The sequence below is a fragment of the Mucilaginibacter sp. genome, assembly GCF_041660805.1.
GTDB lineage: Bacteria > Bacteroidota > Bacteroidia > Sphingobacteriales > Sphingobacteriaceae > Mucilaginibacter.
In genome coordinates this window covers 1-57671 of sequence record NZ_JBAZVP010000003.1, presented here as the reverse complement: position 1 = coordinate 57671, position 57671 = coordinate 1, and the positions used below count along the sequence as shown (strand labels likewise).

Below are 57671 nucleotides of genomic sequence, written 5' to 3'. Positions count from 1 at the left end.
TTCAGCATTATTCGTATAATCCATTATGGATAATCTGCGGTCTGTTATACCCACTGGCTTTTATAATCCTAACGGTTTTTATTCCTAAAATAAGTCTCATTAAAGAGGTCAACAGATCCCTAACTATTTAAAAACGGTAAAGAATAAAGATCAGAATACTATTGAATCATCAATGTTAGTGCGTTAATCAAATTAGAAATATATTAAACTTGAATTATGAGTGAATTAGATGAGCAATTGCTTACGGAACAGGATAAAAAAAGTCAGGCGCTTCCCGTTATCAAACGTCGTGTTGAAACGGTTCCACGGATAGGTGTATTTGGTGTGGGATATGTTAAATATTGGAGTCAGTTTGAGGGCCTATATGAACAGATGATAGAAAAGCAGGAGATATTCCTCGAAAAGGTAAGCAAGAATAAAGTGGAATTGATTGACTTTGGTATGGTGGACGATGTAAGCGGCGCTTATGAATTATTACCCAAACTGAAAGGTGCTAATCTCGATCTTGTTTTTTGCGATATGCTTACTTATGCTACATCCAGTACGTTCGGTGTGATTATTAAAAGCTTAGATGTTCCTATAGTACTGGTGGCTTTACAGCCAGATAAAGCATTGGACTATAACAATGCATCCACCCATTTGCAATTATATAATGATGATATATGTGCTTTACCTGAATTTGCAGGAGTGGCGGTAAGAATGGGAAAGAAAGTGCCCGACATGATTATTGGCACACTACATGATGATCCTAAATCAGAAGAAGAGATAGCAGAATATTGCAACATTGCAAGGGTATTACACGATCTGAAAACTGCCAGAATAGGACACATAGGCCACCCTATTGAAGCGATGCTGGATATGCATTCAGACGCAACCATGCTTACTGCTCATTTTGGTTTGCACATTGTACAATGTGAGGCCAATGAAATAGTAAGCAAATACACTGAGGCCGCCCCCGAGGCTATAGAAACTGAAAAAAAGCGGATCCTTGATTTCTTCGATACGCCCGATCCCGTATCTGATCCTATTTCTGAAAAATTAAAGGACTCTGATCTGGAAGTAGCTGCCCGGGTTTCCGTAGCGCTGGAAAACTTTGTTGAAGCAAAAAAGTTAGACGGTTTGGCCTATTATTACGAAGGCGAAGATGACAGCGATACCCGCAAGGTGATGACCAACCTGATTGTAGGCAATTCCCTGCTAACAGGCGCCGGCTTCCCGATGTGCGGGGAATCAGATTTAAAATGCTGTATAGCTATGTTTATTATGGATCGCCTGAACATTGGAGGTAGCTTTGCGGAATTTCATCCGGTTGATTTTACGGGAAACTTTATCCTGGTTGGGCATGACGGCCCTCATAATATTACAATTGCACAGGGAAAACCGGTATTAAGAAGTTTAAAGAAATACCATGGTAAGCCGGGTTTTGGCGCAGGTGTAGAGTTTAAGATTAAAGAAGGACCGATCACCATGTTGAGTATTACATCGACCTATGAAGGAAAGTTTAAATTTGTTATTGCCGAAGGGGAATCAGTTGAAGGACCTATACCTCCAACCGGCAACACTAATACCAGGGGCTTTTTTAAACCTGATGTGCGTACCTTTCTTAAAAAATGGGTAAAAGAAGGACCAACACATCATTTTGCGCTGGGTATTGGGCATCACGCAGAAACCATAAAAAAAATTGGTGATTATTTAAATATAGAAGCTGTAATAGTTAAGTAACAGGATGATTAATATTGCTGTTGTATAAGGAGTAATTTCCTGGAAAGAACAGAAAATGATTGATAAATTGAGAAGATCCATTATCCCGGTTCTGCTATGTGGAGCGATTTTTATTTGCCAGCATTTAAACGCTATGGCATTGCAGATAGACACCTTAAAAGGTAAGCCTTTTAATAATATAACCCTGGAGACGACTTTAAAGCCATTTAAAAAAAATGACAAGGCTTATATAAAAAGTGTGGCAAAAGAGATGTTTACCAAATGGTATTCATTGCTAAGGCATACAGATACGGTTTCTGTTATGCTTTGGACCTCGGATGGTTCAGAAATTTTGGATTACAAGGGTAAACCTAACCAGCAGCTGGAATGGGCTAAGTATATGGGAAACCCCAATACTGCACATGCGGTAGGATCAGGACCGAAAGAACTATCACTGCATGAAAGGGCTTATCTGTATATTGAAAACCCACCCAATTTCACCTATGGCGACTTGAAATTTATTGTTAAAACACTAAAAGAAGTAGGGGTTCAGGTAACGGGAAAGATTGTAAGAATCGGTACAACCTTTGATCCTGGCCCGGAGTTTGCGAAATCAGATTTTAAATATAAAAAACATCCCGAAATTTTGGCAGGAAGTGCCATGGGAGGCAAATCTTTTGTAAGCTGTTATGCTGTGTTAAATGCCGATCATGAATCATATGCCGGTTTTCCTAAAGGTATTCCTGCCAATACCCCGTTCGGTACTTTTTTCGGCAGGCAAAGCCAGCATTTTTTGAAGGATATCGGGTTTGATTATTTATGGTTTAGTAATGGACTGGGTTTCGGTATTGAGGGATGGTCATCTACAGGTGCCACATTTGACGGGAAAGAATTTAAGCCAGAAAGATTACCTGATGTTAAAGCAAAAATCCTGAATTTTTGGAAACTTTTCCGCGCAGAATCTCCGGACTTCCAGATACAAACAAGAGGTACTAATTTATCTACAGGCACCGATCTTGCCCGGGATGGTGTGGATCTGAGGGATATTTACAAAGGAGGATTTAATATCCTTCCTCCCTGTAATTCGCCTTGGGCGGCACTTGACGGGGATTTTGGTATGGAGCTGGTGGGTTATATGTCAAGAATCTCTGAACTGCCGGATAACCGGTACGTATTCAGGTATTATGTGCAGGATCCATGGTGGGTAAACAGCCCCTGGTTTGACAGGTATGGCGGCGAACCGCATGATATTTATATGCCAATGGCTGTTAGCCGGATTGACTCAATGGGCCGTGTTTCCCTGCCTACTCATTTAAATTTCCTGACAATAGATAATTCCTACGGGAATATCCCCAAAGAGGTACCCGATGAGGTGATACCCCATGTTTTAAAAGCACGATATGATGCGCCAACCGCTCCCGGTCCATTGGTATGGGTTTATCCCTTTGACGAATACCATGATTGGGCTTTAAAGCAAAAAAATAGACTGCCGGAAGTGTACTTCGGTGATTGGTTCATTAGACAGGCCATCAACAACGGTTTTCCACTTAACACGGTTATATCTACCACGTCATTTAGCCACTTAATAAATAATAAACCTGGTTATTTTAGTCAATCTATATTGGTAACTGTAGTGCCTTCTGCCGGGTCACTATTGGAAGAGCAACTAATCAGTTTTGTAAAAAACGGTGGTAAACTGATGATATACGGTCCCGCAGATCACGCCGGAGAAAAATTTCTGAAATTGCTTAATCTCCAGAATGTAATGCCAATAGACGGAGAATTTCAAATCCAATCCAACCTGATTAGTGACAAGTTAGAACAACCTTACCCGGTGAAAATTCTTCATCAATTGGTGTTTTCTGGCGGAGGCATAAGCACCATCATAAAAGATAGAAAGGAAACATCCACACATGCGCTGGTTAGCTATAAGCAAAATGAAAATACAAGAGATGTTGTTTGGAGCGTAGCGAGCCCCGAGTGGAAAGGTGGCAAAGTGATTTACATCAGAGGAACCAATTCCAGTAGTTTTACAGGTGGCAAGCTACTTACACCCGATGCCCCGGCTATTTGGGCTACCGGCCCTATATACCTGCGCTATGCTATGCAGGAATTGGGCTATAATTACGTTATTGAAAAACAAGATCCAACCATAACCAATCCCGTTTTAACCATTGCCCGTAGCAATAATGCCTATTATTTTTCAGGATATGTTCCGGGTACCACGGTAAAGCAATTGTTCAAATTTCCACAAGGAGCGCCATTGCTTACCGGGTTTGAAACCCGAATAGAGAACGGCTACAGTACCTATAATTTACCAACGGCCTGGCATAAAGAGTGCCGCGTATTTCTGGAGCAAAATCAGGGAATAGTTTCTGTAAAGGAGATATACTCTGAGGACAAAGATATCAGCAGGCGGATAGAGATCAAGGGTTTGAAAAATGCGGTACTCAGGGTGTTTCCTGACGAACATATAAAACCAGATATGTTAAGGGCTTATCTTAATTCGGCTAATCCATGGAAAACCGGCCAACTGGCTTTTGAAGTTGGTGATGCGCGATACGGGAACAACTACGTAATTAAGAACGTAACCGGCACTGTATCCCTTGCCTGGTAACAGAGTATCAAATCACAAAAGAAGACAACAATTATTACGGATGCAATAAATTAAAATTATGAAAAAAATAAGCTTCCTGGTATTATTTATAGCTCAAACCTTGTTTTGCCTTGGGCAAAAGGCCGATTCATCAAATTATCTGAATAACATAAAAGATGAATTGAACAAGGTATGGCCAAACAACAGAACTATCAATTTGGTATTTCACGGTCATTCAGTACCGGCCGGATATAGAGCAAATCACGAAGTAAATATCCTTGAATCATATCCTAACCTTTTATTGAAAAAGTTAAAAGCGCAATACCCTTATGCTGTTATTAATGTGATTGTGACCGCAATAGGAGGAGAAACTTCGGTAAAGGGGCAAGCCCGTTTTGATACCGATGTACTGCCACATAAACCCGATGTGTTATTTATTGATTATGCTTTAAATGATAGAAATATTGGTTTGGAAGCAGCAAAAGCAGCTTGGGAAAAAATGATAAAAGATGCTTTAAAACACCATGTTAAAGTTGTTTTATTAACACCAAGCCCCGATACAAGGGTTAACATGCTGGCAACGGATGATAAAAGCTTACAGGCCCATGCCGAGCAAATTAAAGCATTAGCCGAAAAATATCACGTTGGTTTATCAGACTCTTTCAGCGTATTTCAAAATATGGTAAGAAGTGGCGGGAGCATAACACCATACATGGCCTATGTAAATCACCCTAACCTGGCGGGCCATGAAATTATTACCAATGAAATTTTTAAATGGTTTAATAAGTAATCACTTCCAATCAATACAAATTAATGAAATTCAGATCAATCTATTTTCTCATTTATATACCTGGAATCATATTAATTTTCTCTGCGGCTGCTCTTGGGCAAAAAGCAATACCTGATGCGCCTCAACTTAGAAAAGATAATATACCTGATTAAATATGGATAAACGATTTGCCTTACACGCGGTAAAGTAATTAAGAAACTGAATCAAAAAAAGCATAGGATTATTTATTCTAAAAATCAAATAATTATTTTAAACTTTACCTAATTACAACTGCAGATAATCTATGTTACCCAAATTCATTAGTATAAGTGAAACTATTATCGACCGAATTAAAAAAGGTGAATTGCTTCCGGGTGATAAGGTGCCGTCGGAAAACGAGCTAATAAGTACGTATCAAATTAGTAATACAACAGCAAGAAAATGCCTTTTAGAAATAGAATCTAAAGGGTGGGCCAGAAGAATTAAAGGAAAAGGAACTTATGTGCTTAACCGAACAGCAGAGCACCAGCTATTGAGGACTTTGGGGTCAATTGATTCTACGAGAAAAGGCTTTGATGAAAGTCTTAAAATAGAGGGTTTTACCCCTAAAAATATTATCCTGGAGAAAACCATTTTGTTGGATGGGATATCCTCTGATATAGTTGGTAAACATTTTATTATTGAAGGGCCCGTATTGAAAATTCATCAATTACGTTATGCTGACGATATTTTGATGAAAGATGAAACACGTTATATTTCGCTTAAATTATGTCCTAAAATAGACCGGTTGCCAACCGAAATATCTTATTTTAAAACCTATGAAAGTGATTATGGTATTAAAATAACGGATGTAAAACAAACTTTAAGTGTTGATATTATGGGGCCAGAATCTGCTTTGAATAATTTTGATATTGACAAGCAAACCGCGGTATTTATTTTAGATAGCGCTATTTTATGTGGTAAAGATAAGGTCGTAGAAATTGAAAGATCTTATTATAGAGGGGATAAATATAAGTTTGCTATCATTGCAAATCCAGAATACAACTCGTCTGTTTCAAGCTTTAACCTTGATAAAAACAAAGATTAGATTTATCTAATTCTAAATAAATTTAACGCTCATCGCATCTGGTTAAATTCGATGTCTTTAGCCTGCGCACTCCTTATTTAGTATGCCAATTATTTATTCATGGAAGTAATAGCAAGTAAATTAGCCCCAGCAAATTTACAATGCATTTGCGTATGCAAGTTTATTGACCTTAATAAGAGTTGGCCCCCGATTAATCTTAGAAAATTCTTATTTGAATTCTTAATTAACTTCACCCTTTTTTCAAAAGAAAAAACTCTTAGGTATATCAATTATAAACGATAACCTCCAGATTATAAACTTTATGAAGAAAAACTTATTAAACCGGCAATTGATATTGTCTTTATTTATTTTGTTGGCACTAACAAGTATTTATAATTACGCAGGCGCTTTACCTCAAGTACAAATAATCAAAGCAGATGTTCCCATTAAAGGGAAAGTTATAGACGAGGAGGGAAAAACGCTGCCCGGTGTGAGCATTATCCTTAAAGGTACCACAAAAGGAACAGTAACTGATGTTAATGGCAATTTTACAATAGTTGTTAATGATAAAATTAATTCAACCATTGTAATTACGTATGTCGGATATCAAAGACAGGAAATTAAACTGAATGGTCAGGATAACTTAACTATTCAACTAAAGCTTGCCTCCATAGCACTGAATGAAGTTGTGACAATTGGTTATGGTACAATTAACAGAAGAGACTTAACAGGCGCAGTTTCTTCTGTAAGTGCCAATGATTTAAAAGATATCCCCGTTAGTTCAGCAACTGAAGCCTTAACTGGCAGAATCGCAGGTGTTAAGGTTACCACATCTGAAGGTGCCCCGGGTGCTTCTGCAAATATTGTTATTCGTGGTGGCGGATCAATAACACAAGATAACTCGCCCCTTTATATTATAGATGGTGTACAGGTTGAATCCGGACTTGATGGGTTATCTCCCCAGGATATTGAATCAGTTGATGTTCTAAAAGATGCGGCATCGACAGCTATATACGGTGCCCGTGGGGCAAATGGGGTTATCATTGTAACTACGAAATCAGGCCGCAATATGAAGACCGCGGTGAACTACAATGGCTTTATAGGGATTAGCCAGATCGCTAAAACTTTAAACGTTATGGACCCTTATAATTTCGTAGAATATCAATACGAACGAAGCCGCGGTAATCCGGGAGACGAATTGAGTTTTGCAAACACCTATGGTAAAACATGGGATACGCTTGCCGTTTATAAAAACACTCCTCCTATTAATTGGCAGGAAAAGATGTTTGGTAAAAACGCGGTTCAGCAAACCCATAATTTCAGCATTACGGGAGGCACTAAAACTACGACATTCAATTTGAGCCTGACAAAAAATATTCAGGATGCGATCATGCTAAATTCAAGTTTTGATCGGAATGCCATTAATTTCAAATTTGACCATCAGGCGAATTCCAAATTAAGAACGGGTATAACAGTCAGATATTCTGATCAAGATATTTTGGGGAGTGGAACGAGCGCCGGTGGTGTTACACAAAGTTCGCGGCTGCGGCAAACAATAAGATATAAGCCTTTAAACTTAAGTAAAACTCTCGGAGACGATGATTTTGACCCAGCCTATTATACAGAAACAAATGCGTTGGGAAATGGAGCTTTCTTAATTAATCCGGTTGCGCTAAATAGTGCCGAATACAGAAAGAATTCAACAATGGGGTTTAATTTGGGGGCCTATCTTAATTATAACATCACCCCTTTCCTTTCTTTCAGGTCTACAGGTAGTTTTGCTTACAGCACAGTTGGTGCAGACTCTTTTGATGACATAAATACACCAGCGGCGCTTGGGAGAGGTAACAACCTTCCAATGGTTGGCGTAATTAATACTGATGTTAAAACAACAAATTTTTCTAATGTTCTTACATTCACAAATGCCTCTTTAAAATCATCATTTAATAAAAAAAATTCAGTAACAGTATTAGTTGGCCAGGAGTTATACGGCGTAAATACCCGGCAATCTAATATCCAATTGCGACAGTTTCCAATTGGGATCACGTCAGACAAAGCAATCGGACAGTTAAACCTGGGTACCATATTTCCGGGTTATCCTACTTCGCTACTTGCTGAGAACAAAACAGCTTCATTTTTCACGCGGGCAAATTATGCTTTCAAACAAAAATATTTAGCATCATTTACATTACGCGCTGATGGCTCAACAAAATTTGCAGCGGATAATAGATGGGGGTATTTTCCATCCGGCTCTTTAGGCTGGAGGATATCACAAGAAAAATTCATGGAGAAGATGCCATTTATTTCTGACCTGAAGTTAAGGTTAAGTTATGGAGAATCTGGAAATAACCGGATTGGGGATTTTCTTTATAGCTCTAATTTCGTAACCACCGCTTATCCCTATGGATTAAATGGTGTAATGCAACAAAGTTATTTTGTATCGAAATTGGCAAATCCGGAGCTGAGGTGGGAAACAACCACCTCTAAAAATATAGGATTAGATTTTGGTTTCCTGCAAAACAGATTTTTGTTAACTGTTGATGCCTATCAAAATGATGTGAGAGATTTGCTGATACCGGTACCTATCTCACCAACGTCTGGATATGCAAATCAATTGCAAAATGTAGGAAACACACAAAACAGAGGTATAGAATTTCAGGTGATAGCCAGAATTATCAATAATAAAAGCTTTAAATGGAACACCAACCTGAATATAGCTTTTAACAGGAACAAAATAACAGCTCTTTCATCCAACCTCAACTATTATACTCAAAATTCAGGATGGGGAATATCCGGGCAACTGGCAGACTATATTGTAAAGGTAGGTGCGCCTGTAGGTTCAATGTACGGTTTCATGACTGACGGTTATTACCAGCTTACTGATTTCAACTATGATCCTGCAACTAAAATCTATTCCTTAAAAACAGGTGTTCCTACCAATATCGATGTGGCCGGCGTCCCTCAACCTGGATCTATAAAATTTAAGGATTTAGATGGTGATGGTAAGGTGGATTCAAAAAATGATAGGACCATTATTGGTAATGCAAATCCAAAATTTACTGGCGGGATAAATCAACAATTTGCTTATAAGAATTTTGACTTAAGTGTATTTATGAACTTTGTTTATGGCAATAGTATTCTTAACGCAAATAAAATTGAGTTTACAAATGCATTTGTCCGCAGTAACAATATGTTGGATATGATGACAAATCGCTGGCGGACTATTGACAATAATGGAAACGTTATACAATCAACAACAACCGTGGGTGGCAAGCAGGTTGCAATTGGTGAATCACCAGATGTTTTAGCAGCCGTTAACCAGGGTGCCAATATTTGGCAACCACTGAAAGGTAGTGGTGCTTATACGTTAAGTTCCTGGGCGGTGGAAGATGGATCATTCCTTAGAATCAATAACATCACGTTAGGTTATACTTTTAATGTGAAATTATTATCAAAAATCGGGATTCAAAAATTAAGGTTTTATACTACTTTAAATAATGTTGCCATAATCACTAACTACTCAGGGTTTGACCCCGAAGTAAACGTAGCAAATGGATCACCGGTTACGCCCGGCTTGGATTATTCTGCATACCCAAGAAGTAAATCATACATATTCGGACTAAACCTAACTTTATAAACCAGATTATGAAAGTAACATATATAAATAAGAAAGCTATTGTATTGACTTTGACTATAATATTCGCAACAATAACATCCTGCAAAAAGTATTTAGACATTTCACCAAAATCATCATTTGATACGGCATTTGTATTTGGTAGTGTAACTAATGCTACAAATGCTGTACTTGGAGTTTATGGACATTTGACCGGTGACCAGGGATATGGTTCACGACTTTCCACGTTTTATACCGTGGATACTGACGAATCAATTGGAACTTCTAACACCTCGGCAGGTGGTGGTGATAACGGGCCAAAAGCAATGGCACGTTATAATGCCACTTCTGAAAATTCAATATTAGAACTGCCGTTTAACCAGTTATATAGTGGTATAGAAAGTGCTAATATTTGCATCAAAAATATTCCGGCCATGGCTTTATATACCAACGGTTCGGCCGGCGAGCAGGCTGCATTAAAGCGGCTTTATGGCGAAGCTTTAGCTTTGAGGGCGCAATTTTATTTTGAAATCATAAGGAATTGGGGCGATGTGCCTGCTCAATTCGTTCCATCTTCAGACATAAAAGACCTTAATCTTCCCAAGACAGATAGAGATATCATTTATGAGCATTTGTTAGAAGATCTTAAAACGGCAGAAGATTTAGTGCCCTGGAGAAAAGACCCTGGCGTAGTAACAGATGAAAGGATAAAAAAAGGTGGTATAAAAGCTTTAAGGGCAAAAATAGCCTTGTTTAGAGGCGGATACTCGCTTAGAAAATCTGGTCAAATGGAACGAAAAGCTGATTATTTAACTTATTATAAAATTGCAAGAGACGAGTGTAAAGATATTATAGACTCTAAACAACATGCGTTGAATCCAACTTTTCAGGCTGTTTTTAAAGATAATATAGATGCGCACACCATCGAGCCTAATGGCGAAGTGTTATTTGAGGTAGCACTTGCAGGTGCCCTATCCGCTACTGACGGTAGGCTTGGGGGAATAGATGGCCCCCAAGTTGGTGCTAGCCCTGGTGGGGGAGTTAAAATGCTCCCAACGTATTATTATGCATTTAATCAACTTGATACGCGCATGGCTACCACTGTATGTGATTATTCAGTAACCACCAGCAACTTTAAGCAACCACAGAACCCTGCCGCAGCCATATTGGTATTATTTTCAGGCAAGTTTCGTCGTGATTGGCAAACTAACCCAACTCTTGCGCTAACAGACCCAACTTTATACACAGGTGTCAACTGGCCTATTATTCGTTATTCGGATGTGTTGCTAATGTTTGCTGAAGCTGACAATGAAATTAATGGTAGTCCGAGTGCAGAAGCCATCAATGCATTTGAAACAGTTCGTAAACGAGCGTTTAAGGGGAATGAAACATCTATTGGCATAACTCCTACAGATAAACAAGGATTTTTCAATGCTGTTGTTGATGAGCGTTGGCTTGAATTCGGCGGAGAGGGAGTTAGAAAGTATGATTTAATCAGATGGAATTTATTGGGCCAAAAATTGGCCGAATGTAAAGCTAATCTTAATAAAATGGTAAATAAAGAAGCGCCATACGCCAATTTGCCAACGGCTAGGTATTATAAAAATAGTTCAGTTGATATGATTTGGTTGAATTCAATGTATGCACCAGCGCCCGCTACCGGACCTGCAGGCTATACAAAAGCAACCTGGACCACTGCAATATCACCTGCCTTTATTACTAATATAGCAGATTCATATAAACCCAATCATGGGGAACTATTGCCCCTGCCACAAGCGTTGATAAATTCAAATCCTAATGTTAAAAATGATTATGGATACTAAGTTTTAGCAATAGACAATAGTGAATAAAGTATGAGTTTTGAACTTTAAAATCTCAAGCACCGCAGCCTTTGTTTTCGGCCATAGGTATCATAATTATTGTTTCAAAATAGGATGAAGACTGGATTGGCGAAAAGGCCATCCAGTCTTCTTTTTGGCAGAGTAAATAAATTCTATAAATAACTTGCAAAATCAAACTACATCCTGTATTATTGTTTAATAAACCTCTTAACGCTATAAGCCAATAACACCAAAACAGATTTCTACACAGATCAGTATATTATTATGTCTGATTTTTTTTATAGTTAATTCATCTTAGTGCGTTAAGAAATATAAAATTTATGAAAGATAATTAACCCGTAAACCAATTATAAATATATATTATGAAGACCGAGGATGACCTATTGATTAAATTGATAAAGATAAAAGACAAAGAGGCATATACCATTTTGTTTCAAAATTATTACAGAACCTTAAAAACACAAGCCTTTTTTATTTTGAAAGATAAAATGGAAGCAGAAGACCAGGTTCAAAATCTTTTTATTGAGATTATTGACGGCCGGTTAGGTGTGAATGTAAATACATCTCTGATCGCATATCTTAAAACTTGTATGTACCACAAGTGTTTAATGGTATTAAATAAAGAAAAAAGAATCCGGAAACATATAGATATGTACACCATATCATGCAATTCCGTAATAACCTATGATTATTTCCAAAAGACAGAATCCGAACAGTACATAAATAAACTACTAATGGGTCTGTCTATACAAAGATTAGAAGTTTGTAAGCAGGTTTATTTGGAACAAAAAAAATATAAAGAGGCAGCGGTAGAAATGGGTATTACAGTAAATTCTGTAAAAACACATTTAAGACTTGCTACTAAAACTTTACGAGATCGGTTTGTTGAATCAAAAACAGAGGTAATGAATGTTTTGTATGCATGATTTTTTTTGTGACCAGTTAACTTAGTGCGTTAAGTATTGTTTGTAAAATTAAACTGGAGTAAGTAGCGACATTATTATCTCATGTTGCAAAAATTGAATAATTACCACCCCTTCACCCATTTACGATTTTTATATAATCTAAATAGATATTAAGCAAAACAACTTAGTCTATGTGCCTGAAAATAAATATTTTAATAGTAATAAGGAATGATGTCGTTTAAGCTATAACTTTTAACCAGGTAGATATTTTAACCTAAATATTAATTATTACTAATTATGGAAATATACCGGAAATTTAAAAATGCTTTTTACTGCATAATTGCAATTACACTCTCGCTATTTTTAAACAATGCAAAAGGTCAATCTCTTGTATGTTATCCCGCACCTGATGCTAATTTTGAAAAAAAATCAGATCTATATAAAGTTTCGGTAACATGCGGTGGCATAACAAAAAGTAGTTTTGTTTATATGAGTAAGGCGTCAACCAGCGCGCCGCGATGGGAATGGCAAGGGAATGAAGGCAGATCCTTCCATTTTACTACGTTTTCATGCTCTGGTAAAGCAACTATATCCGTTATTAAATTAAACTCCAAGGCGGTGTCGGCAACAATTCGCCCTGACAGAATAGGACTGGGAACAATTGCTTCTACATCAATTGCAGGGGGAAAACAAGTGAAATTCACTATTGACAGATCAAGGAAAATTTCTGTTGAGTTTAATGATGATCCTAAGAATAGAAATGCATTAATGATTTTTGCCGATACGTTAGAAGATGCAAAAGATGTTCCCCGTCAAAGCTCGGCCAATGTTTATACTGTCAATTCCTCAGATTCATTAGTAGTACCAGTCGGAAAAAACATAGTTTATTTTAGCCCTGGAGTTTATAATATTAAATACTGGAGGGTACCGGGTACCGTTGACCAAATATATATTGCCGGTGGAGCTTATGTAAGGGGGTATATGCTGGCAAATCGTACAAATAAATCACTAAAAATAAACGGCCGTGGCATTATATCTAATGACCAATGGCCGTTTCATTATCCAGAGGTTGGTGATCCGCATATATCTGTATCAGGCGGTTGGTATAAAACTATTGTGATAAATGGTGGGAAAGGGCATTTGATTGAGGGTATTACCATGATTGAGGGCACTGCCTTTAATTTGGTAATCGCCGCTGACAGTAGCGTGGCCAAAAACCTGAAGATACAAGGCTTTAGATATAATAATGATGGTATAACTATAGCAGGCAAGAATGATGTGATTAGTAATTGTTTTATCAATGTTGGGGATGATGGAATTATTGCTAACGGAAGCGGAAACTATAAAATTGAAAACTGTATTTTCTGGCATTTGCGGGGAGGAAGCTGTATTCAATTAGGTTGGCGCCCCCATGCCATTAACGGGAACAATTTAATTGAAAACTGCGATATCATTCATGCAGAATGGGGTATTCCTCAAACGCAAAATTCCGGTTTTCTGAATTATATGGGATCAGTTTCCGGAACACCGGGTTTGAAAATGGAGAATTTTATAATTCAGAACATTTACTTCGATACAGAAGTTTTAAAGATCATTGATATCAGAATGGATAGAGGTGCTACTCGTTCTCCTTTAAATATAAACAATTTTTTATTCAAAAACATCAATGTCAAAGTCCCGGTTAATCACCCAAGCTATTCTGTTTATTTCAGCGGACTTAATGCATCATACAAACTATCGGATATAAAATTTGAAAAGTTCTATATCAATGGCATTTTAATTAATCAAAGCAATTATCAGCAAAATGGATATTTTAAAATAGGCCCCTTTGTTGATCCATTAATTTTTAGGTAAGCCAATGAGGTTTTTAAATAATGACACAACCAAATATTGGATAATTAAACAAAAGCCAATTAGCATGGGAATGTTTAAAGCTATAAGATCATTTTTAGGATGTACATTTTTGCTTATTACTTGTGTGTTTGGGCAAGCCCCGGATACATCATTAAACTACAATGTTAAAAATTTTGGAGCCAGAGGCGATGGTAAGCAGTTAGATCATAAGGCAATTAACAAGGCTATTGAAAACTGCTATGCTCATGGTGGCGGAACGGTTTACATACCAGCCGGGAAATACCTTTGTGGCAGCATAAGGCTTAAAAGCAATATAAATTTGTATATCGATGCAGGAGCTGTTATAGTTGGAGCACCCGCTGATAGTAATGCTTATGATAGCCCTGAAGCCTTTACAGATACTGCTTACCAGGACGGCGGCCACACGTATTTCCATAACAGCTTAATATGGGGAGAACACCTGAGCAATGTATCTATTACGGGGCGCGGTATGATTGATGGCGGCGGTTTAACTAAAATGGATACAGAACATGAAGGCGACTTACGAGGTGGTTCTATTGGAACGGGCGATAAAGCCATTGCTTTAAAACTATGCAATAATGTTTTGATCAGAGATATTACCATTTTTCATGGTGGACACTTCGCCATAATATTAACAGGCTGCGATCTGACTACACTGGATAACCTAACCATTGATACGAATCGTGATGGCATTGATATTGATTGTTGTACTAATACGCTGGTATCTAACTGCAAGGTTAACTCGCCTGGAGACGATGCTATCTGTCCCAAAAGTTCTTATGCATTGAATAAACCTGTACTGACAGAAAATCTAATTATAACCAATTGTCAGGTATCTGCTTTTGAGGAAGGAACATTGCTTGATGGACGGAGGATACCAAGGAAAGTGAGTAAGATGAATTGGTCTGGGGGGCGTATAAAATTTGGCACAGAATCAAACGGTGGATTTAGAAATTGCGTGGTATCTAATTGTACCTTTTGGTATTGTAATGGATTGGCGCTGGAAGTGGTAGACGGTGGTACTATGGATAATATTGTTGTGTCTAACATTACCATGCAGCATGTTAATTGCTACCCAATATATGTCACGCTTGGCCAAAGAAATCGCGGGCCTAAAGCAACCACCAAAATGGGCGTAGTAAAAAATATAACAATTAGCAATATCTACGTCATTGACGCAGATAATTTTAGTGGGATTCAACTTACAGGTATGCCAGGATATCCCCTCGAAAATATTACGCTTCATCATATTAACATACAATACAGAGGAGGGGGAACAAAGGCCCAGGGAGAAATGGAATTTCCAGAACTTGGCAAAGGATACCCAGAGCCGTATGTTTTGGGTACTAATCCTGCATATGGCTTGTATGCAAGGCATATAAAAGCGCTGCAATTATATGATATTACGTTTAACACAATAAAACAGGATGATCGGCCCGGGGTTATTTGCCACGATATTAAGGGGCTTGATATTGACAGGATGAAAATGCCTGAGACTAAAGGCAATGAGTTGTTTAAATTTAAAGATGTTACCCATTTAACGATAGATGGAGCGACTTCTGTAGCCAAAACATTACTAAGAAATTAAAAAACGTTAACGGGATATATGCTAATCACATGCCCATCATTTTACGGGGTGAATGTTGATATCGGAATGAAACTAAAAGGACAAATGGAAATATTACTTGAAAAAATCTTACCCAAAAAAGAATTAAAGCCCGGTTAATCGACATAGTAGCCTATGCTTCTGATGCCGGTTTTTATTATCTGCGTCCTAAAGCAATCGTTTTACCCGATCAGAACAGGAGGTGATTGAACTTTTAATGTTCTCCCGCCAGTATCAGGTTCCGTTAGTTTTCAGGGCTGCAGGAACAAGCTTATCAGGACAGGCAATAACCGACGGCATTTTGGTTGATTTGAGTCAACATTGGGATAAAATCATTATTGAAAAAAATGGCGAACAGGTGCGGGTACAACCCGGCGCGATCGGTGCTCACGTTAACACTTACTTAAAAAAATACAGTAAAAAAATAGGCCCAGACCCGGCAAGTATTAATTCGGCCATGATAGGTGGTATTATTTCTAATAACTCCAGCGGAATGTGTTGTGGTGTCAGTAAAAACTCATATCACACCACCAAATACCTTAGGTTCATCTTGCCAAATGGCATGACTTTTTCAACAGAAAAGGAAAGCGATTATATGCGGTTCAAGGTAGATTGCGCGCATATTTATCATAAAATAAAATTATTAAGATATCAGTTGCAGGAGAATAAGGATGCACTTGCCCTAATCCGTAAAAAGTACCGAACCAAAAACACGGTCGGTTATTCAGTAAATGCTTTTATAGATTTTGAGCATCCACTGGACATTTTAGCCCATCTGTTAATTGGTGGCGAAGGTACGTTAGGCTTTATTGCAGAAGCGGTCATGGATACTGTACCTGATTATCCCTTAAAATCAACGGCCTTACTATATTTTCCAGACATGCATGCCGCCTGCAAAGCTATTATACCTTTAATCGGGTCAGGCGCAGAGGCTGTTGAATTAATGGATCGTGCTTCACTTAGATCCATTGAACATATTACAGGAATGCCTGCCATTATCAAACAATTGCCAGAAAAATCTGCCGCGCTTTTAGTAGAATACCAGGGATACAATACTCAAGAAGTTAATGCTAAAGTAAGTCAATTTGACTTGCTTGCGAAGGAGCTACTGTTAGAAGGAGCTACTGTTATTGGAGTCGCCGGTTTTTACCGCTATTCCAGCAGAGCAGGATTTGCTTTGGAAAGTGCGAAAGGGCATGTTTCCTTCTGTCGGAGCCGTTAGGGCAAGTGGAACAACTGTTATACTGGAAGACATTGCTTTCCCTCTAGCGACTTTGGGCGATGCGATCTCTGATTTGCAACAATTATTTATTAAACATAATTATCATAACGCGATCATCTTTGGCCATGCCAAAGATGGTAATATTCATTTTGTTGTTACCCAGGCATTTGATACTGCTGCGGAGGTTGAGCGGTACAATGGCTTTTTAAACGATGTAGTTAGCCTTGTCGTAAAAAAATATCAGGGGACGCTTAAAGCGGAGCATGGCACCGGGCGAAATATGGCTCCCTTCGTTGAGACTGAATGGGGCGGCGTGATCTATCAGGTGATGAAGGAATTGAAGGCTGTGATTGATCCTGAAAACTTGCTTAATCCCGGTGTGATAATTAATACGGATAAAATAGCCCATATTAAAAACCTGAAAGATTTGCCACAAGTGGAAGAGGAAGTTGACCGTTGTACGGAATACGGTTTTTGTGAGCAAAAATGCCCAAGTCGGAATATTACCTTAACACCTCGCAAACGTATAGTAGTCAGACGCGAACTGTTAAAGCTAAAAAGAAGAGGTGGTAAGAAGCAATATAACAAACTATTGGATGAGTACCAATACGATGGATTAGATACCTGCGCCGTTGATGGCCTTTGCGCCACCGCCTGCCCGGTTGATATTAATACTGGGGATTTGGTCAAACGCTTGCGCAGAGAAAATCATTCTGAAATAGCCAATTCGATTGCCTTACTAAGCGCTGAAAACTTTAAATCAGTTAATTAGTTTGGTTCGATTTGCTTTGAAGTCTGGCATAGCATTGAATAGGTTGTTGGGCATAAATACAATGCATCGTTTAACCAAGACTGTTAAAAGAGCTGTCCCTGCATTTCCGTTGTGGTCAATTGGCTGTCGCCAACTGCACACCCAAATCGCGACAGTAAACGCACTTTGATCTTAGTGTGGTTTACTTCCCAGCCTGTATTTCCAGGGTAATGGGTGAAACGGAAAATACCCGGAATACCGTGATGGAAACTTTTTTTAATGTATCTGCAAAGGCTAAAATCAACGTGATTATACCGATGGAGATAAACAAACATTGCTGCGGGCAAATTTATTCCTCGAAAGGGTTTAAAGATGCTTTCGCTTTTATGGCGAACGAAACAGTAAGTAAATTGTGGGACACCACTCAACAAGGTAAGTTTCCAGTTGTATTGGATATCAGTTCTTGTACACAAACCCTTATGCATTGCCGCTCAATCTTCTCTGAAGTAAATAAAGAACGATATGATGCACTTACCATAATTGACAGCATTGATTACCTACATGATTACATTATGATAAATACAACTGTTACTCAAAAGAAGGGGGCAATTGTGCTTCACCCGGTTTGTTCGTTGAAGAAAATGCCCGGCACGGAAGATAAATTATATAAAATTGCTGCCCGCTTTGCCGATAAAGTTATTTATCCGTTCCATGCTGGGTGTTGTGGCATGGCAGGAGACCGGGGCTTTTTACACCCTGAACTTACATTTAGCGCAACTTTGGCTGAAGCTAAAGAAGTGAAAAATGTGAATTGTGATGGCCACTATTCATCGTCAAAAACTTGTGAAATAGCTTTATCTGACGCTATTGGGCAACATTATGTATCAATATTAAATTTGGTAGACGAGTGTTGTAGTTAACTAATGTTATGTTCTCATTTAACTAACAAAATTTAGAATGGTAGTAAAATTGAATTAACTATGTAAAAACTCTTTAAAACACTTAACTTTTTATATCAGACACCATCAAAGCAGTACCTGGAGGCACTGACGGATCTGGACCTGCTGATCCTGAAAAAAGACGCAATAAATGCTTTGTTTGATAAATACAAGATTTGGGAACGGTTTGGCAGATTGATCATAGAAAAGGTCTTTTGCAATGCGGAAGCTAAACGTAAGAAGATCATCGCGACCACCCACGAGGAGCAGTATCGCGATTTCGCGAGTGATTACCCGCAAATAGTCCAACAAGTGCCGCAATACTATATCGCTTCTTATTTGGGCTTAAGCCCTGAGCATCTTAGCAGGATACGAAAGAAAGCTTAAACCGTTTTTGTTAAGTATCGCTGAAAGCATAATGAATGCCCGAACCCCGGGTCCTAAAGGATCTTACTGTCGATGGAGAATAAAGTAATTTAATGCGCCTAGTTCGGCTCACCGGTGATAGCGACCACTTTTCCTTTGATGTTATTTTCCATAGATCAAAGGTCAATTAATAAGATGACCAAAAGTTAGCCTGAACCGTCGAAATTGTAGCCGAAAACCCGAACCCGTTGCGCTGTATAAAGGTCCGCCTGATCATTTATACAGATATTATCTGGATAAATGCTGCTGATCACTCGACTGTTTTAGAATAATCGCACGCAAACGTTCTTCATGTGCATCTCCCCAACTACCAATACTGGAAATCACAGGAATCAACGTTTGTCCGAAATCCGTCAAACTGTATTCTACTTTTGGTGGCATCACCGGGTAAATCACCCTGGTAACCAGTTCATGTTCTTCCAGTTCTTTTAACTGCAGGTTCAGAACACGCCGGGAAGCATCCGGGATCTTGCGCTGTAGTTCGCTGGGGCGTTTATACCCCTCATTGATGAACCACAATAACCTGATCTTCCACTTCCCATACAGTACCTCAGCGATCAGGTCGAGGCCGCAGTTAAGGTTGGGCAATGTCTTCTTTTCATACATAGTACAAATGTAACGCTATGTTTAGCTGCTTACAATATGGGAATAATTTATCCCTATCCGAATCGTAACACCGTACTTGCATGGACCGCACATACTACGGAGATTTGAACAAAACAAAATTGATATGGAACAGCAATTTAATTATAATAATGAGTTAAGTGGCAAAATAGCCCTGGTAACCGGTGGTACCAAGGGTGCGGGTAAGGCAATTGCCGGGCGATTGCTGAGCGCGGGCGCGACTGTCATCATCACGGCAAGGAATCAACCGGACGAACCCAATGAAGGCCTGCATTTTATTGCCGCCGATATGAGTAAGCCACAGGATACTCAAAACGTAGTTAAAGAAGTGCTGAGCACCTATAGCCGGCTTGATATCCTGATCAATAACCTGGGCTCTTCCGAAACACCGGGCGGCGGCTTCGCGGTGTTAACGGACGAAGATTGGGAGTCGACCATCCGCACCAACCTGCTGGCACCTGTGCGCCTTGACCGGGAGTTTTTGCCGCAGATGCTGGAACGTGGTAAGGGGGTCATCATTCACATCGCTTCTATCCAGGGCAGGTTGCCATTATATGATTCTACATTGCCATATGCGGCTGCTAAAGCGGGCCTTATCAATTACAGCAAGAGCTTATCTAACGAGGTTTCGCCCAAAGGCGTGCGCGTCTTAACAGTTTCACCGGGATGGATCAAAACCACATCAGCGATCAGAATGGTGGAGCGAATCTCCAAAAGTTCCGGCTCAACTATAGAAGAAGCCGAGAAAAGCATCATGGATGCCTTAGGCGGCATACCTTTTGGCAGGCCAGCCCAGCCGGAAGAAGTTGCTGAACTGGTAGGTTTCCTGGTTTCGCCGCGCGCCGGTTACCTTACCGGAACAGAATATGTGATTGATGGCGGAACGATACCTACAGTATAATTTACCAAAAAACAAAAGCATGAATTTACCAGCAGTAGTTGCCGCATTAGTGGAGGCACAAAATAATTTAGATCATAGCGCTTATGCTGATTGCTTTGACGAAGCCGCCATCGTTTATGACGAAGGCGAAACGCATAACGGCAAAGCCGAGATCAGGAAATGGATCGAACAGGCCAACAAAAAATATCAAACCCGGATGGAGCCGCTCAGTTTCACCCAAATTGGAGATGATACGGTGCTGGAGGCCAGGGTTTCGGGAACATTTGACGGAAGCCCTTTGGTTTTAAAATACCACCTGGAACTGGTAGGCGGACTGATCCAATCGCTAAAAGTGACCGGATGAACAAAGTAAATTTGACATGCTAAACAAAGCATAACGTTTAAAGAGCAGCTACCTTCGCTATTTAATACCCGTTTGACAGGCAGCGCAAAGGCACGCCTTCATCCGTTTACAAATTGATAACTTTATAGCATGGCTGTACAGCAACCCTTTCCTTTTGCCCGGATGATATGGACCGTCATTGAAGAGAAGTTTTTCAAGGATGAGATCATTTTGGAATTTCATTCGTTCGTTCGGATCATTTCAGGCGAAATGAAGGTGATCCAGGCCGACCGGTCCTATACTTTTGGAGCGGGAAGCACTTTGCTTTTTCCGCGCAACCAGTTGTCGGCGGTGATCAAGCAGCCTAAAGACGGCAGGCTATACAAGGCCGTTGTGCTGGGTTTAACGGTGGAGCGATTAAAGTCCTTCTACGCGAAAAACCAGCCAGTGCTTTCGGACCGGCCGGTCACCCATCAGGTTAGGATATTTGACGGGCACCCGTTGCTGGAGAGCTTCTTTACCTCATTGCTTCCTTATTTCGACCTGGAGCAGCAGCTGCCGGAAAGTGTTGCTGCGTTGAAAGTAGAGGAAGCGATTGCGATCCTGCGCTTTATTGATCCCGGCACGGACAGTTTGCTGGCGGACTTTTCAGAACCGGGCAAGATCAACCTGCCCGAGTTTATGGAGAAGCATTATATGTTTAATATGCCCATGGAAAAGTTCGGCTATCTCACCGGCCGCAGCTTATCCACTTTTAACCGGGATTTTAAAAAGTCGTTCCATAATACCCCGCAAAAATGGCTCACGCAAAAACGCCTGGAACTGGCGCATTATCAGCTGGCCGAAAAACATAAAAGGGCGGTGGATATCTACCTCGAGGCCGATTTTGAGAACCTTTCCCATTTCTCTTATGCCTTTAAAAAACATTTCGGCTATACGCCGACGGACCTGATGAACAGCTGATTTTTGGATGGTTTCCTATATTTGTTCAAACGACTGCTTGCTTCCAGCCGGATTTCCTGCACGCTTTTTTTTCGGCCAGGCTTAGCCCATTCTTTAAGTTCCGCCCGGTTGAAGTAAAGTCTTTTTCCGGGTTTGCTGACAGGTATTTCTTTACGGCTGGCCTTGTTATATAATGATGCAACGGAAACCTTAAGAAATTCAGCGGCTTCCTTAATGTCCAGTAATTCATGTTCATCATCCTCTTTTGGTTGCAGATTTAGAACCATCAATTCAATCTGCTCCACTTTTTCGAAGAGCAGACGCACTACTTCAGGAAGTTCATTAAAATTAAAAGGCTCCATATTACCGCAATATGGAGGCCTTTTGATGATAAGATTAACGAGTTATTCAGTACTACCGCTATTTTACCAATTTTTTAGACTGGGCCCGCCAACTTCAGCGAACGCTTTTTTAGGGTTATTCCTTGTAAAGCAAATAATCGAAAAGGCTATCCTTCTGTTCTTTTGAATGAAGCGCATAATGCTGTGAATGGCTGTAAGATCTGTCACCGACACTTTTGCGACTATTAGGTGCACCCGCCAACAACAGGTATGCCTTTTGGTTATACGTCGAATGATCAGGCTAACAATTTCTTTAGATAGTTATAGCTATTGGTGATATTTTGGAGCGGTTGCGGCGCCTGGTCTTGCTCCACAAAAAAGTACTTCATTCCGGCATCTTTAGCATGGTCGAACGCACTTTTAAAGTCAACTATGCCCGTGCCTACTTCGGCAGGCGCTTTGTTTATTTTGTCCATGTCCTTGGCGTGCCACAGTGGGAATCTGCCGGGGTGCTGCTTAAACAATTCTTTAGGATCCTGACCGGCTTTGGTGGCCCAGCCCAGGTCCAGTTCCATTTTTACAAGATCTTTGTCAGTATTCGATAAGATATAATCAAACGGGCGGTGCCCTTCAACCAAATCGAACTCTGTAGCATGGTTATGATAAGCGAACTGGATCCCAGCTTTTTTACAAGCTTCGCCGGTTTTGTTAAAAATTTCTACGGCTGTTTTCATCTCGTCCAAACTACCTACCGGGATGCTGGCACACACCAGGTAACTAAGACCTCCTTCGGCAGACTCGTCCACTAACTTCTGGTAGTCGTTTTTAAGAGTGGGCATTGAAGCAATGTACTTAAAACGCTCCATCATCTGCTTAGCCTTGGCATCGTCACCGCCCATGTTCTTTTTTATCATCGCTTCCAGCTTCGCCATTTCAAAAGGCGCACCTGATACGTGATTAGATCGCCAATGCAGGCCCAGGTCTTTTGTAATTGCTTTGAACTCCTTTGGCGTGTAACCATAGTACGAGCCTTTGGGTGATCCGGCCGACTCCAGTTCTTTGAAACCAATACCGGCTACTTTTTGCAAAGTCCCTTTTGCGTCGGCTACCATCAGATCCGATAGGGTATACAACTGGATGCCAATGTTATTCTTATATCCGGGTGCATTAATCAAGCCCGCACGACTTAATTTTGGAAGTAGTAAGCCGCCCAATGCCGCTGCTCCCGTCAATTTTAAAAAGGATCTTCTGTTTGTCATGATTAGTTTTAAATTATTATTACAATTCCTTATTATTTAACATCACTGAATTTAACGCTGGATACCGACATCAGCGGCTCCAACGGTTTTGCCTTCGCATTTTTGAATACAAAATAAATAGTATGCTCACCGGTAATTGTGGGGATATCAATTTTGGTTGCCATACCGCCCATTAGTTTGGCATAATCGGCCATGCTTGGTCCTTTTGTCTTTTTAGCCGGGGATGCTGCTTTAGACCCACCCTTGGTTTGCATGGCGTTAGCTGCGTTCATTAAAGCGGCAAAAGGGTTCACGGCTTTTACCTCGGCGTTTCCTAATAACTGGCCGCCGGGTTTATCCAGGTGCACCTCCAGGGTCCCGCCAACAAACCCCTGCATTGGGTTGGCAGTAGCCATTATAGCCACCTGCCGTACGCTGGTAAGGTCGATGTTTTTGTATGCGAAATACCCGTTGTTTTTAGGCCTTATGTTGGTTGTTACGGTAAACATAGCTTCAACCACCTTAGCTGCATTATGGATGATATCTGCAGCTCCGGGGCTGTATTGCGGGCTGTGTAATTGAATAACCTTTTCAGTTGTTAATGCAGGTACCGATGTAGCTCCCTTATCCGTATAAGCCGCCCGGATAATCACAATACCTGCGCCGGCATCGTCAGCAGGCAGTTTTTCGGTATAAGTTCCCGCTAATGGCAGGGTACTGATGTTTTTATCGGCAGAACTCAGGATATAATTGGTGATGGTACGCGCGTCGGCTAAACTCATGGCCGGGTGTGCCGGCATGTTTACCTCGCCCCATACGCCGCCGCCGCCCTTACGGATCTTTTTAGACAAGCTGTCCAATGCCCAGGCATATCTGTCTTTATATTTTTCGGCTATAGCGGTAAACATGGGCCCTACCGATTTACTGTTTATATTATGGCAATTGCGGCAATCGCTTTTTGACATCAAGACCGTTGCAACAGCAAAGCGGGTAGAAGCATCGACACTGCGCTGCTGCTGTGTTACTTCGGCCATATCAAAACCTTCCGATACATAATCTATGCTAACGGCAACCTGCTTCGGATCAACCTTACCATCTTCTTTATCGGTAACCTTCACATCGTAATTAATAGGCTTGCCCGGGAAAAACATGGTTTTGTTGCTGTTTAGCGTTAACACCACGGCGGGAGGCTCGTTACCGGCAACTATCTTTAAAGACTTGCTATTTTTAGCGCCCGAGGGGTCTTTAACGGTGAGCAGTATATTGTAAACGCCGGTTTTATCAAGCGTAAGGTTTGTATTTGAATCTTTCAGCGTTTGTATGGTTTTGCCCATGGCGTCTTTTATAGCCCATTCGTAATCCAGTTTGTCCCCGTCATAATCTTTTGTACCGGCAGAAGATAAGTTTACTTTTAACGGAACAGTACCACCTGTAACATTTGAGGATGCATTTACAATTGGAACGCGGTTGCCACTGTTGTAGTGGATGCGTACCAGCTTGGCGTTTTCGCTTTTACGGAACCAGTTGCTGCCATATTCCAGCACATACAGATCGCCGTTAGCGCCAAATTTGATATCAATCGGTTCTACAGGATGATAGTCAGGTAAAAATTGCTCCATCCCTGCATAGGCGCCGTTTTCGTTCATCTTTATCGACATGATCCATCCGCGGGTAAGGTCAGCCGCTATCCATTTTCCTTCATAGTAGGATGGAAAGGAACTCTTAGCATTTTTAAAATTGTCCTGGTGGTAGATAGGCCCTCCAACCGCGCAGCGCCCGCCACTACCAACCTTAGGGAACTTTTCGGAAACCCCGTACGGATAAGATATAAATGCAGGCTGTGCCGGCGGCAGCTCGGTAAGGCCCGTATTGTTCACCGACTTATTAATGGGATGTGCAGGATCCTGCGGCGGGTGCACCGTATTTGTTTTATAATTATACATTGGGTAGCCTACGTTTTCCCCGATAAAATAAGGCCAGCCAAAATACCCGGCCTTGCGGGCCTGGTTTAGTTCATCCCGTCCGGCTCGCGTGGTTTTGCTATCTTCACTCGCATCGGGCCCAACTTCGCCCCAATACAAAAAGCCGGTTTTACTGTCCACAGATGGTCGCCATGGGTTGCGATCTCCCATTACATAAATTTCAGGCCGGGTCTTAGGGGTTCCTTTAGGGAAAAGGTTACCGTCCGGAATAGTATAGCTTCCATTTGCTTCGGGGTGAATGCGAAGTATTTTGCCTCTCAGGTCATTGGTATTACCGCTGCTGCGTTGGTCGTCCCAACTGGTGCGGTCAGGCCGTTCGTCAGTCTGCGATTTATCAGCCACGTTGCCTGTATTGTTACCAACGGTAATAAACAGGTTCGCGTCGGCATCCCAGGTCATGCCTCCGCCTGTATGGCAGCATACCTCACGTTGTTTTGGTATTTCCAGCAAAACCTTTTCGGAGCCTGCAATCAGTTTATCGCCGCGCAGTTCCCAACGGCTCAGCACATCTTTCTTTCCCCTGGTGGATGAGTAGAACAGGTAGGCCCAATGATTCTCGTCAAATTTAGGATCGATAGTAAAGCCGATGAAGCCCTCTTCGGCCTCGGTGACCACGCCTTGTGCGCTGGTATATTTAGTATTTACCGGGATGGTGGATACAAGAGTTACTGAATTGGTAGCAGGATCGTACAATTTCAGGCCGCCTTTGCGCTCATTAATATAAACCTGCCCATTATTCAGTACCTCAAAATTCATCGGCTCGTCCAGGTCTCCTGTTTTGGTAAGTGCAATCGGCGTAAACCGGTTATCATCAGGTTTTTTCCCATCATCTTTTACCTTATTCCCGGTACAGGAATGAAGCAAAAAACAAGCTGCGATAAGTGCGGGCTGCAGGTATCGGGCGCGGTGGCGCAGTTTACGTGAAAATAGCAACATATTGGTTAGTTTAATCGGTTTTAAGGCGCAGGCAACTTACCGGCCATGTTTAACACCTAATATTAAGTTGGGTGCGAGACAGGCTGATAATCAATTGAAATCATTTATTGAAATTCAATTAATGAACGAATGTATAAATTTCTAATTACATTTGTTAAAAATCAATAAATAATTTTTTTCAGTGAAGACCATAGAGGAGTTCCGCAAATTCATTTTGAAAGGCCATGTGGATTACCGGCCAAACCTGGTTGTTGATTGTGCTATATTCGGGTATGATGGCGAGCAATTGCTGGTGCTGCTGGTTAAAGATAAAATTGTGACCAAATGGTGTTTGCCCGGCGGATATATTCTTAAAAACGAAAACCTTGAACAAGCCGCCGCCCGTGTCACAGATGAACGCACCGGGATAGCGAGCCTGTTTCTGCAACAGTTTAAAACCTTTGGCGATGTAGGACGTAATGGTAACCGCGGATCATGGGATGAAGATGAATTTACTGAGCTTTTGGGCGTTAAAATAGATGGTGACAGCTGGCTGAGCGGCGAAACAGCGTCCGTCGGCTTTTATGCTATCACCGATATTTTAAATGCGCAGCCCAGTACCGATTTCCTGTCGAGTGAGTGTCGGTGGTTCCCTGTAAATTACTTACCACCCCTGGGATTTGACCATGAGGATATGTTGAAGGAGGCCTTGCTTGCCATGCGCATGCACCTGTACCATTACCCCATAGGCAAGGCCTTGTTACAGCAAAAATTTACGCTTAAAGAGATTAAGCAGCTGTACGAGGTACTCTCCGGAAAAAAACTTAATGCTACCAATTTTCCCATCAAGCTGCAATCGCTGGGCCTGTTAACCAAACTTCAGGAAAAGAAAAGCATTGGCGGGCACCGTTCGCCGACCTATTATAAATTCGAGAATGAAGCGTACGAAAAAGCTTTGAATGAGGGGTTGGTACTGGTCTGATTATGTTCCTTATATGAAACCTATCCTACCGATACGAAATCGGATGTTCTACCGGAAGTTTTAAATAATAAAGCCTTTCAACATATTGTTGAAAGGCTTGTGACCGTTAGACCACAATTTTCGAACTTTTTTATGGAAGATTTGAAGAAAGTGGCTTCTATAAACATTCAATTGTAAAAGGCTAATCATGTTGAAAATTGAGCACATTTAACAATTAAATGTTTCGCCCAATTACTTAAGTGATATACTGCGCAGCCTGACCGGGCAAACCACCTGGCAGCATATTCACGAAAAACTCATTGAGAAAGCAAAGGCATTGCTGACCACCACGCCCTTATCCATCAGTGAGATCGCCTACGCTTTAGGTTTTGAATGCCCCCAATCGTTCAATAAACTGTTCAAAAATAAAACCAATGTCTCGCCATCTGCGTTCAGGCAATCGTTTAACTGACATTCTGAGCAAAATAAAATTGACCGGCTAAGCAAAGCTGGGCCTCTTGTATCGCCTTACTTTTACGTTTTAACATAAAAGAAATGAGAGCAATAATTTTAAAAGAGATCGGCGGGCCCGAAAACCTGATACTGGCCGATGTACCGGTACCTATAATACTGGATAATGAAGTACTTGTACAGGTAAAGGCAATCAGCATCAATCCCGTGGACGCATTTGTTAGAAGAACCAAAGAGGCTTTGGATTGGGTCTATAGCTACAAAGGTACTGAAGAACATATCATTCTGGGCTGGGACGTTGCCGGCGTGGTGACAGAAACAGGCAAAGCGGTTACCAAATTCAAAAAAGATGATGAGGTATTCGGTAACTTCAAATTTGTCGGTCAGGCCAATGCTTATGCGGAATACGTAGCGGCACCGGAGACCGAATTGGTACTAAAACCGGCCAATGTGAGCTTTGAAGCTGCAGCCGGCGCCACTATGGCGGCCATGACGGCCTGGATGTCTTTGGTGAATGTGGGCAAGATCAAAAAAGGCGACAAGGTGATCATCCATGGCGCATCGGGCGGTGTAGGACATTATGCCGTTCAGTTCGCCAAACATTTCGGCGCTTATGTGATTGGTATCGCCTCGGAAACGAACCGGGACTTTGTGCTGGGGTTAGGCGCAGATGAATTTATCGATTACAAAACGCAATTTTTTGAAGAGCTTGTAAACGATGCCGACCTGGTACATGATACGGTTTGGAGCGATGACGACAAACATATCGAGCGTTCCCTGAAAGCTTTGAAACCGGGAGGAACTTTATTGAGCCTGATCGTCTACCCGGATCAGGAATTCATCGGTAAAGCCAAAGCCGAGAAAAATGTCAGCGTGCTGCGGGTGAATGTGAGCCCGAGTGCAACTTACGAACAGGATATGGAATATATCGCCCGGCTATTATCTTCTGGTGAAGTAAAAACGCATATTTCACACATCTTCCCTTTAGAGGAGATGCACAAGGCCCATGCCATTATCCAAACCAAAAACACGGTCGGAAAGATCATTGTAACCCCTTAAAAACTATCAGATGTTAAATTCATTAATTGTCCGGCTTAATGCCGCCGCTACGGTCAACCCGCGCGATTGGGAGGCCTTCAAACAGATGGTGACGGAAACCAAGGTCATTGTCGCCGGCGAGGGCCCGGGCAAGGTACTGACCCATGAATGTTACTACGATCCTGAAATCTTCCAGTGCCTGATCGTGGAAGCCTATGCTAATGAGCAGGCGTTTTTAGCTCATCTGGAACTGATCAGGCCGTTGTCGGAAAAATATCAGGTGGACTGGAAGCTGACGCGCCTGGAACTTCTTGGGCCGTATTCGGCAGCTGTGGTAGCGGTAATGAAGCAGGGCGGGAAAGATACAGCATTCATTCACTACGGAGAGACCCTGCCATAATAAAAGCAATCATCCGCACAATTAAACTGATGCGGATGATTTTTAGGCACCAAGTTGCTTTAAACTTCTTTGTTTTATTGAACAAAAAACCTTTACAAAAATCATCATGAAGTTTTTTCAGGTTAAAAATATTTTTGCCGCTCAGTCTTTCTGCGAATGGGAAGCTACCGGCGGTTAGTGCCGGATTTAATTTATTGAAATACAACGGGGGCCGTATAAGCCCCCGTTGTCTCCTCAGGCGACCGGATGTTTGATCCCGATCTGGCCGTTGACCCTCCAAAAGGCCTGCTTTGCGAAGCAGTAATGACCTCATGCGGTGAGCCCAGCTCAAATAGTGGTGTCAGATAACTCCGTAGTCCTTGCAATAAGCAATAGGTTGTTCGTTCTTTGTAAATCCCAATGCATTTCTGATTTGATTAAGCCGTTTCTCCACACTGCTTTGGCTTGATGCGCGCGCACCCAGGTCTTTCAGGTAAGCAGGGATGTTTTTTGCAATATGCCCTGGACAAGCTGAGAAAGGATCATGATATCATATTCGGTAAAGTCGAAGGTGTTTTTATTCCTGACGACCTGCTGGAATTCAATAGGGACGTATCTTTTGTTTTTGGAGATCGCTTCGGTAGCGTCTTTGAGGTCGCTGGCGTCCGTCCGGTCCGGAATATGCATTCTGCCGGCATTTTCTCAAATTTTCGACAACTTTTATTTGCCGGCGGTGTTATCAAAAGGCACCAGCCAGGGAAACTTTATGAGCAATCCTTTTAAAAAGATAGCCGATAACTCTAAGGAAACATCTAAAAAATGGGAAAATACAAAGACCGCGTCAACACTTAATACGGTAGTCTGCCCGCGCTGCGGCGCACCCCGACCGGTAAACACCAACGTTGGCACCTGCGATTATTGCCACTATAAATTCATGAACGTTGAGGTAATGGTAACCCGTAAACCCGATCATGTATGAAGGAGCAGTTAATTGCCCGCTGGGATGCCTTTCTCGATAAAATGCGCGCCCGCTTCAACGAATCGTTAACCTATGGCGAACAAGCCGTGCTGGATGCACTTGATGAAACGACTATGATTACTATGGCGCATACCGCGTACTGCAGGGCGCACGCTCGCAGATGTATGACGATCTGGTACAAAAAGTAAGCGAAACCTGGCAGCAACAGGTAGAACCCCTTATGCGGGCCGACGGTGATTACTGGCCCGAAGAATCACATAAAGCCTATCATTTTACCGAATGGATGAACGGGCAGATAGAATTATGGTTAATCCTGACAGAAGGCCATCTTTCTAAAAAATATTACGATCATACCATACAACTCATCAACTGTAACTTCTTTTGTACGCAGTGTAATTCACCCATCGAAGTACAAAAGGATTTTTTTATGGCCCAATACGTTACCTGTAAGTATTGCAACGCGGTAAACACCTTTGAACCCGAAACCAAATACGTAACCATTGGCTGGAATGTAGTGAACAACATTGCCGCCCTTAACGCTTTTGACGAATACAAAGCCATACAAGCTGCCCGTACCAAAGGCGGCGACGGATACGAAAAGGCGATGCGCAGCTACTACGAAAAATACTTTGACGAACGTATAAAACTGTTGCCCCGTACCGCGGCCACCCGGCAGCAGGATACGGAGGCTGAAATAAAAAAACATCTATAAACCAAAACATATATCTGATGGAAACAATTAACGGAGTAACATTTGAAGAATATGCTGCAGCCTGCGGTAACCTGACACAAGGTATGCCCGAACAAAAGATAATGGAAATATTAGAGCTTGAAAAACCTGTCTGGGATGAAACTGTAGATAAATGGAACAACCGCCTGGGTGAACTTATGACCGAAGACATGGCTTATGCCACCCGTTACGGCGAGCTGTTTGCCAATCCCGTTGCCGCCGCTTTTACGGGGTGGAAGGCGGCGCTGCCTCAAAAGACGAGATATTGCAACTGGCGCCCGATTATGAAACCTATCAAAAAATATTCTGGCATCAATCTGTTGCGGCAGAACATGGGGTAGACCCGGTTACCGTGCTCGAAAGCTATTGTATCGACCTGGGCAAATGGGGTAGCCTTAACATGCATTATCAGAATAATCTGTTAGACCATACCGAGCCTGATTATGCACAGAAATATCAATACTTTACCGGCCTGCAGGATAAATGGCGCAACCATTTTCAAGAAGAATACAGCAGCAGCAAAAGTGATCTTTCTGGCGATATAAATTTTTAACAGTATGGGTTTGATCAGCGCAACCAAAAATCAGTTCCGCTCGGTATTACAGTGGGACGATCCGCAGGAGTGGGAGATCTTTCGCCAGTACAAAAAGCGTAACGATGAGATCAAGAACCTGTCGAAACTGGTATTGCAGCCCGGACAGGGTTGTATATTTACCTGGCTTATTTCAGATAAGTCCTGTAAAAATCCGTGAACTTCTCCACAGCCTTATCTACATAATCGGGATTATCATACAAGTCAAAATGCTACGCTCCTTCCATTACCAACAGGTCTTTATGGGTTGATGCCGCCCGTTCATATAACTCCTGCCCATCCTTGTTAGAACCAAAAGCCCCTTGCTTGCTTCCCACGACTATTTGCAGAGGATGCGTAAGCAGCATTTCTACCAGGTAAAAAGCATCAAATGCCATAACAGCGTCCATGCTTATAAAACGCATTTTGTTCTGCCAGTTAGGATGTTGCCCTCTGGGCGTGCGATAGTACTGGTAGGCTTCGCGTAAGTCAATATCGGTCTCCGTTTTATAATTGTCCGGTATCCAGGGTATGATCATGGGCGCCGCGCCACGCGCTTCAGCGGTACGTTGTTTTGCAATTTCCTCAAGGCTTGCGATCGTTGCGTCTCTTCCACCCGCACGGTTTTTGCGGCCGCCTTAATACGTCGCTCCGTCATTGCTGCGCTGACAGCGTAGCCGCCACCTGCGCAGATGCCCAGCACACCGATGCGGTTTTCATCTACATAAGGAAGCGTCGTCAGATGATCAATGGCACCGCGTATATCTTCGACACGTGCTATCGGATCTTCCTTATATCGGGGTTCACCGCCGCTTTCGCCCTGGTATGAGGCATCTATAGCAATAGTGACGAATCCATTTTCCGCCAGTTTTCTCGCATAAGTACCCGCAGTTTGTTCTTTGGTGCCACCTGCCGGAGGGATAGTAATAATGGCTGCATACTTATGTGCATCGAACCAAGCGGAATAATAGATGTTACCTGCGACCTTAATCCCGATCTTGTTCATGAAGGAAGTCTTTTTCAGCGCTACGCCATCTTTATTAGTAATCTGTGCGCTGAGACCACTACATATTTGATTTCATTACCGGTGTAAATATAATGACGCACTTGTTCTGTACTATCCCAATTAGTAAATGTCGCATGGTCTATTTTAAATGTAATGATTTTCGCAGTTTCGTTAACCCTATATTTACCATAATGCGCGTTGCTTTCCTGTATTAACTCTGCACTTCTTCAGCGGTAGCCGTGTTCTTATCGCCCGATGCCACCTTAATTCTGCCTGCTTTATAGATCTGTATAGCATAGTTTGCATCCTTGTCAAACATCAGCATGCCTTTGGGATTTTCTCCATACGGATGTACTCGACTGCCGTCAGGGTATAAGTAGTAACTTTTAGGTAGTACCAAATTTGTCTGGTTTTGATTTAATTTACGGCATGGCTGTAGATAATTCAAAGGAGCGGGATATGGGATTCTCGAAAGAGGCTGTTGAAAAGCTTGCGACCCGGATCCAGTCTATCAGAAAGCTAAAGGGTTACGATAATTATGAGCGCTTTGCTTATGATCATAATATTCCCAGGGCGCAGTTCGGCCGCTATGAAAAAGGGCAGGACCTGCAGTTCACTTCTTTGGTCAAGGTCGTTAAGGCCTTTGATATGACCCTTGTGGAATTTTTTAGTGAGGGCTTCGATAATTTAACCTGATCGTTGCCCGCTCCATAATTGGCCAGCGTAGTGAAGCGGGCACATTAATTCTTCAATTTCCCTTTCTGTGGTCAAAGGGGCTGCCTGGCAATGCGCTGAATACCAGTTGCTTGTATTTTATTAAATTTTTATCTGCTTATTGCTTGCTTTGCACGTTCTTGTTTGTATATTAGAAAACCTTAACGCTAATTCACATGAACACAATTTTACCTTCTTTTTTAGCCGGTTATCGCCGCCGGTTACTACTTGCCTCACTTTTTATAAGAATCACAGCTCGTAATTCCTGACCGTTTTTTATTTCTCCCGAACGGAGCATGGTTACGCATTTTTAAATTTTAATCTATAAAGTGAAAACATTCACCGCAATTCGGTTCGTCTGCCTGTTTCGTCATGCGCAATAGACAGTCATCACCCCAATATTCGTAGCCTGAAGACAGGTTGTGCCGTATCCGGACCACTGACCGGCAAATCACATATTAATGAATAAAAAAGTATAAAATATAATCCCAAACCTTATCCTGATGAAAATAATATTAGTTTTTCTTTCCGCACTATTTACATTGAATTTTACAGATGTCTATTTGAACATTATGCTCCATTAAGCCCAAGCCTAAATGAGGTCGATGAACTGACACTGTATCTTTTGCCGGAACATGAGCGGGATGCCTTGTAAAGTGCCATCGGTCAGAAACAGCAATACCAGACCATTTGAAGAAAACGGTCAGCGTCTTGAGAAAACGTCGAGCAAGCGCTATAAAGAAGGTTAGATGCTGGAGGATAAGAATGAGCTGCCGGTGAAAAGGCGAATACAATATTTTACCTGCTCGAAAATCAAATGTACAAAAAAGCTGGATGCACAATTCAGCGAAAAAATAAGGGACTCCACAATAAACGGTTAATACAGAACACTTATGTCTAAAATTTTACGCACGCTTTTTTTACTCGGGCTGTTTGCGCTGAATGCTTCCGCCCAAAACCCCACTAATTATATGCGTACTGACCTAATCTCGGCCTCGCCTAACGCTACGAGCCTGGGTAAATATGGGGAAGTACCACTTAACCTTTCTACCGGTGTACCCTCACTGAGTATTCCGCTATTTACCGTAACAGGCAGCCAATTGAGCCTGCCTGTTACCCTCAATTACAGTTTTGATGGTTACCGGCCGACCCAACCGGTAGGGTGGGTCGGCCTGGGCTGGTCGCTCAATGCCGGAGGGGTCATTACACGTACGATCAAAGGAAGAGTGGACAATACAGCGGGAGCTAACCATAATTTTCAAGATCAGGCAGTTGCAGACAAAATTAATACTGTAACGAAGGATGTCGTTTTCCTGAATGATGTTTATCATGCCAACTATGACGCTGAGCCGGATATCTACAGCTTTAATTTTGGAAAATATTCCGGGAAATTCATTAAATACCGCAATAAATTTTACTGTTTCCCCTATCAAAAGATCGCTATCTCAGGAACGGACGCCGGTTATACCATTGTAACGGAAGACGGCACAAAGTATCTTTTTAACGCCATTGAAACGACAAGCCCTAAGGGAAGCAGCGGCTCACCCTATAATCTCCCTAGTTACAATTCCTCCTGGTACCTGAAAAAGATCACCAATGCTGCGGGTACCGAAAATATTTTCCTGGATTACGTCAGCGAGGGCACGATTGCCCAGTTAGGGACCAACAGCCAGACCTTTAAAAAATTTACAGGTGCTAATTACTATGGTGGCGGCATAACCGGTACTGATCAGCTTCTTTTACCAACAATAACCAACCCTACTTTTGTTAGCCCGCTGAGGCTTTCCAGCATCGTTTCGGAGAAGTACATGGTCAATTTTTCAGGAGGAGCCGAACGCACAGATATTAATCAGAATTCCGGAACAGGGCACGCCAGGACCCTTGACGCTATTTCGGTTACCAGCAGTTCGGGTAGCCTGCTTAAAAACTTCCGGCTAAAGTATAGTTATTCCGGGGGCACACTTAGATTGGACACCCTGATCGATAACGGATACAAAATGCTGGACGACGACATCTTGCAACTGGATACCTCCAATATTCAAAAGCACATTTTTTCCTATAACAATATCGATGTGACCGATAAGCTCACCGCCGCGGTTGATCACTATGGATATTACCGGGGAGGAAACTTTTTCGGGATGATGCTGCCGGATTACCTGGTGCCGAACGGCGTGAACCGTTCGCCCAACATCAACGCCACGCAGGGGGCCCTGACCAGCGTACAATACCCTACGGGAGGCTATACCACCCTGGAGTATGAGGTCAATATGAAGAATAACGGGATAGACTACGTGCGCAATAACTTTTCGATCAGTGATGCGATCACCCGGCCAACCAATAATCCACTCGTCCGGATCGATGGGGATTATAAGTATTTTACCGTATCCCCGGACCAGACAGCCAACCTGTTGATCACCCGAACCCCAAAATCGCCATATGCAGATGATAATACGCGTAATGCCTATAAGGATTTCGATATTATTAAAATCGTCGACGGAGATATCCTGCAGATGTATTCTTCCGGCTCCATTGCCCTGGAATCTGAAAATAGCGGGAAAAATTTTCCAATTACCCTGACTGCGGGTGACTATGCCCTTCAGTTGCATATTGACGACAAGGAAAAAGGTATGGCAGGAACGCTCAATTACCAGCAGCAGACCAATGTCCCTATAGAAGGGGCTCTTGCCGGAGGTATCAGAGTGAAAAAGACCATCAGGTACCCGCTTACCGGTAATCCGATTGTTAAGGAATACAGTTATACCGATATCAACGGCTTTTCTACCGGAATGAGTAATGCCGGTACTTATGAACAGATCGCTTTCACAGAACGTCAGGGCATGCCGAATAACCCGCTAGCCTGGTATGATAATTATTTTACATCCACCAGTTCATTCATCGGGGAGAATTACTATATGGGTGTACCTCATTATTATACTTCTGTGATGGAGTCGGTTGCCTCCGGTACCGATAAACTGAGCACCCGGACAGATTTTGCTTCATTTAACGATTATTTTATGGGAGTAGAACCGATAAGGGTAACCCAGTACAAGGTTGAGGGTGGTATCCAAAAACCGATGCAGAAATATGAATATGGCTATATGATAGTGCAGGATACTTTTTTTAGAGGGCTCAGACCTCGACAGACGCTTTTTGCTACAGCAGGGCCAAGCCCAACTTATGATTATGAAAGCGATATTTATCAGTATTTGTCTGCCTGGAAATACCTTTATGCGACCCGATCAAGCTACTACCAAGGTAATGATTCTGTTTCTACAGTCACTTATAATTACTTTGACGTACCTAAAAGTCGCAATATGGTGGCCATCCAGAGCACAGACTCCAAAGGCCGCCAGACGATCATGCGAATGAAGTACCCGGAAAGTTACCCCGCTTCGCTGAGCGCGGCATTCATCAATGCCCATGTGCTCGATCCCGTCTGGGAAAAGCAGATCTGGACAAAGAACGGGACTGATTCGATGCTGGTGTCCTCTGTCGTCAACCAGTACAGTGGAACGCTGTTTAAGCCTGTTAAGATATCCACGTTGAGCACTCCTAACATCACCAGTTTGAATAGTGAATCACAGGATGGCAACGGCCTGTACACTTCGCTGCTCAGCGACAGCCGCTTTGAAGAGCGGGCAAATTATACCTATGACAGTTACGGCAACATGCTCACGCAGCAACTCAAGAACGGGCCTTACGTGTCTTATAAATGGGGTTATCCCACCATGTCCTATTACTTAAACACCAGTACGAATAAGATCCAGGTAATTGCCGAGTGCAAAAATGCCACGGATGCAGAATTTTACCATGAGAATTTCGAAGAAAATTTCTCGGCTGCGACTGGCAGCGCGCATACCGGTTCGCGGTACATGAGTTCTTTTACGGTAAACTGGACGCGGCCCAATGCGCGGACATATGTCATCTCCTACTGGTATCGCACCGGCGGGGCCTGGAAGTATAAAACAGATAATTATTTGGCAAGTTCTTATACCTGTTCGGGAGGCGACGCTTATGATGATATCAGCGTATACCCTGCAGACGCGCAGATCAGTACCTATACGTACCTTCCCGGTACCGGCCTGAGCGGTTCGATCAGTGCCAAAGGAGAGACCACCTTCTTTGAATACGACGCATCGCAGCGGCTGATTAATATTCGGGATAATGACGGCAATATTGTTAAACACACCGATTATCACATTATAAAGCAGTAACAGATGAAAAAGATGATCAATAATATACAGGCCGCATGGATTCCTGTTTGTTTTCTATTATTATTATTCACCTCTGTTTGTTACGGTCAAACATTTGTAACGGAGCCGATGACCGGGACGCCGGTATCGGGGGAGTATTATAACAATACCTCGGTGACGGTTAGCCCGACATTCATTTTTACGGCAACGCCGGGTCAGTCGCTACGGATCTATACGGTGGCGCCGAACTGTGCTCCGCTCTCCGCTGTACCGACTATATCGCAGAATTACGTCATGACGAGTGTGCCGAGGATTGGCGGGATCACCACATCTTTGGGCCTGCTGAACCGGACGACCTGTGATGTGATGCAGTTGGTGCAGTATGTGGACGGCCTGGGCCGCCCGCTGCAGGATGTGCAGGTGAAGGCCAGCCCTACATTAAAAGATATAGTACAACCTTATGAATATGACGCATTGGGAAGGGAGATAAGAAAATACCTGCCTTATGCGCTCAAGAGTGGTGCAAGTAATGGAAGCTACAAGCCGGACGCTTTACTCGCCGGGCTGGGCCAATCGGATTTTTATGCGGCTCCGCCCGCGGGTGTGAGCGGGAACGCTTACCCGTACACGCAGACGGTTTACGAACTGTCGCCTGCGGGGAAGGTGCTGGAACAGGGTGCCCCCGGCACTGCCTGGCAGCCTTATAGTTCTGGTATTTCCGGATCGGGCCATACGGTGCGGATGACCGATGCGATCAATAACGGTGTTGACCTTTCGGATACTGCCCAGAGCCGGCAGGCGGCTCTTTATCAGGTTAGCGCGATTAGCGGTACCGACCAGAGCCGTACCCTGAGCCGGGAGACGGGCGCTGCGGGCTGGTACGCAGTAGGGCAGTTGTATGTTTCAATAACGCATGATGAGAACTGGACGGCAGGCAGGGGCGGCACGACCGAAGAATATAAGGACAAAGAGGGTCAGGTGGTGCTCAAGCGGACATTCAACTATTCAGGCAGTATGCTGCAGATCCTGTCAACTTATTATGTTTACGACCGGATGGGCTACCTGGCTTACGTGCTGCCGCCGATGAGCGGTGCGGACGGGGCACAGCCCACGCAGGCTATACTGGACAACCTGTGCTACCAATACCGTTATGATGACAGGGGGAGGCTGACGCAGAAGAAGCTGCCGGGCAAAGGCTGGGAGTTTATGATCTATAATAAACTGGACAAAATAGTGGCTACCCAGGACGCTATGCAAAGACATAAGGCCAATCAGGACTGGACGATAACGAAATATGACGCGCTGGGCAGGGCCGTGCTAACAGGTATTTACCAGTATGGCGCAACAGCGGACGTGGATTACCGGGCGACGATACAGGGCCAGGCGGACGGCGTAGCCACACTTTGGGAGGCACCAACGGGAACTGCGGCGAATTACGGATATACAACCGTTGCCTTCCCTATTTCAGGCATCAGCCAGGTGCTGACGGTGAACTACTATGATAACTATAGTATAGCTAATCTGCCCGGCGCTTACAGCGCCCCTTTAGGCGCCAGTGCCAAGACACGGGGGCTGATGACCGCCAGTCAGACGAATGTGCTGGGCACGGCAAACATGCTGTGGAAGGCAAGCTATTACGATGATAATGGCAGGGCGATCAAAACCTACAGCCAGCATTACCTGGGCGCGGCTTATAATGTGGGCAATTATGACGCGGTGACCACCAGTTACGACTTTAGTGACGCGGTAACGGCTACCACGCGTCAGCACTTCACTTTAGCCAGCGCGGCCAACGCGCAGGTAACGGTCAGCAATACCTATACCTATGACCATATGGGACGGAAGCTGAAGACCTTCGAGCAGATCAATAACGGCACGAATATGGTACTGGCTCAGCAAGAGTATAACGAGGCAGGGCAATTGTATAAAAAAAGCCTGCATAGTGAGGATAACGGTGCCAGCTACCTGCAAACGCTCACTAACGGCTATAATGAGCGCGGTTGGCTGCTGTCTTCAGCAAGCAATACCGGGCTGTTTAACTACAGCCTGTATTATAACGGAGCAGCAGCAAACAAACAATACAACGGCAATATCGCCGCGATGGATTATACCAAAACGGGCGCCGGCAATGTCAGCTTCACGTATAGCTATGACCAGCTGAACCGGCTGAAAAGCGCTGCCTCGACCGGCGGGAGCACGCTGAACGAGACGATCACTTACAATTCGATGGGCAATATTACCGGTTTGGTAAGGGGCGGGAACCTGGCAGCAAACCTGGCCTACACTTATTACAACAGCGGGCTTGATAACCGGCTGCAAACGGTTACCAATAACCTCGCGGCCTTCCGCAGTTATGTTTATGACGTGAACGGTAACGCGACCTCTGACGGGGTGAACAAAACGCTTACCTACAATATGCTGAACCTGCCGCAGGAGGTAAAGAGCGGGTCAACAACGGTGGCCACCTATACCTACGATGGCACGGGCAATAAGCTGCGAAACACAGGCAGTGATGGCAGTTGGGACTATGTGGACGGAATCGTATACAAGAATGGATCAATCTCCTTTGTCCAGACCGATGAGGGCAGGGCAGAGTTGCAGGGCGGCACGTATCATTACGAGTATAATCTGAAAGACCAACTGGGCAATACGAGACTATCCTTTGACCGCAACCCATCAATACCCACGGCAGCCCGGAGGATCCAGGAGGATGAATACTATGCCTTCGGATTACGCAATACGGGCGGTTATGATTATTCCAATAACAACCGCTATCTTTACAACGGCAAGGAGATACAAACCGATTTAACCAACCAATACGATTACGGCGCAAGGTTCTATGATCCGGTGATTGGTAGGTGGACGAGTGTGGATCCAATGGCAGAAGAAGGAAGGCGTTGGAGTCCATATACTTATGCATTTAGTAATCCAATGCGCTTTACTGATCCGGATGGGATGTGGCCAGATTGTAAAACCTGCGATCTATTAATTGGTTATGCTGCGGCGGTAGTTGATAATAATACCGGTGGATTACTACCAGTGCGACAACTTGCGGGTCATTTAGTAAGCGATGCAAAGTCGTTTAATAGAGGGCAGGATGCTGGCGATATAGCAAGTGTTATTCAAGGTGGTGCTGAGGTAAATGGAGGAAGTGCTACAGCTTCAGCTGCATTAACAGTCACAGCAGGTTCAGGCGGTTTAACTGCTGAAGTTTCTTTACCTGTAGCAGCTGTAGGTGGTTTAGTAGCGGTTCATGGTGCTATAACGGGCGCACATGGTGTTTATAGTCTTGCTTCGCAAAAAGGAAGATTGAAAGAAACAGGGTCTTATACTAATACTCATGAAAGCGGGAAAAAATATCATGGAAAAGGTGATAAAGCCAGAGCATCTGAATCAGGAAAAAAGGTTGCAAAAGAAAACAATGACCCTCACGTTGATACCGACCACACTCCTGCCGAGAACGATAGACAAGCGTTTAAGGATGAGGATAAAAGGATGAATACGGACGAAGGTGGGCACAAAAGTGATGCGAATTATAACAAACGAGCGTCACCAGGAAAAAAATATAACGCACAGGACAATCACTAATAACATGCCCATAGTAATAATTGACGGTTTTAAAATATATGACAGTCCTCAAAGAAAATCACTTATAATAGAATCTGATCGTATTAAAGAAAGCATGCAATTCTTTCAAAAGAATAATTTGGACGGAATAGCAGTAACTTCATCTTTTGGCTTAAATGATCTAAGCTTTGTTAAAGATTATCCATTTATAAAGCACCTTTCAATATCGGAAGGTGCTTTTGACATTAAGGATATTTACAGTCTTGAAAATCTAACTTCTTTGATTATTTCTGGCAAAAAGCAAAAAATTGATTACGTATATTTTCCAAAGCTAAAAGAATTGATAGCTGATTGGAGTCCGTATTTTACAAACTTAGATAAATGTTATTGCCTGGAAAGATTATCATTCTATAAGTATGCACCAAGCAGTAAAAACTTGGAAGTAATAGCTGGGATTAATTGGCTTAAATCATTAACGATAACGCAATCTCCAATTAGTTCATTAAAAGGATTGGAGCAATTTACGCAATTAGAACAAATCGAACTTAATTATTGCAGTAAATTGGAGGAATTGTGTTGTTTAGAAGGTAGCAGTGAAACATTAATAACTCTGCTATTAGATCATTGCAAGGCTATAAAAAATCATGACTATGCAATGGGTTTAAAAAATGTTAAAATACTGGCTTATAACAATTGCGGAAAAATACCATCAATAAAATTCATAAAACAAATGCCTTCTTTGAAAGACTTTAGGTTTGTGGGCACCAATGTAAGCGATGGTGATATAAGCCCTTGTATTGGCTTAAAATACGTCGGTTTTTTCAACAAAAAACATTATTCTCATACATCAGAACAAATAAGTAGTCTTTCTATTGCTTAAATATTGAGTTTCGACCTCTTCCATTTAATGTATTGCGGAAGCTTGGTAAGCTCAATCAGTTCTTCTTTTTCAGAAATTGAAGACAGGCTTTCTATCTCCACATATCCAATATCCAATGCATTTGACTTTTCTCCAAGAATATTGTCTAATACTAAGTATACGGCTGTTAAAAAGTCTTCTTTGTTAATCGGGGTGTATTTGTCAATATATATTCTTAAGCCTATTCTGTTAGGGTCGTTATTGTTAAGAGGAATAAAATATATCCCTTTGGGATCCAGTTTAATGCTATTATATTCAGTCGTATAATCTTCTCTAACTGGTTTAAAAGCGAGCACGTTCCAGTATTCTAATTGAGGGGCTTCTTTTACAAGAGTTTCAACCTCGTCAAAAAAATCCGTATCGCCCTCAGCTGTAATAATCAAGTCCTGCTTTTCATTGGGATAACCACCTACTTCAAAAAACAAATGGTTGCAATATTCATGTAAATGAAAAAGGAAATCATCTAATAGTCGTTCTTTCTCGTTATTATCATTGATCTGATTAAGAAAAAAATACTTGGCTTCATTCTCTTTAAACCAATCCCAGAATTGTTGTTCTTTAGACATTGATCAAGATATTAATGAGCGTAAGCCTTACCTGTTTTAGCATCCCTGATAATGGCATTAGCCAGAAAAATGAGCTTGTCTTTAACGGAGGGTTCCAGTTCTTCAATCTCATCGATGAGCTTTAAGGTCTGTTTGTCAAAAGCGGCCTTATCACTACCGCCAGCCAGGTAATCCAACGATACCTCTAAAGCATCAGCGATCTTTTTAGCCACATCAACAGAGAGTGAAACCTCGTTTCGTTCATAGCGCCCGATGATCTCGCGGGACACGCCCGCTTCCTTAGCCAGGTCGGCTTGTGATATCTTTTTTACCTTACGTAATGCCGTGATCTTGTCGCCAATGTTCATGATAATGCACAAAAGCGTGCTTAACGCTATTGATTATATCAAATGTAGAGAACAAAAGTTAATAAATAAAATTATCGTTCTCTTGTTAAAAACAAATGATTGTTTACATTTGTACAGAATAGTTCTCATAAACTTTTTTTTCAACATGGCTCAGTAACCCGTAACCCGATAGTAACCCAGGGTACTGATGGGTTACCTAAAGTGGCTTACTTGTCTTTTTCTTCCAGTTGATCGATCAATGCCATTTTCTCAATGACCGATTTATCATAAGAGTTCACCTCTAAAATATCTTCTTCAACATTCACCAGTTCAGCAAGACCAGCGCCTAATGCCTGGGCTACTTTCTCAATGGTGGAGAACGCCGGATCTGTTTTACCGTTCTCAATACTTGAAAACTGAGCCTGATCCATATCCAAGGACAAAGCCACCTCTTTCTGTGAGAGATTCTTAGCCGTTCTTATCCTTTTTATCTGATCGCCAATGTTCATGTAAATGCCTAATAGCACAACTAATTTCGCTAATGATGATTGATTATTCAAATTGTTCTATTAGGCAAGCAAATACAAATTGACTAATAAATCAACTATAACAAGAATCTACTTTTATTGATAAGTCAAAGCCTATATTCCCCGGACAAAACCATAAATCCCTATAGATAAACCCAAAACCATCACTCTGCAAGTGGAAGGACCGGTTTGTATCAGCGGCTGCACCACCAGGGAGCAGATGTATGAAGACAATGCGAACCGCGGCATTCTGCTTTACATGGATTGCAGCGCCGAACAGGATATGAAGATCAGCCCGGCGCTCATTTTAAGCTACTTCATTTATAAACCTACTGAAAACTGTTGCTCATTTGCATCAGGGGAAGGTACATTGATATCAGGATCGTACCGACGATGAGCCCCAGGAAGATGATGATGAGCGGTTCCATTACGCTGCTCAGCGTTGCGGACTTGTATTCGACCTCTTCGACATACTGGTCGGCGATACGGCCGAAAAAGGTGTCCATCTGGTTGGTCTCTTCGCCGATCTTGATCAGCTGGATCATTTTGGGCGGATAAATAGGGAACTGTTGCAGGCTTTCGTGCAGGGAGCGGCCGTTGAGGATGTCCTTTTCGATCTTTTGCAGGGAGGATTCCAGCGGGTAATAACTGATCATCTGGCGGATCAGGGCGATAGCCTGCAGCAGGGGTAGCTTGGCGCTGATCAGCAGGCGCATGGAATTGCAGAAACGCGCCAGGTAGATCTTGCGGACCATATCGCCGGCAACCGGAATGCGCAGCACGACCCGGGAGATAAAGGCCCGGTATTGCTGCGTTTTGCGGATACTGTAAATTGCGGCCGCCGCGGCCAGGGTAACCAGGAGCATCACCCAGAAGTAATGTTCCAGCCCCAGGGAGATCCCCATGATCTTTTCGGTAATCCAGGGCAGTTTGCCGCCGAAACGTTTAAAGACATCGGCGAACATGGGCACGACGAATTTGAGCATGAAAAATACCGCGCCCAGGGAGGTGGAAAGGACGACGAGCGGGTAGGTGAGGGCGGAAATGATCTTCCGGCGCTGCATGATCTTGCTTTTATAGTATTTGGCCAGGTCCTGTAGAACTTCGACCAGCTTACCGGATTCCTCGCCGATCTGCAGGCTGAATACTTCATACAGGGAGAATTTACCCGTTTTTTTCAGCGCGCCGGAAAAGGAATCCCCCGCCAGCACAGCCGACTGGATGGCCGCGTACAGTTTGCGGTCGTTTTCTTTTTGCTGGTCGGCGCTGACCAGCTCCAGGGCCGGTTTCAGGTTGATCCCGGCCAGCAGCAGCGAACTTAACTCCAGGTAGAGGTATTCTTTTTTCTTATCGGGCAGTTCCGCCGATCCGAAGCTGATCTCCCGGCTGAGCAGCTCCATCAGCCCGCCCTGCTCTTTTTTGGGAGAAGATGGCGGCCGGGCGGTTTTCTTGCGGTCGTAACGGCTCAGGTCAATGGATGGCATCGGGTTTTCTGGTGATAAGGTTCTCGGAACTGTATTGTTTGAGGTAATGATAAGGAATTATTTCCTGGTCATAAAGGGCGCTGAAAGATAATTCATCGGTACGCTCCCCTTCGGGGTCTATTGCGGGGTAGTCCGGCAGGGCCCTGCCCTCGAACTGCAGGCTGACCTGCGCGGTGGCGACCCGGAACGTATCTGCCGAAATACCCTCGCGGATAAGGTAGCCGCTGGCAAAGGTGTACCGGACGGTGCCGCTGCTGTCGGAGAACGACAGCCCGTCCGCCGTCCTGCTGACAAGCGCGGAACGGGAAAAGTCCTTTTTGAGCAGCTCATCCACCCGCAGGAGCACGGCCATTTGCGCGTTTTTAAGATGATGCGCTTCATACGTACGACGGATGATCTGGTAGGCGGTGTAGGCGATGGTGATAACCAGGGCGGCTATGATCATACTGATGACCACTTCCAGGATGGTAAAAGCTTTGATGCGGGTGTTCATGGTTTCAACAGTATTTTTCGGGCGGTTGCAACGGTGTCTTTGTTGGGGTCCAGGGCGATCACGCGGATCTGCACCAGCTCATCGCTTTCCGAATAAGGCAGGGCGCTTCTTTCGACGCGCAGGTCGTCGGAAAGAAAGGCCGTGTCGGTAAAGGTGCTTTGCGTTTCGGCCCGGAGCAATACCTGCTCCGCCAGCGCTTGCGCCCGGATCTTTTTCACGCTGAGCGAGGCGCGCATGACCTTGCTGAAGATCATCAGGGCGATACCGAAAACGCTCACCATGATCACCATGGCGATCACCACTTCCAGGATGCCGGAAGCTTTTACGCGGCGCTTTAGTTTGCTTTGAGCCATTGGATGATCTGGTTTTTTTTGCCTGAGCCGGGCAGCAGCAGCCCGGTCCGGTAATAAGGGGACAACTGCCGGGTATCGATCGCCGCATTGATCAGGTAGTTCTCAAAAGCGGTAAAGTCGTTCCGGTAAAGGAAGCGGGTGGTGTAAAGGCTGCCGTTAACGCGCAGCTTGCCCTTGTAGGCGCAAACGCCGGAGGAATAGATCTGCCCGTTGAGCGTGCTTTCCCTGCCGATCTGCAGCATCGGCGGCAGGGGCGTTGGCGTTTCCTGCCAGGTGATTACCGTCCCGGTAAAACGGAGGTGGTCCCCGAGGGTGATATGGGGTTGCAGTCCTTTGGCCGATTTGAACTGCAAAAGGCACAGCGCCGAGGGGTAGGCGAAAGTACTGTTTGCACCCACAATCAGGCTGTCGGTCGCGAATAGCTGGCAGCGCCCTTTAAAGCCGCTGCCGACTTTGATCGTTTTGGCGATCAGGATCACCTCCTCGAGCTGCGCCGTACTGTCAATGGACAGCGTCGTGTCAGAGACGACGATCACCCGGCCGCTCAGCCGGATATCGCGGAGCGTATGCGGGACTTTTTTAAAGTTCAGGTACCGTACAGGTTGGCTGAAGTCATTGTTTATTTCCCTGTTTTCGCGCAGCAGGGAATCGTCCGGCAGGCCGCCCGAGAGCAGGCCCCGCAGGAGGCTGAGCCGGTCCTTTTGGGGGGAGGGCAGTTCTTTCCGGCTGTCATACTGGTGGCCGGAAACCATTTGTTTGCTGCCCTGGTAGGACTGGTTGTCCACGTATGCCGCGCGGATACCGCTTTTGGGCAGGTAAGCGTTGCCGGTAATACTGGTCTGCCCGCTGACCGATAAAGGGCGGTCCTGGTCGGAGAGGTAAATGGCGCACCACCGCGCGGAATCCACGCCCGCCCCGATCTCCAGCAGGCGCAATAAAGTGTCGCTTTGCCGGAACGCCCGGACGACCCCGATATCAAATAGTCCCCAGTCGTAGCGCTGCAGCATTACCGAGTCCTGTCCCTGGCCAAAGAGGTCCATTTTCCTTTCCTGGCTGTAGCGCCTGCCGGAGTCGGCGCGCACCAGGGCGATCGCGGATTCCAGGTTATCGTGCAGCCGGCTATAGCGGGATGCCTTCTGGTACTGTGCCTGGTATACATAGGCGACCATCACCAGCGCGGAACAAATAATGCCGATGATCAGCGCGATCACGATAACCATATACAGGGCGGAGCCTTTGATCATCACCGTACGCTACGTTTTTTAAAAAAAAGGATTCTTTGGAAAAAAGAGCGCGGGACGGTTACCCTGCCCCGGCGGTAATACCGCGTTTCGACCGAATCTTTGCCGGTATATTGATGGGATGCCCCTTCCAGCAGGCCATTTTGGTAACTGCCGTCCTGCTGCAGGCGCCCCTCGGCGGTATAATATTGGAAGGGGCCGGATAAGACCCCTTCTTTCCAGGTGATGCTTTTGAGTAGTACGCCCTGCGCTGACCATTCCTTCCACGGGCCGTTTTTCAGGCCGTTTTTAAAAGTACCCTGTTCTTTGAGGTTTTTATGGAGATAGAATTCCGTGTAGGCGCCGTCCAGCAAGTGCCCGTCATAGCCCCCCTGGGTGACCTGGATACTGCCGGAGCTGTACCAGTAATAAAGCAGCGCAGGCCGGGCCTTTACCGCTTTCGAGAGCGGCGCAATCCCCGCCAGTATGTTTTTATCCTGGCCGTTAAGGCGCACCCGTTCCGGACCCAGTTCGGGCAGGTGCTGGGCAGTCGCCCAGCGGGCGCTCAGCAGCAAAAAGAAAAATAAAATATACTTCATATCGGACTTAGTTCATACGGATAAAACGGGTACTGCCCTGGTAAGAGACCTTAACAGAATCCCGCAGGTTTTTGATCAACTTTACTTTTTCAGCTTGTTCGCCCTCTGCCAGCATCAGGTTCCTGCCATTTACACGCAGCAGCGCGATCAGTTTTTTTGATCCGGGGTTGCGCATATAACCCGAATAATGAATCGCCGTCCAGTCCGCCGCGGTTTGCGGGCGGGGGGCGGAAAGCGCGATCCGCCCGGGTTTTGTCATCGAGGTATCCGGGGCCTTTTTGCTGCTGAAGGGGTCCCGGTAATTCAACTTTAAACGGGTGGTGTCCCGGGTCAGGGCATAGTCATCCGCGGGCGCTTTCAGCTGTCCCGGGCCCTGCCGGGCAGGCAGGGTGGGTTCCTGTGGCGCCAGGCCCGCAAAAATGCGGTGGCCGATAAGCGCCCACACACCGGCGGCCACCACGATCAGGATATAGTTCAGTGTCTTTTTTTTCATCTCCCTGCTTATAACAACACAAAACTTTGCAGCTTGCTGGCCGGCCCCTCGTTGCCGGCTGCGTCCAGGGCGCTGACCTTCCAGTAGATCCGGTCACCGGAAGCGCCGAGGTTGAAGGTATAACTGCTCGTGTTCAGCAGCATGGGGAAGCCGGGGCCGTAAAGGGCGGTTGAGTCTTTCAATACATACAGTTTGTACCGGGATGCACCGCTCACCGTGTTCCATTGCAGGGCGACGGGCAGCGGCACCACTTTTGCTTCCGTCGGCGCGCTCAGCGTAACCTGGCCGGGAGGGGTATGGTCATACCGGACCACCCGGACGGCGGACCATTTGGATTGGGCGGTATCGTTCTCGGCCCGTACCCGCCACTGGTACTGCTGGTCTTTGGGCAGGGAAAATTCCGCTTCCTGCATTGGGAAAATTTGGTTGTAGACCAGTTTGGCCGTGTCGGCGAAATTGTTGGTATCGATCTGCAGTCGGTAAAGCGTTGCCCCGTAGACCGTTCCCCAGCGGTAGCTGACAGAGGGGTTGTTTACCAGGGCGCCGGAGGCAGGGCTGCCGAGCAGCACCGCCTGTTGTTTGATCGAGGAGGGCAGAACGGAAAATCCCCGGGGGGCGCTGAAAGGGGTCAGGCTGCCGCTGTTTTCTGCCCTTACCCGCCACTGGTAGCTGCCCGGCTCGAGGTTGAAGGCAAACTGGTTGGACTTTACGAGCGTATCGGTGATCAGGGCGCCGATGCTGTCGAACTTCGGGCTGACGATCTGCAGCCGGTAGGCCGAGGCGTCCTCTACGGGGTCCCACCAAAAGCTGACCGTATAATTCTTGCTGAGGTATGCTTCTCCGGGGGCCAGCAGGTTCACTTGTCTTTTATCAATATCCGGTTCAATGATATCTTTGCAGGAGCCGAGCAGCAAAAGGGCTGCCGCTGATAAAAAGAGGTAAAGGTTGATTTTCATAAACGACTAAATTAATAAATTATCGGCTTATTTTCTGCCGAAGGCCGCTTCGTTGAAAAACATTTTAAGGCAGGGATTTTGTGGAAAACATTTTGATATTAATTTGACGGTTTACATTTTAACTTATAAATTAGAGACCTGTTTTCAACCTATGTCCAACCGAAGCACACCATTAACCAGGCGCATACCGGCCTACACTCTTACGGAGATACTTGTCGTACTGATTATTATCGGGATCCTGATCACGCTGGTCCTGCCCAACCTGCTGCCGCTGATCACCAAGGCCAAAAGCACGGAGGCCAAAGTGCAGCTGGAGCACCTCCAATTGCTGGAAAAAAATTACTTTTACGAACACTCCAAATATACCAACAGCCTGGCGGATGTCGGCTTTACGCAGGAGAAACTGAGTACGGAAGGCACGGACGGGCGGGCCAATTACCGTCTGGAGATCAGCAGTATCGCCGCGGGCGGTTTTACAGCCCGGGCAGTCGCCGTAGTCGATTTTAACGGTAACGGAACGTTCAATGTATGGGAGATCGACCAGGATAAGAACTTAAAAGAAGTTACACCCGATTAACGTGCCGGTACTCAAGCTGCTTATTTTGCTGATCCTTTTAATGCTGGTTTACCAGGATTTCAAATACCGTATGGTCTATGCAGTGCTTTTTCCGGTACTTTGCATCCTTTTCGTTTGGCACCGCTGGCTGGATCAGGAGTCCTTTTCGGTCATATTTAGCCAATGTGCTGCGGCGCTGCTTTTCCTGGGCGCGCAACTCGCCCTTTTAACGCTCTATTTTAGTTTTCGCTTCCGGCGCTGGACGCCGGTGAGCGGGAAATTGCTGGCCTGGGGGGATATTCTGCTGCTGGCAGCGATCGGCTGTTACCTGTCTTTTTTAAACTACGTGCTTTTTTATCTGCTGAGCGCGGTGGCCACCCTGCTTTGCTGGATGATAGCGCAGGCCTGGCGCAAAAAACCGGCCGCAGGCGTTCCGCTGGCAGGCTTCCAGGCGCTTTTTTTTGCGATGGCCTTTATATACAGCTGGGTGCATCCCTCTTTCAGTTTGCAGGATGAACGCTGGATGTACCAGTTAACCGGACAATGACGATGACAGCAGAGATTACGCTCCGGACGGAACATACGCACTTACTGACCAGGGACCAGGCCTGGCATTACCGGGTACTACCCAAAGAGAATGCCGGGGGGCAGATCACTTTTTATTGCAGCGCGGCGGGTGACGCGCCGGAGCTGACGGCTGAACTGGAGGTCCTGCTGGGGCGCCCGGTACGCCTGGAGGCGATCGGCGAGGCGCAGGTAGCCCGGCTGCTGGCGACATATTACCCGCGAAACAACGAGCAGGTGAGCACCGGTCACGCGGATGACTTTTTAGCCGAACTGATCGCTGAGGCTAAGGGATTGAAATCCAGTGATATCCATATCGAAAGCTACGAAAATAAATGTCGGGTGCGGATCCGCATAGACGGCATGATGGTCGAACGCTATTTGCTCAAAAGGGAGGATTACCCGGCGCTGATCAATAAGATCAAGATATGGGCTAACCTGGATATATCGGAAAAAAGACTGCCGCAGGACGGCAGGATCAATTTCCGCAGGCAGGAACAGCAGTTCGATATCCGGGTATCGGTGCTCCCCACTCTTTACGGGGAGAAGGTGGTCATGCGTTTGCTGAACAATGACGCCACCAATATCGACCTGAACCACCTCGGCTTTTCCGCTTTTGACCTGGATAACTACCTGCAGGGCGTCCGTCGCCCCGAGGGGGTCCTGCTGATCAGCGGGCCGACCGGCTCTGGGAAAACGACCACTTTGTATGCCACGCTCAAACTGCTCAATAAGGAGACCCGCAATATCATGACCATCGAGGATCCGGTAGAATACACGCTGGAAGGGGTGAACCAGGTCCAGTTAAAGGAATCCATCGGGCTGGGTTTTCCTGCGGCCCTGCGCACTTTTTTGCGGCAGGACCCGGATGTGATCATGGTCGGAGAGATCCGGGACGTGGAAACCGCCAGTATGGCCATCCGCGCGGCGCTGACCGGGCACCTGGTCCTGTCTACCATCCATACCAATTCGGCCTGGGGTACGGTTTCCAGGCTGATCGATATGGGCATACCGCCATTTCTGGTGGCCAGTACGCTCAATACCACCGTCGCCCAGCGACTCGTCCGGCTCCTTTGCCCGCATTGTAAAGAAGAGCGGCCGATGGAAACGGCCTTGTATCCCCGCCAGTTCCGGCCTTATATGGAGATAGGCACCCATTGTCTGGCCCGGGGCTGCGAACAATGCCATTTTACGGGTTATAAAGGCAGAAAAGCGGTCTACGAGGTCATCCCCGTCGATCAGGAACTGGCCTATGAAATAAAGAACGGAAATATGTATATTGAAAAACTTCTGGCAGAAAGGGGCGTACGCACGCTGGCTGAGAACGCATTTGAGCTGTTCGGGGCAGGCCTGACCTCGCTGGAAGAAATTTACCCCTTATTACTCAACTATTGATCTGCCCGGCATATGCTAAAAAAAATTACACATCTTTTCTGTGTTTGTTTTCCCCTTTTTATTTCCTCGTTTTGTTTTGCCCAGCAGGATAATACCCGGCTCAACGGGCTGCGGCAGCGGCTGGACAGCTTGTCGGAATATATCCCCGGACTGAAGCAAAAAGTACAGTTATCCATTAACGGTGTCCCGCTGCAGGATTATATCCGGGCGCTGAGCCGCTCGACCGGGATCAGTTTCCAGGTGGAGCCCGGTGTGAACGTGGTGGTCAATAATACGCTCAACAATGTCAGCGCGGCCAATGTGCTACTGTTGCTGGCCGCACAGTACAGCCTGGATATTGTCCCTATTGGCCAGATACTGGTCATCCGACCTTATCAGCTTATCCCGCCATTTATTCCGGTCCAGCAAAAGGAGCTCAAGGTAACCTACCGGCAGCTGGATATGTCACTTTCCTTTGAGCTCAGCAATGACAGCCTGTCTGCGGTCGCCCGGAAGATCACCCGGTTGTCGGGCCGGAACATTATTATTCCGCCCGCGCTCCAGGGTAAACTCGTCTCCGCTTTTATCGCCAATGCTGCTTTTGATGTCGCTATGGAAAAGCTGGCCTACGCCAACGAGATCAAACTGATCCGGACCAATGATAATTTTTATGTGTTCCAGCCACTGGACGAGGGGGAGCAGGTCTATGTGACGGGGGACCGGAATACCGCTGTCCGGAAAAACTACCGCCCCGCTGCGCCCGCCCCTGCAGGCAGCCTGGGCCTGTCCGCGCGGGTTAGCAATGGCAAGAAATTGCTTTCCGTTAATGCCAGTAATGCCGGTATCGCCGAGCTGGTCCGCTCGGCATCACAGGAACTGGACAAAAGCTATTTTATTTATTCAGATATCAAAGGAACCGTTAACCAGATCAGCGCCGTTGAGCTGACCTATGAGCGCTTCCTGGAGCTGATCTTCAAGGGTACGGATTATACCTTTAACCAGGATAATGGCGTTTACCTGATCGGTGACCGGAAACTCGAAGGGCTGCGGGCCAACAAAGCGGTCATCCTGCAGCACCGTTCGATCGATACGGTCCTTGCGATGATCCCGGCCGACTGGCGCAGGGGGATCGAGATCAAGGAGTTCCGGGAACAGAACACGCTGCTATTATCGGGCTCGCGGCCGCAGGTGGAAGAGATCGCTGCCTTTATCGGGCAGATCGATGTCCTGGTCCCGCAGGTGCTGATCGAGGTAACGCTGATCGATGTGCACAAATCACGGCGGGTGTCCGCCGGCCTTTCCGCTGGTGTGGCCGATAGTGTAAAGACCGGGGGATCCTTATTGTCCGGGATGGATTTTACGGTCAGTTCCGGTTCCGTCAATGACCTGCTCAACCGGGTCGGCGGCGTGTTTTCCGTCAACCTGGGCCATGTGGTACCCAGTTTTTATCTCAATATCAAAGCGCTCGAGGCCCAGAATAACGTAGAGGTCCGCTCGGTTCCCAAGCTGGCCGCACTCAATGGGCATACGGCATCGTTGAGTATCGGAAACAGCGTGTTTTATAAAAATGTAACTCAGAGCCTTTATCCTTCGGCCACAACCAATACTTCTATTTTCAGCAATGTTTACCAGGAATCCAAAGCGAACCTGTCGATCAAGATCAAACCGATCGTCTCGGGGGATGACCAGGTCACTCTGGGGATCGATATCGATATATCTGACTTTACCGCCATTCCCACGGATGGCTCGCCGCCCCCCAAATCGACCAGTACCTTCACCTCGATGCTGCGGGTCCATAATGAAGATATGGTGGTTCTGGGCGGCATCGAACGGACGGAGAATTCGGATAATTCTTCCGGCATACCGCTCCTGTCAAGGATCCCAATCATTAAATGGATCTTTAGCAGCAAGACCAAGGTCAAGTCCAAGGTGGTTACCCTGGTGTTTATCAAACCCACGATCATCCGATAAGAAGTCATGCTGGAGCACTATTACCGCATCAATAAAGTTGCCGGGATCAGTATCCGGATCCGGGAAGGGGAGCAACCGTCATTGTCTGCCTGCCTGCTGTCGGCGGAAAAGAACCGCCTGCACTTTGATCAAAAGGGGACCGGTGTTGCGTCTTTTGAAGCCCTGAAAAGTGTGGTGACCACTACAGTTGCGGTCGCACTGAATTTGTCCGGAAAAGGGATCCTGACCAAAAGGGTCCCGGTCGTGGACGGGGTGGGGCAGGCGCTGTTCTCCACACTTTTACCAGGCAGCGACCTCGGTGATTTTTATGTCCAGAACTTTATCAGCGGGTCCTGGTCGTTTGTCAGCATGATCCGCAAAACCGAGGCCGATAAGTGGCTGGAGCTGACCGGACAGTTGGGTTACCGGGTCTACCAGCTTAGCCTGGGCCCGTTCCCCGCCGGGCAAATTACCGATCAGCTGAATCTTTACGGCGAGGAGCTGGTCTTCGATGGCCATCGCATTACCCGTAATGAGGCGATGCAGTGGCTGCAGTACCAATATGATCCGGCGGCCACTGCCGCATTTCCCCTGAAGGCGGATAACGAGCCGTTGGATGAGGCATTGGTACTGGCCTATGCCGCGGCTTTTCAACTGTTGTTGTCGGACAGGCTCGATGTAACCCAGGCCCGCCTCCCGGGATTGGCTGCTGCCCTTGCCGCGAAATTGAAGCTTAACCGGTTAAAAGCGGGCGGCTTTTTGCTGCTGGCGACGCTGTTGGTGTTGCTGCTGGGTAATTTGTTATGGCTGGATGCGCTTACGGCTTCAAACGAACAGCTTGCCCTGGGGATCAGCAGCAGCGCAAGAACGACCAGTAACGCCAGGGACCTGGACGTGCAGATCAAAGCTAAAGAGTCGCTGCTCAAAGCGGCCGGATGGGAAGGCGGAATTAATAAGAGCAGCTATATTGACCAGGCGGCGCAACTGCTGCCGGACGGCGTCATCTGGAAGGAGATCAGTGTAGACCCGCAGGACCTCGCCGCCGGAAGGCTGGAAAGAAGTACCCGTTTTACGCAGCGAACAATCCGCATCAGCGGGGAGTGTGAAAATATTTCTCCGGTAAATGAATGGGTGGCGCGCCTGCGGACAAAAAAATGGATCAGGCAGGTCCAGATGGAAAGCTACGCCTATAATAATGAGCGCAGCACCGGTCAGTTCACCGTATTAATTAATTACTAAATGAACAGTTTACTTAAATACCGTGCCCGTTATCTGTTGATTGCAGCAGTTATGCTGCTGCTGGCCATCAGTTACCAGCTGGCCTTTCGCCATACCTTTGCAGCGCTGCAGCTGCAAGGTAAGCTCAAAGGGAAATTGGCCTCGTCCAATGATCTGAGCGTTCAGCCGGGTTACCTGGACCGGAAGTATAAGAACCTGGACGCGCTGACGACAAGGTACCGGGCCGATACCGCCGTTTTTCGCGCAGACGTCATCAGCGCCGTCGCCATCGTCGCCGATCAGCAGCACGCCTGGCTCACGGAAGTCCCCGGTACGGACACCTCTTTTAACCGGCGGGGGCTGATCATGCAGAAGATGGCACTCAGGGGGGATTTCTTTTCGCTGTTGAAAGTTTATGACCAGCTTAACGGCGCGGCGGAGATAGGTCTGGTGAGGTCCGTAACGATCAGGGCGCCCCAGCATGCAAATGACCCGCGAGGCAAACCGCTGGAAATGGAAGTTTATCTGTGTGGTATACGGTAAAGTTGCGCGTTAAATGCATAACGGTGATACAATGAAAGAGAATGGGCATTCATCTTAGCGAATTTAATATGAAACTACTTCAGAAATTAGAGGAGCTGCCTTAGATCTGATAAAAAAAGCCAACGGATGAAAAGGCGCAAATTATACATAAACAACACGAAAGAGATACCCTGCAGTTAAAAAAAGCAGTTTCAAAAGTTTAGAAATATTCGCTAAACAACTTTAATCACAATTGCTAAAATAAAACAACTCGATACCCTGCTTCTAAATGTTAAACTAGTAACTTTAAGGCCTTAACCGTACTTATCACAGTGAAAAAAACCCTCTTAAGCATTATCGCTATTGCGATAGCACACGCCTCGTTTGCGCAATGGACACCATCAGGCACCAATATTTACTACAATTTAGGAAAAGTGGGTATCGGAACAATGAGTCCAAATTCAAAACTACACATAGCCGGGGGAGGCCGAAATGGTTTAATGATAGATGGGTCAGTAGATGGAGCGTCAACAAGTAAGTATCTTAGCATATGGCAAGGAATAGGTGGCGTTGGAATTGATCCTATTGGTACAGGATTGATTTATTTAGGATATGATCAGGCATCAGATGTATTCTTTGGTCATTCATCTTCAGGTAATGAAAATGGTGTTTGGAAAGCAAGTGGTAAGGTAGGCATTGGAACTACAAGCCCTTCGGCCCCCTTGCAGGTTCAAGCTTTAGGCAGTACAGGTAGTGTCCAATTGGGTACGTGGGTTGCTAACCCATCAACCGGAGCGATATATTTAAATAATGCCTTTGCCAATGCGAACGATTATAATATGCTTGGCGGCGCAGCTGCGCCTTTATACCTAAATCGTTCAAGTGGTTTAAGTATATCATTTAGAGAAAACAATGGAACGGACCAAATGACAATCGCTTCGGGAGGCAACGTAGGCATTGGCACGGCGGCTCCTGATGCTAAATTAACCGTGAAAGGAACAATCCATGCAGAACAAGTGAAAGTAGATTTGAATGTGCCCGGGCCTGATTATGTGTTTGACGCGGACTATAAGCTGACGGGATTGAATGAATTAAAAGTATATCTAGACAAGTATCACCATTTACCGGAGATCCCGTCAGCAGACGAAATGGCTAAAAATGGTGTTGATTTGGGTGAGATGAATATCAAGCTTCTCAAAAAGGTAGAAGAACTGACGTTATACCTGATTGAAAAGGATAAGCAATTAAAAGATCAACAAAATGATATTCAAGAGTTAAAAAAAGAATTTTTGGTGCAAAAAGATCGTCGAACCAGCACTAAATAGCCGGCGGGATCAAACTGGGGTCACAGAAAAATATTAGTTCTACATATATTAAAAAACCAATCTTTTTACATAATGAAAAGAAAATCAAGCGATTGTTTTGTGCCTTTTTATTATCCTCATTACACCCTGTTAAAGTTATTGGACAGTGGGCAAGTATCGGAGGGATAACGTCTACGAATGATGTTGTAGGGATAGGGACTAATTTACCACAAGCCAAGCTGGATATCTTTTTTAACTCAAACGCTGCTGCATCTCCTCTTTTATCGATTCGTTCTAATTTTCATGTGCCAGGATATTACGGTATGATCAGATTTGGAGACTATACACAGACCACCGATTATCAAAAAGGAGCCTTAATTTATGAAAGTGTAGCCGGTTCGGCCAGAGGGAAATTCCATATTGCACTAGAGAATACAGACGGGTCGGGAAGTGTAACACTGGCAGACGCAAAGTTGACGGTTTTGTCTGGTGGCAACGTAGGCGTTGGCACAACAACTCCTGACGCTAAATTGACGGTTAATGGCACCCTGCATTCAAAAGAGGTCAGGGTAGATATGAATGTCCTGCCCGATTATGTTTTTGAGCCCGGTTATTATCTTTTAACTTTAGATGAGGTCAAAAGTTATATTGACAAAAATAAGCACCTGCCCGGCGTTCCATCGGCTGAACAAACAGAAAAAGAGGGATTGAAATTAGGTGAAATGAATGCTGTTTTACTTAAAAAAGTAGAAGAATTGACCTTGTACCTGATTGAAAAAGATAAGCAGGACAAACAAAAGCAGGCGCAGATTGACCAGTTAAAACAACAGGTGGAAACTTTAAATAAAAATGCCCGTATAAGCCAATAAGACCAACCTTATCACTTATGAAATACATTTTCTCGCTCTTAGCCGTGCTGGTCGCTGCCGGCCAATCGTTTGCGCAAACCAATACGTTCCCCGGCACAGGTAATGCTGGCATAGGCACAATAGCGCCTCCGGCAGCAGACCTTCAAATCGGTTATTCCAATAAGGGAGGCCCTAGCACGATCCTTATCCCGGGAA

General features: G+C 44.8%; 56 protein-coding genes and 1 pseudogene (1 of these 57 running past the window's edge). 38 read left to right on the top strand and 19 right to left on the bottom strand.

What is annotated here, in order from left to right; genetic code table 11:
- From WC743_RS05665 to WC743_RS05605, 13 genes are all read left to right on the top strand, one after another.
- Positions 1-131, top strand: the final stretch of a protein-coding gene (locus tag WC743_RS05665; RefSeq protein WP_373010878.1) for an MFS transporter. The gene continues 1105 nt to the left of window position 1, outside the view; the window shows 131 of its 1236 coding nt (coding positions 1106-1236); its start codon lies beyond the left edge, outside the window; its stop codon occupies positions 129-131.
- Positions 132-216: 85 nt separating this feature from the next.
- Positions 217-1722, top strand: a complete 1506-nt coding sequence (locus tag WC743_RS05660; protein WP_373010877.1) for a hypothetical protein — start codon at positions 217-219, stop codon at positions 1720-1722.
- A 133-nt stretch (positions 1723-1855) separates the two neighbouring features.
- The gene (locus WC743_RS05655) at positions 1856-4318 is read left to right on the top strand and encodes a hypothetical protein (protein WP_373010875.1); all 2463 of its coding nucleotides are present in this window, start codon (positions 1856-1858) and stop codon (positions 4316-4318) included.
- Positions 4319-4376: 58 nt separating this feature from the next.
- Positions 4377-5087, top strand: a complete 711-nt coding sequence (locus WC743_RS05650) for an SGNH/GDSL hydrolase family protein (protein ID WP_373010874.1) — start codon at positions 4377-4379, stop codon at positions 5085-5087.
- A 283-nt stretch (positions 5088-5370) separates the two neighbouring features.
- Positions 5371-6153 carry a GntR family transcriptional regulator gene (locus WC743_RS05645; protein ID WP_373010872.1) on the top strand — a complete coding sequence of 261 codons (783 nt, stop codon included), beginning with the start codon at positions 5371-5373 and terminating at the stop codon, positions 6151-6153.
- 301 nt (positions 6154-6454) lie between these two features.
- Entirely contained in the window at positions 6455-9769 is a 3315-nt protein-coding gene (locus WC743_RS05640; RefSeq protein ID WP_373010871.1) for a SusC/RagA family TonB-linked outer membrane protein, read from the top strand.
- 8 nt (positions 9770-9777) lie between these two features.
- Positions 9778-11568, top strand: coding sequence for a RagB/SusD family nutrient uptake outer membrane protein (locus WC743_RS05635; protein WP_373010870.1), 1791 nt, complete (start codon positions 9778-9780; stop codon positions 11566-11568).
- A 380-nt stretch (positions 11569-11948) separates the two neighbouring features.
- Complete coding sequence (locus tag WC743_RS05630; RefSeq protein ID WP_373010869.1) at positions 11949-12512, top strand: RNA polymerase sigma factor; 564 nt, start codon at positions 11949-11951, stop codon at positions 12510-12512.
- 468 nt (positions 12513-12980) lie between these two features.
- Positions 12981-14345 carry a hypothetical protein gene (locus tag WC743_RS05625; RefSeq protein ID WP_373010868.1) on the top strand — a complete coding sequence of 455 codons (1365 nt, stop codon included), beginning with the start codon at positions 12981-12983 and terminating at the stop codon, positions 14343-14345.
- 4 nt (positions 14346-14349) lie between these two features.
- Positions 14350-15954, top strand: a complete 1605-nt coding sequence (locus WC743_RS05620; protein ID WP_373010867.1) for a glycoside hydrolase family 28 protein — start codon at positions 14350-14352, stop codon at positions 15952-15954.
- A 220-nt stretch (positions 15955-16174) separates the two neighbouring features.
- Positions 16175-17194: an FAD-binding oxidoreductase gene (locus WC743_RS05615; RefSeq protein ID WP_373010866.1), complete on the top strand. Its 1020-nt coding sequence runs from the start codon at positions 16175-16177 to the stop codon at positions 17192-17194.
- On the top strand, positions 17169-17966 hold the full coding sequence (locus WC743_RS05610) for an FAD-binding and (Fe-S)-binding domain-containing protein (protein ID WP_373010865.1): 798 nt from the start codon (positions 17169-17171) through the stop codon (positions 17964-17966). The genes WC743_RS05615 and WC743_RS05610 overlap by 26 nt, the downstream gene beginning before the upstream one ends.
- A 209-nt stretch (positions 17967-18175) precedes the next feature.
- A complete protein-coding gene (locus WC743_RS05605) occupies positions 18176-18865 on the top strand; it encodes a heterodisulfide reductase-related iron-sulfur binding cluster (RefSeq protein WP_373010864.1) in 690 nt (229 codons plus the stop codon).
- A gap of 672 nt (positions 18866-19537) precedes the next feature.
- Here WC743_RS05605 and WC743_RS05600 read toward each other — a convergent pair.
- Positions 19538-19915 (bottom strand): winged helix-turn-helix transcriptional regulator, encoded by a 378-nt coding sequence (locus WC743_RS05600; protein WP_373010863.1) that lies wholly within the window; start codon positions 19913-19915, stop codon positions 19538-19540.
- 124 nt (positions 19916-20039) lie between these two features.
- Here WC743_RS05600 and WC743_RS05595 point away from each other — a divergent pair, with 124 nt between their 5' ends.
- The 3 genes from WC743_RS05595 to WC743_RS05585 all read left to right on the top strand — a co-directional run bounded on the left by WC743_RS05595 (position 20040) and on the right by WC743_RS05585 (position 22119).
- A complete protein-coding gene (locus tag WC743_RS05595) occupies positions 20040-20834 on the top strand; it encodes an SDR family oxidoreductase (protein ID WP_373010862.1) in 795 nt (264 codons plus the stop codon).
- A gap of 19 nt (positions 20835-20853) precedes the next feature.
- On the top strand, positions 20854-21177 hold the full coding sequence (locus WC743_RS05590) for a nuclear transport factor 2 family protein (RefSeq protein ID WP_373010861.1): 324 nt from the start codon (positions 20854-20856) through the stop codon (positions 21175-21177).
- A gap of 129 nt (positions 21178-21306) precedes the next feature.
- Complete coding sequence (locus WC743_RS05585) at positions 21307-22119, top strand: helix-turn-helix domain-containing protein (RefSeq protein WP_373010860.1); 813 nt, start codon at positions 21307-21309, stop codon at positions 22117-22119.
- Here the strand turns inward: WC743_RS05585 and WC743_RS05580 are convergent.
- From WC743_RS05580 to WC743_RS05570, 3 genes are all read right to left on the bottom strand, one after another.
- Positions 22089-22460, bottom strand: a complete 372-nt coding sequence (locus tag WC743_RS05580; RefSeq protein WP_373010859.1) for a helix-turn-helix domain-containing protein — start codon at positions 22458-22460, stop codon at positions 22089-22091. The genes WC743_RS05585 and WC743_RS05580 overlap by 31 nt on opposite strands.
- A gap of 275 nt (positions 22461-22735) precedes the next feature.
- Positions 22736-23698, bottom strand: a complete 963-nt coding sequence (locus WC743_RS05575; protein WP_373010858.1) for a sugar phosphate isomerase/epimerase family protein — start codon at positions 23696-23698, stop codon at positions 22736-22738.
- A 32-nt stretch (positions 23699-23730) separates the two neighbouring features.
- Entirely contained in the window at positions 23731-26595 is a 2865-nt protein-coding gene (locus WC743_RS05570; protein WP_373010857.1) for a PQQ-dependent sugar dehydrogenase, read from the bottom strand.
- 181 nt (positions 26596-26776) lie between these two features.
- Here WC743_RS05570 and WC743_RS05565 point away from each other — a divergent pair, with 181 nt between their 5' ends.
- From WC743_RS05565 to WC743_RS05550, 4 genes and pseudogenes are all read left to right on the top strand, one after another.
- Positions 26777-27556, top strand: coding sequence for an NUDIX domain-containing protein (locus WC743_RS05565; protein WP_373010856.1), 780 nt, complete (start codon positions 26777-26779; stop codon positions 27554-27556).
- A 211-nt stretch (positions 27557-27767) separates the two neighbouring features.
- Positions 27768-28007: pseudogene (locus WC743_RS05560) on the top strand (helix-turn-helix domain-containing protein); the annotation flags it as partial.
- An 83-nt stretch (positions 28008-28090) separates the two neighbouring features.
- Positions 28091-29065 carry an NADP-dependent oxidoreductase gene (locus WC743_RS05555; protein ID WP_373010855.1) on the top strand — a complete coding sequence of 325 codons (975 nt, stop codon included), beginning with the start codon at positions 28091-28093 and terminating at the stop codon, positions 29063-29065.
- A gap of 10 nt (positions 29066-29075) precedes the next feature.
- Complete coding sequence (locus tag WC743_RS05550) at positions 29076-29444, top strand: hypothetical protein (RefSeq protein ID WP_373010854.1); 369 nt, start codon at positions 29076-29078, stop codon at positions 29442-29444.
- A 468-nt stretch (positions 29445-29912) separates the two neighbouring features.
- Here the strand turns inward: WC743_RS05550 and WC743_RS05545 are convergent, their stop codons facing one another.
- Complete coding sequence (locus tag WC743_RS05545; protein WP_373010853.1) at positions 29913-30110, bottom strand: hypothetical protein; 198 nt, start codon at positions 30108-30110, stop codon at positions 29913-29915.
- A gap of 79 nt (positions 30111-30189) precedes the next feature.
- Here WC743_RS05545 and WC743_RS05540 point away from each other — a divergent pair, with 79 nt between their 5' ends.
- The 6 genes from WC743_RS05540 to WC743_RS05515 are packed head-to-tail and all read left to right on the top strand — an operon-like array spanning position 30190 to position 31884.
- On the top strand, positions 30190-30402 hold the full coding sequence (locus WC743_RS05540) for a hypothetical protein (RefSeq protein ID WP_373010852.1): 213 nt from the start codon (positions 30190-30192) through the stop codon (positions 30400-30402).
- Positions 30399-30590 (top strand): hypothetical protein, encoded by a 192-nt coding sequence (locus WC743_RS05535; RefSeq protein WP_373010851.1) that lies wholly within the window; start codon positions 30399-30401, stop codon positions 30588-30590. Before WC743_RS05540 ends, WC743_RS05535 begins: the two co-directional genes overlap by 4 nt.
- Complete coding sequence (locus tag WC743_RS05530; RefSeq protein ID WP_373010850.1) at positions 30563-31114, top strand: hypothetical protein; 552 nt, start codon at positions 30563-30565, stop codon at positions 31112-31114. The genes WC743_RS05535 and WC743_RS05530 overlap by 28 nt, the downstream gene beginning before the upstream one ends.
- Positions 31115-31131: 17 nt before the next feature.
- Positions 31132-31473 (top strand): hypothetical protein, encoded by a 342-nt coding sequence (locus WC743_RS05525; RefSeq protein WP_373010849.1) that lies wholly within the window; start codon positions 31132-31134, stop codon positions 31471-31473.
- Complete coding sequence (locus WC743_RS05520; protein ID WP_373010848.1) at positions 31398-31685, top strand: hypothetical protein; 288 nt, start codon at positions 31398-31400, stop codon at positions 31683-31685. The genes WC743_RS05525 and WC743_RS05520 overlap by 76 nt, the downstream gene beginning before the upstream one ends.
- A gap of 4 nt (positions 31686-31689) precedes the next feature.
- Positions 31690-31884 (top strand): hypothetical protein, encoded by a 195-nt coding sequence (locus tag WC743_RS05515; protein WP_373010847.1) that lies wholly within the window; start codon positions 31690-31692, stop codon positions 31882-31884.
- A gap of 52 nt (positions 31885-31936) precedes the next feature.
- Here WC743_RS05515 and WC743_RS05510 read toward each other — a convergent pair whose 3' ends face one another.
- The 4 genes from WC743_RS05510 to WC743_RS05495 are packed head-to-tail and all read right to left on the bottom strand — an operon-like array spanning position 31937 to position 33109.
- Positions 31937-32242 (bottom strand): hypothetical protein, encoded by a 306-nt coding sequence (locus tag WC743_RS05510; protein ID WP_373010846.1) that lies wholly within the window; start codon positions 32240-32242, stop codon positions 31937-31939.
- The gene (locus WC743_RS05505; RefSeq protein WP_373010845.1) at positions 32239-32709 is read right to left on the bottom strand and encodes an alpha/beta hydrolase; all 471 of its coding nucleotides are present in this window, start codon (positions 32707-32709) and stop codon (positions 32239-32241) included. Before WC743_RS05505 ends, WC743_RS05510 begins: the two co-directional genes overlap by 4 nt.
- Before the next feature lie 20 nt (positions 32710-32729).
- On the bottom strand, positions 32730-32921 hold the full coding sequence (locus WC743_RS05500) for a lipocalin-like domain-containing protein (protein ID WP_373011203.1): 192 nt from the start codon (positions 32919-32921) through the stop codon (positions 32730-32732).
- Positions 32921-33109 carry a lipocalin-like domain-containing protein gene (locus WC743_RS05495; protein WP_373010843.1) on the bottom strand — a complete coding sequence of 63 codons (189 nt, stop codon included), beginning with the start codon at positions 33107-33109 and terminating at the stop codon, positions 32921-32923. The genes WC743_RS05500 and WC743_RS05495 overlap by 1 nt, the downstream gene beginning before the upstream one ends.
- A 29-nt stretch (positions 33110-33138) precedes the next feature.
- Here WC743_RS05495 and WC743_RS05490 point away from each other — a divergent pair, with 29 nt between their 5' ends.
- The 4 genes from WC743_RS05490 to WC743_RS05475 all read left to right on the top strand — a co-directional run bounded on the left by WC743_RS05490 (position 33139) and on the right by WC743_RS05475 (position 42063).
- Positions 33139-33405, top strand: coding sequence for an XRE family transcriptional regulator (locus WC743_RS05490; protein WP_373010842.1), 267 nt, complete (start codon positions 33139-33141; stop codon positions 33403-33405).
- Positions 33406-34316: 911 nt separating this feature from the next.
- Complete coding sequence (locus WC743_RS05485) at positions 34317-37637, top strand: hypothetical protein (protein ID WP_373010841.1); 3321 nt, start codon at positions 34317-34319, stop codon at positions 37635-37637.
- Between the two features lie 3 nt (positions 37638-37640).
- A complete protein-coding gene (locus WC743_RS05480) occupies positions 37641-41204 on the top strand; it encodes a DUF6443 domain-containing protein (protein ID WP_373010840.1) in 3564 nt (1187 codons plus the stop codon).
- A 4-nt stretch (positions 41205-41208) separates the two neighbouring features.
- Positions 41209-42063, top strand: a complete 855-nt coding sequence (locus WC743_RS05475; RefSeq protein ID WP_373010837.1) for a hypothetical protein — start codon at positions 41209-41211, stop codon at positions 42061-42063.
- On the opposite strand, the gene WC743_RS05470 is transcribed toward WC743_RS05475, so the two are convergent.
- From WC743_RS05470 to WC743_RS05425, 10 genes are all read right to left on the bottom strand, one after another.
- A complete protein-coding gene (locus WC743_RS05470; RefSeq protein ID WP_373010836.1) occupies positions 42060-42668 on the bottom strand; it encodes a hypothetical protein in 609 nt (202 codons plus the stop codon). The genes WC743_RS05475 and WC743_RS05470 overlap by 4 nt on opposite strands.
- Before the next feature lie 11 nt (positions 42669-42679).
- Positions 42680-43015: a helix-turn-helix domain-containing protein gene (locus tag WC743_RS05465; protein ID WP_373010835.1), complete on the bottom strand. Its 336-nt coding sequence runs from the start codon at positions 43013-43015 to the stop codon at positions 42680-42682.
- Between the two features lie 206 nt (positions 43016-43221).
- Positions 43222-43521: a helix-turn-helix domain-containing protein gene (locus tag WC743_RS05460; protein ID WP_373010833.1), complete on the bottom strand. Its 300-nt coding sequence runs from the start codon at positions 43519-43521 to the stop codon at positions 43222-43224.
- 329 nt (positions 43522-43850) lie between these two features.
- Positions 43851-45005, bottom strand: coding sequence for a type II secretion system F family protein (locus WC743_RS05455; RefSeq protein WP_373010832.1), 1155 nt, complete (start codon positions 45003-45005; stop codon positions 43851-43853).
- Positions 44992-45498 carry a type II secretion system protein J gene (locus WC743_RS05450; protein WP_373010831.1) on the bottom strand — a complete coding sequence of 169 codons (507 nt, stop codon included), beginning with the start codon at positions 45496-45498 and terminating at the stop codon, positions 44992-44994. Before WC743_RS05450 ends, WC743_RS05455 begins: the two co-directional genes overlap by 14 nt.
- Positions 45495-45851, bottom strand: a complete 357-nt coding sequence (locus WC743_RS05445; RefSeq protein ID WP_373010830.1) for a hypothetical protein — start codon at positions 45849-45851, stop codon at positions 45495-45497. The genes WC743_RS05450 and WC743_RS05445 overlap by 4 nt, the downstream gene beginning before the upstream one ends.
- The gene (locus WC743_RS05440; RefSeq protein WP_373010828.1) at positions 45833-47095 is read right to left on the bottom strand and encodes a hypothetical protein; all 1263 of its coding nucleotides are present in this window, start codon (positions 47093-47095) and stop codon (positions 45833-45835) included. Before WC743_RS05440 ends, WC743_RS05445 begins: the two co-directional genes overlap by 19 nt.
- Positions 47095-47670: a toxin-antitoxin system YwqK family antitoxin gene (locus tag WC743_RS05435; RefSeq protein WP_373010827.1), complete on the bottom strand. Its 576-nt coding sequence runs from the start codon at positions 47668-47670 to the stop codon at positions 47095-47097. Before WC743_RS05435 ends, WC743_RS05440 begins: the two co-directional genes overlap by 1 nt.
- A 7-nt stretch (positions 47671-47677) precedes the next feature.
- Entirely contained in the window at positions 47678-48163 is a 486-nt protein-coding gene (locus WC743_RS05430) for a hypothetical protein (protein ID WP_373010826.1), read from the bottom strand.
- An 8-nt stretch (positions 48164-48171) separates the two neighbouring features.
- Positions 48172-49119, bottom strand: coding sequence for a hypothetical protein (locus WC743_RS05425; protein ID WP_373010825.1), 948 nt, complete (start codon positions 49117-49119; stop codon positions 48172-48174).
- Between the two features lie 151 nt (positions 49120-49270).
- Between WC743_RS05425 and WC743_RS05420 the strand changes: the two genes are divergently transcribed.
- From WC743_RS05420 to WC743_RS05385, 8 genes are all read left to right on the top strand, one after another.
- Entirely contained in the window at positions 49271-49696 is a 426-nt protein-coding gene (locus WC743_RS05420) for a type IV pilin protein (protein WP_373010824.1), read from the top strand.
- Between the two features lies 1 nt (position 49697).
- Positions 49698-50222 (top strand): hypothetical protein, encoded by a 525-nt coding sequence (locus tag WC743_RS05415; RefSeq protein ID WP_373010823.1) that lies wholly within the window; start codon positions 49698-49700, stop codon positions 50220-50222.
- Positions 50219-51634, top strand: coding sequence for a GspE/PulE family protein (locus WC743_RS05410; RefSeq protein ID WP_373010822.1), 1416 nt, complete (start codon positions 50219-50221; stop codon positions 51632-51634). Before WC743_RS05415 ends, WC743_RS05410 begins: the two co-directional genes overlap by 4 nt.
- Before the next feature lie 12 nt (positions 51635-51646).
- On the top strand, positions 51647-53584 hold the full coding sequence (locus WC743_RS05405; protein ID WP_373010821.1) for a type II secretion system protein GspD: 1938 nt from the start codon (positions 51647-51649) through the stop codon (positions 53582-53584).
- Positions 53585-53590: 6 nt separating this feature from the next.
- Positions 53591-54802 (top strand): hypothetical protein, encoded by a 1212-nt coding sequence (locus tag WC743_RS05400; RefSeq protein WP_373010820.1) that lies wholly within the window; start codon positions 53591-53593, stop codon positions 54800-54802.
- On the top strand, positions 54803-55324 hold the full coding sequence (locus tag WC743_RS05395; RefSeq protein ID WP_373010819.1) for a hypothetical protein: 522 nt from the start codon (positions 54803-54805) through the stop codon (positions 55322-55324).
- 311 nt (positions 55325-55635) lie between these two features.
- Positions 55636-56628: a hypothetical protein gene (locus tag WC743_RS05390; protein WP_373010818.1), complete on the top strand. Its 993-nt coding sequence runs from the start codon at positions 55636-55638 to the stop codon at positions 56626-56628.
- Between the two features lie 302 nt (positions 56629-56930).
- A complete protein-coding gene (locus tag WC743_RS05385) occupies positions 56931-57476 on the top strand; it encodes a hypothetical protein (protein WP_373010816.1) in 546 nt (181 codons plus the stop codon).
- The last annotated feature ends 195 nt before the right edge of the window (positions 57477-57671 follow it).

Bases quoted from the DNA above. Each gene is read 5' to 3' on its own strand.
- WC743_RS05660 (WP_373010877.1), top strand. From the start codon at position 217: ATGAGTGAATTAGATGAGCAATTGCTTACGGAACAGGATAAAAAAAGT.
- WC743_RS05655 (WP_373010875.1), top strand. From the start codon at position 1,856: ATGGCATTGCAGATAGACACCTTAAAAGGTAAGCCTTTTAATAATATA.
- WC743_RS05650 (WP_373010874.1), top strand. From the start codon at position 4,377: ATGAAAAAAATAAGCTTCCTGGTATTATTTATAGCTCAAACCTTGTTT.
- WC743_RS05645 (WP_373010872.1), top strand. From the start codon at position 5,371: ATGTTACCCAAATTCATTAGTATAAGTGAAACTATTATCGACCGAATT.
- WC743_RS05640 (WP_373010871.1), top strand. From the start codon at position 6,455: ATGAAGAAAAACTTATTAAACCGGCAATTGATATTGTCTTTATTTATT.
- WC743_RS05635 (WP_373010870.1), top strand. From the start codon at position 9,778: ATGAAAGTAACATATATAAATAAGAAAGCTATTGTATTGACTTTGACT.
- WC743_RS05630 (WP_373010869.1), top strand. From the start codon at position 11,949: ATGAAGACCGAGGATGACCTATTGATTAAATTGATAAAGATAAAAGAC.
- WC743_RS05625 (WP_373010868.1), top strand. From the start codon at position 12,981: ATGAGTAAGGCGTCAACCAGCGCGCCGCGATGGGAATGGCAAGGGAAT.
- WC743_RS05620 (WP_373010867.1), top strand. From the start codon at position 14,350: ATGAGGTTTTTAAATAATGACACAACCAAATATTGGATAATTAAACAA.
- WC743_RS05610 (WP_373010865.1), top strand. From the start codon at position 17,169: ATGTTTCCTTCTGTCGGAGCCGTTAGGGCAAGTGGAACAACTGTTATA.
- WC743_RS05605 (WP_373010864.1), top strand. From the start codon at position 18,176: ATGGGTGAAACGGAAAATACCCGGAATACCGTGATGGAAACTTTTTTT.
- WC743_RS05600 (WP_373010863.1), bottom strand. From the start codon at position 19,915: ATGTATGAAAAGAAGACATTGCCCAACCTTAACTGCGGCCTCGACCTG.
- WC743_RS05595 (WP_373010862.1), top strand. From the start codon at position 20,040: ATGGAACAGCAATTTAATTATAATAATGAGTTAAGTGGCAAAATAGCC.
- WC743_RS05590 (WP_373010861.1), top strand. From the start codon at position 20,854: ATGAATTTACCAGCAGTAGTTGCCGCATTAGTGGAGGCACAAAATAAT.
- WC743_RS05585 (WP_373010860.1), top strand. From the start codon at position 21,307: ATGGCTGTACAGCAACCCTTTCCTTTTGCCCGGATGATATGGACCGTC.
- WC743_RS05580 (WP_373010859.1), bottom strand. From the start codon at position 22,460: ATGGAGCCTTTTAATTTTAATGAACTTCCTGAAGTAGTGCGTCTGCTC.
- WC743_RS05575 (WP_373010858.1), bottom strand. From the start codon at position 23,698: ATGACAAACAGAAGATCCTTTTTAAAATTGACGGGAGCAGCGGCATTG.
- WC743_RS05570 (WP_373010857.1), bottom strand. From the start codon at position 26,595: ATGTTGCTATTTTCACGTAAACTGCGCCACCGCGCCCGATACCTGCAG.
- WC743_RS05555 (WP_373010855.1), top strand. From the start codon at position 28,091: ATGAGAGCAATAATTTTAAAAGAGATCGGCGGGCCCGAAAACCTGATA.
- WC743_RS05550 (WP_373010854.1), top strand. From the start codon at position 29,076: ATGTTAAATTCATTAATTGTCCGGCTTAATGCCGCCGCTACGGTCAAC.
- WC743_RS05545 (WP_373010853.1), bottom strand. From the start codon at position 30,110: ATGCATATTCCGGACCGGACGGACGCCAGCGACCTCAAAGACGCTACC.
- WC743_RS05540 (WP_373010852.1), top strand. From the start codon at position 30,190: ATGAGCAATCCTTTTAAAAAGATAGCCGATAACTCTAAGGAAACATCT.
- WC743_RS05535 (WP_373010851.1), top strand. From the start codon at position 30,399: ATGAAGGAGCAGTTAATTGCCCGCTGGGATGCCTTTCTCGATAAAATG.
- WC743_RS05530 (WP_373010850.1), top strand. From the start codon at position 30,563: ATGTATGACGATCTGGTACAAAAAGTAAGCGAAACCTGGCAGCAACAG.
- WC743_RS05525 (WP_373010849.1), top strand. From the start codon at position 31,132: ATGGAAACAATTAACGGAGTAACATTTGAAGAATATGCTGCAGCCTGC.
- WC743_RS05515 (WP_373010847.1), top strand. From the start codon at position 31,690: ATGGGTTTGATCAGCGCAACCAAAAATCAGTTCCGCTCGGTATTACAG.
- WC743_RS05510 (WP_373010846.1), bottom strand. From the start codon at position 32,242: ATGATCATACCCTGGATACCGGACAATTATAAAACGGAGACCGATATT.
- WC743_RS05505 (WP_373010845.1), bottom strand. From the start codon at position 32,709: ATGAACAAGATCGGGATTAAGGTCGCAGGTAACATCTATTATTCCGCT.
- WC743_RS05490 (WP_373010842.1), top strand. From the start codon at position 33,139: ATGGCTGTAGATAATTCAAAGGAGCGGGATATGGGATTCTCGAAAGAG.
- WC743_RS05485 (WP_373010841.1), top strand. From the start codon at position 34,317: ATGTCTAAAATTTTACGCACGCTTTTTTTACTCGGGCTGTTTGCGCTG.
- WC743_RS05480 (WP_373010840.1), top strand. From the start codon at position 37,641: ATGAAAAAGATGATCAATAATATACAGGCCGCATGGATTCCTGTTTGT.
- WC743_RS05475 (WP_373010837.1), top strand. From the start codon at position 41,209: ATGCCCATAGTAATAATTGACGGTTTTAAAATATATGACAGTCCTCAA.
- WC743_RS05470 (WP_373010836.1), bottom strand. From the start codon at position 42,668: ATGTCTAAAGAACAACAATTCTGGGATTGGTTTAAAGAGAATGAAGCC.
- WC743_RS05465 (WP_373010835.1), bottom strand. From the start codon at position 43,015: ATGAACATTGGCGACAAGATCACGGCATTACGTAAGGTAAAAAAGATA.
- WC743_RS05455 (WP_373010832.1), bottom strand. From the start codon at position 45,005: ATGCCATCCATTGACCTGAGCCGTTACGACCGCAAGAAAACCGCCCGG.
- WC743_RS05450 (WP_373010831.1), bottom strand. From the start codon at position 45,498: ATGAACACCCGCATCAAAGCTTTTACCATCCTGGAAGTGGTCATCAGT.
- WC743_RS05445 (WP_373010830.1), bottom strand. From the start codon at position 45,851: ATGGCTCAAAGCAAACTAAAGCGCCGCGTAAAAGCTTCCGGCATCCTG.
- WC743_RS05440 (WP_373010828.1), bottom strand. From the start codon at position 47,095: ATGATCAAAGGCTCCGCCCTGTATATGGTTATCGTGATCGCGCTGATC.
- WC743_RS05435 (WP_373010827.1), bottom strand. From the start codon at position 47,670: ATGAAGTATATTTTATTTTTCTTTTTGCTGCTGAGCGCCCGCTGGGCG.
- WC743_RS05430 (WP_373010826.1), bottom strand. From the start codon at position 48,163: ATGAAAAAAAAGACACTGAACTATATCCTGATCGTGGTGGCCGCCGGT.
- WC743_RS05425 (WP_373010825.1), bottom strand. From the start codon at position 49,119: ATGAAAATCAACCTTTACCTCTTTTTATCAGCGGCAGCCCTTTTGCTG.
- WC743_RS05420 (WP_373010824.1), top strand. From the start codon at position 49,271: ATGTCCAACCGAAGCACACCATTAACCAGGCGCATACCGGCCTACACT.
- WC743_RS05410 (WP_373010822.1), top strand. From the start codon at position 50,219: ATGACGATGACAGCAGAGATTACGCTCCGGACGGAACATACGCACTTA.
- WC743_RS05405 (WP_373010821.1), top strand. From the start codon at position 51,647: ATGCTAAAAAAAATTACACATCTTTTCTGTGTTTGTTTTCCCCTTTTT.
- WC743_RS05400 (WP_373010820.1), top strand. From the start codon at position 53,591: ATGCTGGAGCACTATTACCGCATCAATAAAGTTGCCGGGATCAGTATC.
- WC743_RS05395 (WP_373010819.1), top strand. From the start codon at position 54,803: ATGAACAGTTTACTTAAATACCGTGCCCGTTATCTGTTGATTGCAGCA.
- WC743_RS05385 (WP_373010816.1), top strand. From the start codon at position 56,931: ATGATCAGATTTGGAGACTATACACAGACCACCGATTATCAAAAAGGA.